Below are 42,506 nucleotides of genomic sequence, written 5' to 3'. Positions count from 1 at the left end.
ACCGTATTGACCCCAGCATGACTCGAAATCCATAATCAGAGGTGGCTCACTTCTCGATGGAAAACCCGGCTCACTTCTGAGTGGAAATCAACAGCGTGGGGAAAGGATTCCTGGTGGGATATTTTTTCAGGCACAATTTGGCTCCGGCCCTGACTGGCTGAATTTGTTTCGCAACTGGTGCGCAGTTTCATCTTCTGAACTGGGTGGGCTACATGTCATAACTGGAGACGCTGCGCGCATATCGCGGGCGGAGCTGGGAGACGAAATTCAAATTCAAGCGTGGTCGAGATTTTTGAACGGGTCTTTCAAGTGTGCGTTTAGGATTGGCGATACCAATCGTTTGATATCTGGTTTGACAAACATCGGATGGGCGATGTGGTTCGGAGACTTATATGCTCACGAAGTTGATGAGCGAAGAATATCCCGTGAAGGGTTCCCAATTGAAAAGATTGGCAACTCGTATTTGGTAAGAGTTACTGACCGCATTGAAGACGTGGTTAGTGATTTCAATCACTTTTCCAATCGCCGGGCGAAACTAAAGAGCCTCTTTCGAGAAGGTCTTTTCATGATCAATGAGGAGCCGTTGGCTTAGCCGACAGGAACCACCCCAGATTTGCCGGCGGTGAAGAACTGCGGGGTTCTCCATGTTGAGGGGCGGTCGGGAATTATCGTGGATAGGATTCCCAACAGCGTTAGCTTCGGTGGTGAATACAACTCTGTGGAAAATGAGAGTGCTTTCGACGCGGAACTGTCGTGTTTTATGTAATGGGAGTGGGGAGTGATCCTTTAAATAAGGAAATTGTCATATCTGACGCGTCCGAGCTTACAATGAAGCAACGAGAGAATTTGAAGATAGACCTTTAAATGTTGATACTTGGCCTCTGCGTCCGAGGCCGGTTTGATAAATGTTATGTGCCCTAACTCTGGTTTGGACCGGGAAAGGTCGAAAGACGTTTGATGCATGCAGGGTCTTCGATAATGGCGCACAAACCCCGCTTGCGTTTGATTTCTGAAGCTGGAGTGCGATTGTGGCAGATCCTTTATATGCAACACTATATATTGATACTAGTGATAATATTGTCGAAATACAAGATGAGGTAGATTTTATATTAAATAACATAAATGCCTAAAATTTAGAGGCGACCGTTTATAGAAATGATCAATTCAAACATGCGCTTTGGAGGTGCGCCTTGGAGGATCGAGATAGCGTGCGGCCCGGCTAAAGCTGGCGTTGGCGTCCGCATCGTCGGCCTGAATATTGAGGCGACGGGCATTTCGATTTCAAGGACGAAATTTATTGTGGCGGAAAAGCTCAAGAGCCGTTTTTGAACATTTGGTCCATAGAGTTTGCAACACGAATCGCTAGACTGAGCAAACAAAAGGAAATAGCGCCAAGTGCCAGAACCAGACCGAAATCATACCGGAAAACCAGAGGTTAAGGGTTTTTTTGACCCGCGCACTTTCAGCATCCAATATGTCGTCAGCGACCCGACGACCCGTCGTTGTGCAATCATTGATCCCGTTCTCGATTATGACGAGAAGTCTGGCTCCACGCGGACCAATAGTGCGCAGCAGATTCTGGACTATGTTCTTGATAGGAATCTGACCGTTGAGTGGATTCTGGATACACATCCGCATGCGGATCATTTTTCCGCAGCGCAATTTCTGAAGGAGAAGACTGGTGCTCCCACCGCCATTGGCGCGCGGGTTGTCGAGGTTCAGGCGCTTTGGAAAGAAATTTACAACTGGCCTGACCTTGCAACCGATGGTTCGCAATGGGACCACCTGTTTGCCGATGGAGACACATTCAAAATTGGTTCGATCGACGCAAAGGTGATGCATTCGCCGGGGCATACGCTTGCATCGGTGACCTATGTGATCGGCGATGCCGCGTTTATCCACGATACGATCTTCATGCCGGATTCCGGAACCGCTCGAGCTGACTTTCCGGGTGGCGATGCGCAACGACTGTGGCAGTCGATACAGGCCATTCTTCAGCTGCCAGAAAACACCAGATTGTTTACGGGACATGATTATCAGCCCGGCGGGCGCAAGCCACTATGGGAAAGTTCGATCGCCGAGCAAAAGAGCGCCAATCAACATATTCGCGGACAAGATGAAGAGAGCTTCGTGGCGATGCGACGGAGCAGGGATGCGACCTTACCCATGCCGAAGCTGATCTTGCACGCGCTGCAAGTGAACATATCGGGCGGCAGACTGCCGCCTGCTGAAGCCAATGGAAAGCAGTATCTGAAGATACCCGTCAACGCCTTTGGCGACATTGTCTGGTGACGCAACAATAGCGACCATGGTGCATGGCCTTTGCCTCTGTCGCGAAGGTTCAGCTACCTGGCAGAAACGCGTGTGGCTCGGGCCGCTACAAAAAATCCTCCGACGATAATCACTAGAAATCCCGCAAAGGCGGCGAAGCTCGGCGGATGGAGCGCAACGCGGCGAAAATCCGGCTTGATGACATCAGCGGTGTTGAAGCTCTCATCGCTATATTGGCAGAGCACGAGCGAAGTATTGTTTCGAACCATGTCCATATCGATTTGCGTCATAAGCTCGACGACCTGCTCGTTGGCAGGGTTTTCCTGACTCATTTTGATCAGAAGTTCTTTTGTGGCGGCGAGATATGCGTGGCTACATTCGTTGAAGGGGCTGGCTTCGTCCTTGACGCTATATGGGACCAGACCCCACATGCAGTATGCAAACTGGATCCGCGCGAAGTTCAACACTCGACTAAACGGAGCATCCTGAGAGGTGCTTTGTGTTGCTGCGAGGTTGAGGATCTTTTTGCGATAATCAGAGATTACAGCCATCTGACCATGCGTGAGACTGGGGATTGCGATCCCGGTCACTGTAGCATTGCTCTCACGGCGGCTGTGCGCCCAAGTGGGCTGCGCCGCGAGTACCAGCAATATTGCTGCAACGATAGCCGTCAAAAAATCGAGTGCGCACTTGTGAGCGCGCACTCTGTTCGGGGAACGATCGATAAGCTTAGCGATAAGAGCCAGCAAGGCGGGCACTGCCACGAAACTCGCCAAGCACTCTTTCGGCAAGTACGCCGAACCCTAATCCAATCACAGCCCAGATAATGATTTGAATTCCCACCGAACTAATCCTGAAATTCCAAAGAACATCAGGAGAAAATCCGGCTGGCATCTCATTGATCGTAGGCATTGCGATCAAGACGACCGTGATAAACGCCACGTAGGCGGCGGACGCTATCAGTGTTGCATTCCAAGTGCCGTGTTGCGCCAACAAGCGGCGCGCCAAGGCGAATGCGAGTGCCATACCACCAACAGAAAGCACGAGAAGAACGAAATAGAGGGTTGTGCGTGCCCCTATCGTTTCATCCAGGCTCACAGCAGGCGGATTGGCAGGATATTTGAGAAGCGGAACGAGCACGACGGATGCAAACGCTGCGAGTGCAAGCACTGCAGAGAGGCCGCGAGCGCCAATTGCGCCGAGGCGCCCATAAGCGAAAGCAAACACGAGTGCAAAAATGCCGCCCACCGCAGCACCATAGACGACCAGACCGGTGATCAAGCCCAATCCGGCCTGAGTTCCCCGGCCCGGCAAGCCTTCGTCTGTCTCTTCCATTGCAGGCTGATCGCCCGCCGGAGCCTGTGCGGCTTCTGTCGCTGCCATCTGTTCTTCGAAGGCGATTGCGAGATCAACCTGTGGCTCGCCAAAAATCCGCGCAAAACCGAACGCGACCAGACCCGCGAGGACGCCGATCAGCATCCCGCGCATAAGCAATGATCCAACCATGACTATTCCCCTTAGTGGCAGGGGAAACCGAGCAGATGGCGACCGTCATGCACGAATTCGTGAATATACATTCCCGATATGAGCGAGGTCGCACCTTCTTCAGCGCCGACGAAGTAAATCGCGATCATTAGAAGAAGGCCACCGAAAATTGCCCAAGGAAGCACCTCGGCTATCGGAATGGCTACCGGTTGATGAGCCGGTGCAAAAGTGATGTCAGACATAATAGTTCTCCTGGGATAACGCGTCCCGTTGCGGCGTTTCAGCGGCGATAGAAGGTCTGACTTCCGGACAATTCCGGTTACAGTGGCGCGACCGTGCCGGAATTGCACCGGCTTCCCCTATCGTGGACTGAAATTCAACGGTATTGACGCGCAGGCTGGCTGTCAATCAGACTGATCAGTATTGCAGCAGGCTTGCCCGGCATAACGGAGTGAAGACCAATCCCCTTTCGCCTCAAATTGATCTGCCAGGCGGCCACCGCTGCGAACCGAAATGCGTCGTTTCCCGCCAACGAACCGCTGGAAACTAAAGCAAAAGCTGCCATGCAAGGGTTGAAGCTGTCGTATCACACCAAGGGACTGCAGCTCATGAGCCCTTGCATCGCTGCAGGACAAACTGCGGAAGCGCTTTCGCTTGATTGCAACGAAGATGCGGACCTTCGGGACATTGATTACGGCGATTGGGCAGGGCGGTCGATTTCCGCAATAGCCAGCGAGGCGCCTGATTCGCTCGCGCAATGGATTGCTGATCCAGGTTTTGCCGGTCACGGCGGCGAGAGTATCGAAATGCTCTTTGATCGCACCAGAAGCTGGATCGACAAATGCGCGAACGAGGGCAGCAACGTCATAGCGGTGACACATGCGGCGGTGATCCGCGCAATAGTGGCGAACATTCTGGGGGCTCCGCTGAGCACATTTTGGAGCATCGACATTGCGCCAGCCACGGTTACGGATATTCGCAACGACGGTCGGCGCTGGGCGCTCAGGTCGAGTGGGTTGCCTCTCGTTTCGGGCAGATTGCAACAGCAGGCAGAGGATTGAAAAGCGGCGTTTTCGCACGTGCGCGAGTTGCCGGGCTACACAAGCCTCATCGTTTGTGCCTGTATTGGCATAACTGAGCCAGCACAGAATTTGCGAGGGGCAAGCAAATGAAGAAATTCGAGCTTAATCCAGACCTCACCGTCGCAGATGAGCAATCGCTTCGCGGCCTGTTTGGCGCGACCCACACACTGGCCATACAGAAATGCCAGACTTCGCTGAGCAAGCATGCGCAGGACTTTATAAGCCGTTCGCCGTTTCTCTGCATCGGCACGCAGAGCCTTGACGGCAAGGCCGATGTGAGCCCACGCGGTGACCCTGTCGGCTTTGTCAAAATACTCGATGATAAAACGCTGGCGATACCTGACCGGCCGGGCAACAACCGTCTTGATACGTTTGTCAACATTCTCGCAAATCCGAATGTGGGAATATTGTTCATGGTTCCCGGGTTTGACGACACGCTGCGGGTGAATGGCCGCGCGACGCTCGTAACCGATCCGGAGCTGTTGGAGACGATGAGCGTCAACGAACGCGCTCCGAAACTCGCAATCGTGGTGCAGGTGAGCGAAGTTTTCATGCACTGCGCCAAGGCATTCCGGCGCTCGCATTTGTGGAGTCCCGACCACCTGCAAGATCGCAGCGAGATGCCGTCTCTCGTGAAGATAATTCTGGACGACTCCACCGGCGCGCCAAACGACAAGGACGAGATGCGCAAAATGGATGAAGATCTGGAAGAGGACTACAAGCGGACGCTCTATTGACAGCTTCGCGCGATCTGCCGCGCCGTCCAGCTCTTCGAACGACACTGATCTTTATGTTTTCCTTATGTGCGGGATACAAATTCCCAATCGAGATTTGATGGCCGATTGAACTATCTCCTTGGCACGGAAGCTTTGGAGATTTCGATGGCCGACATTTTCTATCTTGCGCTTGGTCTGGGTGCGCTCGGCGCGCTGGCGATCTATGCGCGTGCGCTGGGCCGCATCTGAGGTGCGATGATGATCGAACCACTTATCGGTCTGGCCGTCGCGCTGGCGCTCGGCATTTACCTCGTTGTCACGCTGATCCGTCCGGAGCGCTTTTGAGCGAGGTTCGGTAAGGCAGGAGCATTTTCATGACAATTACCGGCTGGCTGCAAATTGGCCTTCTCTTTCTTATCGTTGCTGCTTTGGTCAAACCGCTTGGTCTTTATATGGCGAGCGTGTTTTCGGGCGAGCGCTCCCTGCTTGCGCCTGTCTTCGGACCTGTCGAGCGCGGATTCTATGCCGCCGCCGGCATCAGGCCGGATGAGGAACAGGGCTGGCTTGCCTACACGCTGTCGATGCTTGCCTTCTCGATGGCGGGCTTTGCTGCGCTCTATACGATCCTGCGGCTGCAGTTCTATCTGCCGCTGAATGCGCAGGGTTTTGCAGGCATGTCTCCCGACCTTGCCTTCAACACCGCTGCGAGCTTCGTCACGAATACCAATTGGCAATCCTACGGCGGCGAAACCACGCTCAGTAATTTCAGCCAAATGGCCGGGCTGACGGTCCAGAACTTGGTATCGGCTGCAACCGGCATCGCTATAGCGATGGCGTTGACGCGTGCTTTCGCCCGCTCCAGCGCTCGAACTGTTGGCAATTTCTGGGTCGATCTGACCCGCTCGACACTTTACGTGCTTCTGCCGCTGTCCATTCTCGTTGCGCTTGCCTTCGCGGCGATGGGTCTGCCTCAGACGCTCGATGCATCGGTGAGCGCGACTACTCTGGATGGCGCACAACAGACCATCGCTATTGGGCCGATCGCCAGTCAGGAAGCTATCAAGCAGCTTGGGACCAATGGCGGCGGGTTCCTCAACGCCAATGCCGCGCATCCATTCGAAAACCCAACGGCTCTGTCGAATTACCTCAACATTGTCTCGATGCTCGCCATCTCTGCTGCGCTTGTCTACGCCTTCGGTCAGATGGTGGGCGACCGGCGTCAGGGCTGGACGTTTCTCGCCGTCACGGCGCTGTTTCTCCTTGTTGGAACGGGCGTGATCTATTGGGCCGAAAGCGCCGGCAATCCGATATTGAGCGCGCTCGGAGTTGATCCTGCGCTGGGCAATATGGAAGGCAAGGAGGTGCGGTTTGGACAAGCCATGAGCGCTGCCTATGCCGCCGTGACCACCGGGCTTTCGGATGGTGGTGTCAACGGTATGCATGGCTCGTTTACCGGGCTGGGCGGGCTGGTTCCCATGTTTCTTATCCAGCTTGGCGAGGTTCTGCCCGGCGGTGTCGGCTCGGGCCTCTATGGCATGATCGTTTTTGCCATTCTTGCTGTGTTTGTCGCTGGGCTGATGGTTGGGCGCACGCCCGAACTGCTTGGCAAGAAAATCGAGGGCAGGGAGATGAAGTATGCGATGCTGGCGGTGCTGATATTGCCGCTGGCCATACTAGGATTTGCGGCCATCTCCTCGATGCTTCCGATTGCGGTTGCCAGCGTCGGCACGAGCGGGCCGCATGGCCTGTCTGAGATCCTCTACGCATTTACCTCGGCGGCGGGCAATAATGGCTCGGCCTTTGGCGGGCTTTCTGCGAATACGCCCTGGTACAACACCACACTCGGTATCGCGATGCTGTTAGGCCGCTTCGCCTATGCTGTACCGGTGTTGGCTATGGCAGGTTCAATCGCCGCCAAGCCGCGGGCTGCCGCGACGGCTGGCACATTTCCAACGACAACGCCGCTCTTCGCTGGCCTGCTCAGCGGCATCATTCTCATCATGGGCGGCCTGCAGTTTTTCCCGGCGTTGTCACTTGGCCCTATCGTCGAGCACTTCGCCATGCTTGCCGGCCAAACATTCTAGAGGACGCGAACCATGTCCAGCACCCCTGCATTGGCGCACAGCCTGTTCGATCCAGCGATACTGGTTCCCGCGCTGCGCGATGCCTTCGTAAAGCTCGACCCGCGCAAGCTGATGCGCAATCCGGTTATTTTCGTAACGGAAGTCGTAGCCGCATTGGTAACGCTATTCTTCGTTCGCGACCTCGTGACGGCGGACGGGCAGGCCGGTTTCTCGGGACAGATAGCGGTTTGGCTGTGGTTTACGGTGCTGTTCGCCACTTTCGCGGAGGCGGTAGCGGAAGGGCGCGGCAAAGCGCAGGCGGAAACATTGCGGCGCACGCGTTCGCAACTGACTGCGCGCAAGCTGGTGAGCGCTGACGACATCGAAGTCACCGAAGTGCCCGCGAGCGATCTGAAGATAGGCGATCTGATCATTGTCGAGGCTGGCGAGTTGATCCCCGGCGATGGTGAGGTGACCGAAGGCGTTGCATCGGTGAATGAAAGCGCCATTACGGGCGAATCCGCTCCCGTGATCCGTGAGGCCGGCGGCGATCGATCTGCCGTAACAGGCGGCACCGAAGTTTTGTCCGACTGGTTGAAGATACGCATAACCGTTGCTCCCGGCTCGAGCTTCGTGGACCGAATGATTGCCCTCATCGAAGGAGCGGAACGCCAGAAAACGCCGAACGAGATAGCTCTGTCCATTTTGTTGTCCGGCCTGACGCTGATCTTCCTGATCGCGGTGGTAACGCTGTGGGGATTGGCCGGATATTCCGGCACCGTTCTGACAGTAACCGTGTTGGCGGCATTGCTGGTGACGCTCATTCCGACGACCATCGGCGGGCTGTTGTCGGCAATCGGCATTGCAGGCATGGATCGCCTGGTGCGCTTCAATGTTATCGCCACATCAGGGCGGGCGGTTGAGGCCGCGGGCGACGTCGACACGCTCCTGCTGGATAAGACCGGCACCATTACTTTCGGCAATCGCATGGCAACCGACTTTCTGCCTGTGGCCGGCGTGTCGGAAGAGATGCTTGCAGAGGCGGCATTGCTCGCAAGTCTCGCTGATGAAACGCCGGAGGGTCGCTCTATCGTGGCGCTGGCGACGGGGGACTATGGACTTGCGCCCACCACCAAGAAGCCCGATGCAGTCATACCCTTCGCCGCAGAAACGAGGCTTTCCGGGGTTGATATGGATGGCCGCGCGCTGCGCAAGGGTGCGGTAGATTCAGCACTCAAGCTGGCGGGCATAGAGCCGAAGGACGCGCCAATCGAATTTCGACAAGCGGTTGACTCGGTTGCACGCACGGGCGGTACGCCGCTTGCCGTGGTGGACGGCAGCCGACTGCTGGGCGTGATCCATCTCAAGGATGTCGTGAAGCCAGGGATCAAGGAACGTTTTGCCGCGCTGCGGGCCATGGGCATCCGCACCGTGATGGTGACTGGCGACAATCCGGTGACCGCAGCGGCCATCGCTTCTGAAGCGGGCGTCGATGATTTTCTTGCCGAAGCAACACCGGAGCAGAAGCTCGCTTTCATTCGCAAGGAACAGGAAGGCGGGAGGCTGATTGCAATGTGCGGCGACGGCACCAATGACGCACCCGCGCTTGCGCAGGCAGATGTGGGTGTTGCGATGCAGACCGGCACTCAGGCCGCGCGCGAGGCCGCGAATATGGTGGATCTGGATTCCAGTCCGACCAAGCTCATCGAGATCGTCGAAATTGGCAAGCAACTGCTGATGACGCGCGGCTCGTTGACGACATTTTCCATCGCGAATGATGTTGCAAAGTACTTCGCGATCATTCCCGCGCTGTTCGTGACCACCTATCCGGCGCTGTCAGCGCTGAACATTATGGGGCTGAAGTCGCCGCAGTCCGCCATTCTCTCGGCGGTAATCTTCAACGCTCTGATCATCGTCGTGCTTATACCGCTGGCGCTGAAAGGCGTGACCTACCGGCCTGTCGGGGCAGCGGCGCTGCTGCGGCGCAATCTTCTGGTCTATGGGCTCGGCGGATTGGTTCTTCCATTCATCGGTATCAAACTGGTCGATATTGCTGTATCGGCCCTTCATCTGGTGTAACCATGCAAACCTATCTTCGCCCCGCGATCGTTCTCACGCTCGCATTCATACTTCTCACCGGCATTGCTTATCCGCTTGCTGTCACCGGAGTTGCACAGTTGGCATTTCCGGCACAGGCGAATGGCTCGCTAATCCGTAACGGTGACGTGGTGATCGGCTCGGCGCTTATCGGCCAGCAATTTACGGCGGACAAATATTTCTGGCCGCGCCCCTCGGTGGCGGGTACGGGCTATGATGCGGCAGCATCGAGCGGATCTAACCTTGGCCCAACCTCGGCAAAACTCGCAGCACGTGTGAAATCGGATCTGGAGCGGATTCAATCGGCAGGCGCGGTGCCGGGCGACGGTGCGACAGCCTCCGGCTCGGGCCTTGACCCTCACATTTCGCCGCAATTCGCTGCCTTGCAAATCACGCGCGTCGCAAAGGCGCGGGGCATATCCGAAAGCGATGTCGATGCAATTGTTGATCGCTTCACTGAAGGCCGCCTGTTCGGTATTGTCGGCGAGCCTCGCGTCAATGTCCTGCTGCTCAACATGGCGTTAGACGCGCATAAAACCGGCTGAACCGATGGCTGACCAACGCCCAGATCCAGATTCGCTGCTCGCCCTTGCTGACAACGGCAAGGGCCGTTTCACGCTTTTTCTCGGCGCGGCGCCCGGCGTCGGCAAGACCTACGCCATGCTTTCACGCGCCCGCAAGCTGAAAGCCGAAGACGTCGATATTGTTGTCGGTCTGGTTGAAACGCATGGGCGAAGCGATACCGCAAACTTGCTCGGCGGGCTGGAAGTGCTGCCCCGCCGCAAGCTTAGTCTCCAGGGGCGCGAGATCGAAGAGTTCGATCTGGATGCGGCGCTCGCACGCAAGCCGCGCATCATCATCGTGGATGAACTGGCTCATACCAACGCGCCGGACAGCCGCCACCCGAAACGCTGGCAGGACGTGGAGGAATTGCTCGCGGCAGGTATCGATGTCTGGTCTGCCGTGAATGTGCAACACCTCGAAAGCCTGTCTGATGTCGTTCAGCAGATCACTTCGATACAAGTGCGGGAGCGCGTGCCCGATACGTTGCTGCAACGCGCCGATGATGTGCTGCTCGTCGATCTGGAGCCATCCGCGCTTATCGAGCGTTTGAAGGAGGGCAAGGTCTATCTGCCCGACAATGCCGCTCGGGCAGCGGACAGTTTTTTCCGGCTTGGAAATCTGACCGCGCTGCGGGAGATGGCATTGCGCCGTACCGCCGACCGGGTGGACGATCAGGTCGTGGATTATCTCAAACAGAATGCCATCGATGATAGTTGGCAGACATCGGAGCGCTTGCTTGTTTGCATCGGCCCTGATGGCCTTTCTGAAAAAGTGGTGCGGGCTGCTGCGAGGTTAGCCACGGGACTGAATGCGCCTTGGCTTGTGATTACAGTCGAGCGGCCGGACCAGCCTGCGCAAACACTGGAAGCACGCGGAATTATCGACGCTAATTTCAAGCTGGCTACGAGCCTGGGTGCTGAGACGCGCCGGATGACGGGCAATGATTTTGTCGAAGAAATATTGAAGGCCGCAAGGCGGGAGCGCGCGACGCAGATCGTCGTGGGCGCGCGGCGTCCGTCGCGGGTTATGCGCCTGTTCAGGCAATCACTGCCGGATGCATTGATCGCACGTGTGTCGGGTGTCGGCATTCATGTCGTCACGGCGGAGGGCGTTACTGCGCCTTCGCCGGGCAAACGTGCTACAGTACGGCGTTGGTTTCGCGACCCGGCGAAAGAACTTGGCATTCCGGCTGCGGCTGTCGCGTTTGCCACAATCGCTGGCGCGATCATCGAACAATTCATCGATCTGCCGAATGTCTCGCTGGTCTACTTGCTTGCCGTTGTGATTTCCGCGGTGAATGGCGGCTCGCTCGCGGCGCTGGTGGCGGCTCTTCTTTCCGCTGTCGCCTATAATTTCTTCTTCATACAGCCGACCGGCGATTTTACTATCGCCTCGCCGCACGAGGTGTTCGGCCTCATTGTTTTCATCGTAACGGCTTTGATTGCGGGTGGGCTCGCCTCGCGCGTTTCGGCGCAGGCGATGACAGCCAGCAGCAGAGCAGTGGCCACGCAATCGCTCTATGATTTCTCGCGCAAGCTTTCGGGCACGGTAAACGCGGATGACGTTGTTTGGGCGGCGATCAGCCAATTGCAAACCACGTTGCGCCGCGAGATCGTCGTGTTGACTGCCGCCGATGGCACGCTTGACCTCGCAGCCGCTTGGCCACCTGACACCGAACTCGACGTGACAGACATGACTGCGGCGCGCTGGGCCGCGGAAAAGAATGAGACTGCAGGCAATGCGACGGGAACGCTGCCGAACTCGCCTTTTCAGTTTCGGGCGCTCGGAACATCGAGCGGAATCGGTGCCGTTGTGGGCTTGAAGCTGGCAGAGCAACCGCTCGACCCCGAAGAGGAGCAGGCGCTCGGCGCCATTCTGGATCAGACGGCGATTGCGATAGATCGCGCGCGGCTGTCTAAGGAAAGTCTCGACCAGGCAGCACGAGCGGCTGGCGAGCGCTTCCGCTCGGCGCTGCTATCTTCAATCTCGCACGACCTGAAAACGCCGCTGGCCACAATTTCGGGCGCGGTTTCCTCACTTCGCCAGCTCGGTTCAAAGATGAACCCGGCGAGCCGCGCTGACCTGCTTGCTTCCATCGAGGAGGAAAGTGACAGGCTCAATCGCTTCGTTTCCAACCTGCTGGACATGACAAAAATTGAAGCCGGCACGGTCGATGCGAGGCGCGATTGGGTGGATGTCGCCGATGTGGTTCGAAGCACGCTTGAACGCGCAGCAAAATATTTCCCTGGCCGACAGATCGAGACCAGCATTGCGAAGGAACTGCCGCTTATTCGCGGCGACAGCGTTCTGCTGGGACAGGTCATGTTCAACCTGATCGACAATGCGGTAAAATATGGAGGCAGCGAGCCAATCGCTATTTATGCGCGCAGCGAGGGCGACGAGGTGGTGCTGTCCGTAACTGATATGGGCAAAGGTATTCCGCCAAAGGAACTGGACAAGGTGTTCGAGAAGTTTTTCCGGCGCGGAAAGCCGGATGGGCGCACACCGGGGACAGGACTTGGTCTTGCCATCGCCAAAGGATTCGTTGAAGCGATGGGCGGAACGATCCGGGCGCAGAGCCCCGCAATTCGCAAGCGTGGCACGCGCGTTTCGCTGCGCTTTCCCATACCGGGCCATGAACCGAACGAGATACCGCAATGAGCGCGGACAAGATTCTCGTTGTCGATGACGAGCCACAAATCCAGCGCTTCCTCAAGCCTGCGCTGGAAGCGGCGGGTTATAGCGTTGTTATGGCCGATGATGGCACATCAGCGCTCAAACTTGCCGCTACAAGTGCTCCGGCATTGATAATTCTGGATCTGGGGCTGCCAGATATGGATGGCAAGGAGGTCGTGCAGCGCCTGCGCGCATGGTCGCAGCTGCCTATCATCATTTTGTCTGCACGCGACCAGGAGGCTGAAAAGATCGCCGCGCTTGATATCGGTGCGGACGATTATATCGAGAAGCCATTCGGAATCGGAGAGCTGACCGCGCGTATCCGCACAGCGCTTCGCCACCGCGTCACGCAGGATGGCGGGGCAACGGGCTTGGTGATTGACGGATTGGAGATCGATACGCTGCGCAGAAGCGTGCGCCGTGACGGCAGTGATCTGAAACTGACGCCGAAAGAATATGATCTGCTTGCGCTTCTGGTGCATCATGCGGGACGCGTGGTGACGCATCGCACTCTGCTCACCTCTGTCTGGGGGCCGGCGCATGCTGATGACATGCAATATCTTCGCGTTTTCATCGGGCAGCTGCGCGCCAAAATAGAACGCGACGCAGCCGATCCAAAGATAATCCGCACAGAACCCGGTGTCGGATACCGGCTCGTGATCGCGTAGTTCACAAGCGTCCTCGCTGCAGCTTTAACCAAAAGATTGTGCGCGCATCGCCAAGCCGGGGTCGCCGGCATGACGTTAGTCTCTCCGGGCTTTTCTGTGAGACCGTAACGCATGAAATGTCGAGTTTCAGTCGATACCGGCGGTAGTTTTACCGATGTGATCGTCAGAGACGAGATCAGCACCAGCCGAGGCTGCGACTTGACAAGCCGACCCGCTGACCACGTTCATCCCATATCGGGGGCAGGCCCCGAAGCAGGGAGATTCGAACTTGGATATCCGGTTTGCAGATTGCGGCGTGCGCTTCGGGGAGCGTGTCGCGCTTCAACCGCTGAATCTGAGACTGGAAGGGCGGCGCGTTGGAATTATCGGGCTGAACGGATCGGGCAAAACCACTTTCGCGCGCCTGATGATCGGTCTGACGTCGCCAAGCACGGGCAGCGTGTCCGTCAATGGAGTCGAGATAAAGTCACCCTCGGACGGTCGCGCCGCCGGGACCGGTTTCGTTTTTCAAACGCCGCAGAGCCAGCTGATCATGCCTGTCGTTCGTGAGGACATATTATTCGGCCTGAAGGCGCGGGGCATTGTTTCCCGCGAGGCCGATGCTTGTTGTGCCGCAACGCTTGCTCGCCTGGGTGCTGAAAATCTCGCTGGGCGCAGAGTGCACGAACTTTCCGGCGGTGAAGTTCAGCTTGCTGCGATGGCCAGCGTGCTGGCGCTTGAGCCGCGCCTTGTCGTTTTTGACGAACCGACCAGCCAGCTAGACCTGAAAAACCGGCGCATCGTAGTGAGCGCGATTGAGGCCTTGGACGAAGACGCGATCATCGTCACGCATGATCTTGAACTTGCGGAAAGCTTGCCGCGCGTGCTGCTGTTTCACGAAGGTAGGTTGGAGGCCGATGGTTCGGCACGGGATGCAATAGACCGTTACAGGAGGTTGGCAGCATGATGTCGACTCCGATCACGACGGGACAGGGCTGGCTTCACCGACAAAGAGCCGGAACAAAACTGGCAGCGCTCGCCATTCTCGGCGTGATACTGTTTTTGGTTCATTCACTTGACGTATTGGTTGCCGCGCTGGTGATTGCGGCTGCGATCCTTGCGCATGTGAGCGGCGGATTAACTCCTGCGTTGCGGCTCGCAAGACCCGCTCTGATTTCTGTTTTGCTGTTCTTCGCAATCAACCTGTTGGTGCTTCCCGTACCTGAAGCGGTGGCGGTGTTTTTGCGCGTGACTGTGCTTGTCCTTGCGGCTGCGATTGTCACGGCGACGACGCAGCTTGCGGAGATCGTCGCTGTCATCGACCGACTGGCGCGGCCGTTCGAGCGAATGGGGCTGATGCAGCGCGGAGATGCCGGGCTTGCCGTCGGGCTTTGCCTGCGGCTGATACCCGACATTCGCGCGCAATATAGCGAGTTGGTAGATGCACATCGGGCGCGCGGCCTGAAGGTGCGCCCGTGGACGATCATGGCGCCGCTCGCAATTCGCGTACTGATGCGTGCCGACGCTATCGCTGATGCCATCGATGCGCGAGGATTGCGGCCATGAAAACACGTGACCTCGTTCTGATCGCTCTTTTTGCTGCTCTTGTCGCTGTGCTGGGATTGGCGCCGCCAATCATGCTGGGCTTCATCCCCGTGCCGATCACGCTGCAATCCATGGGCGCGATGCTCGCGGGCAGTATTCTGGGCGCAAAACGCGGAGCGCTGGCGCTGCTGTTGTTCGTGTTGCTCGTGGCTGCGGGCCTGCCTGTGCTTTCCGGCGGACGCGGTGGGCTGGCAATCCTCGCAGGTCCAACAGGTGGCTTCATTCTCGGCTGGATATTGGCTGCATGGGTGACGGGCTATCTCGCTGAACGCGCTATACGAGAGGGGCAGGGGGATTTTGCGCGGATCGCGGCGCTCTTCGGAGCCTGCGCTGCAGGCGGTATCATAACGCTTTACGCGGTTGGCATGCCCTGGGTAGCTGCGGTTGCAGGGACACCGCTCTCGGCCGTAGCGTATGGCTCACTTGCCTTTATTCCCGGTGATTTGCTGAAAGCCTTGGCAGCAGCACTTGCAGCGCGCGCCGTGTTGGCCGGCTATCCGCTACTCACTCCGCGTGCCCCATAAGGCGGATCGAGATGCAATCAGCCACCACCCCCCATCATCACGGACATGAAGGCGCGGAAGGTGGCTGCGGCAGGGCCGATAGCACGTTCGCGCGACCAGGCAAGGCCAACGTCCATGCTGGGGATCGGATCGACGAGACGCCGGACTTCGATGCGTTGACCTTCAAGCGACCAAGGCCGGTAAACCATATCGGACAGGATCGTAACGCCCATGCCCGCCGCAACGAGCGAGCGGACCGCCTCTACCGAACTCGTGGTCAAAACGCTTTTCGGACTAAAGCCTGCCGCGTCCCAGTAGCGCACAGCAGTCTTGCGCGCCTCATCGACGGTCAACATGACGTAATCCTCCTCTGCGACATCGGCGAGGGTGATTTCTTCCTTCAAATGAAGCGGATGATCGCTGGCCAGCCACAGCCGCCGCGTAGAACGCATAAGCACTTCCTGATCCAGTTCGTCCGTGGCGGCGAGGTTAGAGACAAGCATGACCGCCATGTCCAACTCGCCGCGGATCAGGGCGCGTTCGAGAGCAGTACGTGGCAGCTCGCTAACGTCAATTGCGATGTCGGGATAGGTCTTTCGAAACCGCGTGTAATAGCGCGACATGAAGTAGCCCATGACAGTGTAGGTCATGCCGAGCTTCAGTTTGCCCGAATGATCCTTCGGATCGCGCAACGGGCTGCTGACGGCAGCAGCAACCGCACCGGTAATGTTGCGTGCATGGCCGAGGAAGCGCGTACCTTCTATCGTCAGCTTTACGCCGGAGTGCGTACGCTCAAGCAGACGCACGCCAAGCTCGTCCTCCAAGGCTTTTATCGCCGCCGTAACGGCAGACTGGGAGATATTAAGCTCCATTGCGGCGTGGCTCACCTGGCCCGTTTCAGCCGTCGCGATGAAGTAGTTGAGTTGCTTCAGAGTGATCGGCATGGCGGTTCCGCAAGGCTATCTGTTTTTTTAATATCACTTTCCGAAAATTACTATTTCACAAATTGGTTAAGATGCGCACAGAATTATTGCAGCGCAAAAAAATTAGGCATCCAATGGAGTTCTGACAAATGGGTGTAACTTTGAATTGCGATATGGGCGAGAGCTTCGGACTTTATCGCATAGGCGATGATGAGGGCCTGATGCCCATCATTGACGTTGCCAACGTGGCGTGCGGTTTCCACGCTTCCGATCCCGATCACATGCAGATTGCAGTTAAGAGCGCCAAGGCGAATGGCGTGAAAGTCGGCTCGCACCCTGGCCTGCCTGACCTGCAAGGATTTGGACGGCGCGCGATGCGCATGAGCCGCGAAGAGGTGCGCAATTCGATTGTGTACCAGACCGGCGCGCTGCTTGGTTTCTTGCGCGCGGAGGGCATGGAACTTCACCACATCAAGCCGCATGGCAGCCTCTATTTCATGGCGATGGAGCAGGAGGCTGTGGCGCACGGCGTTTGCGATGCGGCTGAAATCTTTGGCGTGCCGCTGTTCGGCATGACCGGTACGCTTCACGAGAAGATCTATCAGGAGCGTGGCGTTCCGTTCAAAGCCGAGTTCTACGCCGATCTCGACTATGACGCGACGGGTAAGCTGATACTTACGCGTGTGCACGACGCCAAAGACCCGGTGGAGATGGCCGAGCGCTGCGTGCGCGCCATCCGCGATGGCAAGGGCACCGCAGAAGATGGCAGCTTTTTCCCGGTGCGCTGCGAAACCATCTGCGTGCATTCCGACACGCCAAACGCAATCGAGATCGCGAGCGCGGTGCGCGACGCGATCGCCCAATGGCATTGAGCAAGGAGCCCGGCATGGCGCAAATATTGTCTCCTCTACCCGGAACGTTTTACCGCAGCTCGGCCCCCGACCAGCCACCCTTCAAGGCTGATGGCGATGCAGTCGCGGTTGGCGATGTGATCGGGCTGATCGAGGTCATGAAGTCGTTTCATGAAGTAAAGTCCGAGGTCGCTGGTTCGAATGTTCGGTTCGTTGCGGACAATGAAGAGCCTGTGATGGCGGGCGCTCCGCTGGCGGAAGTCGACTGATGCTGAAGAAGCTTCTGATAGCCAATCGTGGAGAAATCGCCGTTCGGATCATCCGGGCTGCGAAGGATCTGGGGATTGCGACGGTAGCGGTTCACTCCGTTGCCGATGCAGAAGCGCTGCATGTTCAGCTCGCCGACGAGGCGGTGGATATCGGGCCGCCCGCACCAAAGAAATCATATTTGAATGCTGAGGCGCTGCTAAAGGCCGCAAAAGACACGGGGTGTGACAGTGTGCATCCCGGCTATGGGTTCTTAGCCGAGAATGCCAGTTTCTCAGACGCCGTGGCGGCGGCTGGGCTGGTTTTTGTCGGTCCATCGGGAGATGCGATCCGCCTTATGGGCGACAAGGTCGCGGCCCGATCCGCCGCCGCCGCTGCCGGTGTCCCCGTTGTTCCCGGTTCCGCCGGGCGCGTGGACAGCATCGAGGAAGCTCGTGAAATCCTTTTGGAAACGGGCTTTCCTGTGATGATCAAGGCGGCGGCCGGTGGTGGCGGACGCGGTATCCGCATTGCCAATACGCTGGCAGAGTTCGAGCAAGCCTTTCCGCAAGCGCGCGCCGAAGCACTGGCCGCATTTGGCGATGGCGGGCTCTACATGGAAAAGGTGATTGGCAAGGCCCGTCACATCGAAGTGCAGGTGCTGGGCGATGGCAATGACGCCATCCATTGCTATGAGCGTGAATGCTCTTTGCAGCGCCGCAGGCAGAAGGTTTGGGAAGAAGCACCCTCCAAAGCGCTCTCCGAAAGACAGCGCGAAGATCTTTGCGCATCGGCAGTCTCGCTGGCCCGCGCGGTTGGTTATTCCGGTGCAGGCACCGTGGAGTATCTCTACGACGATGCTGCCGAGCGCTTCTACTTCATCGAGATGAACACGCGAATTCAGGTGGAGCATCCGGTGACGGAAGCGATTACGGGCATCGATCTCGTTGCCGAGATGTTGCGCATTGCGGGTGGCGAACCGCTTCGCATCAAGCAACGCGATGTCGCGATCAAAGGTCACGCTATCGAGGTTAGACTGAACGCAGAAGACCCGGCGCGCGACTTCGCGCCGTTTCCGGGACAGATCAGCGATCTTCGCATTCCGGGCGGACCGGGCGTGCGCTTCGATTCAATGCTCTATCCCGGCTATCAGGTGCCGCCCTTCTACGACTCCCTGCTCGCCAAACTGATAGTGCACGGTGAGACGCGCGAGGCCGCAATCGCACGCCTTGTTCGCGCACTTACCGAGCTTCAGGTCGGTGGATTGAAGACAACCAAACCGCTTTTCCTTGCCCTCGCAGCCGATCCGACTGTGCAGGAAGGGGATGTGCACACCCGCTGGCTGGAAGGCTGGCTCAGTGAGAACGCCGCGAAACTCGCGGGATGACAGGAGCTGCAATGTCGATCCGTTATAACTTCGGCGGCGACGAACACATCTTCGGGGAAGTGTCCGAAGAGATGTCGCTGACTTCCTTTTTCACCGGCTTGTCCATGACAAATGCCGTGCAGGCAGCCAATATCAAGGGTGTGACGGAAATCTGTCCCGCCAATGCCAGTTTCCAGATTCGTTTCAACCCCGACATCGTCGACCCGCATGACCTCTTGAAGGAGTTGCAGTCGTTCGAGGATGCGGCGGCGAAGTCCGATCCGGTTTTGAAAACGAGGATCATCGAACTGCCGGTCTATTTTCAAGACCCCTGGACGCATGAGACATGCCTGCGCTTCCGCGAGCGCCACCAGGACCCGAACTCGACCGATCTCGAATATTCGGCCCGCATCAACGGTTATGCGACGGTGGATGAATTTATCGCGGCCTATTCTGGCCAGCCTTGGTTCGTGTCGATGGTCGGCTTCGTGGCGGGCTTGCCGTTCCTGTACCAGATGGTCGAACGGAAGCAGCAGATTCAGGCTCCGAAATATCTGCGTCCGCGCACCGATACGCCCAAGCTGACCATCGGTCACGGCGGCTGCTTTGCGGCGATTTATTCCGTCCGCGGCGCGGGTGGCTATCAAATGTATGGCGTTACGCCTGCGCCGATCTATGATCCGACCCGTAAGGTGCGTTACCTCACGGATGAGATGTGCCTGTTCAAGCCCGGCGACATCGTGAAGTTCAAGGCCATTGGCCGCGATGAATATGACGCGACGCTTGAATCCATCGAAGCAAACCGCTGGGAGCCGACGGTGCGCAACTGCACGTTCAGCCTCAAGGATTTCAACGCGGACATCTACGGCACCAATGCCAAGCTGACGGAGCTGCTCAATGGCCGTTAAGGTTATTTCCCCCGGTCTTTCGACCTCCGTTCAAGACCTAGGCAGACCCGGCTATTATCATCTGGGCATTCCGGAAGGAGGCGGCATGGACCGCTTCGCAACGACCATTGCAAATCTGCTAGTGGGCAATGAACCCGGCGCGGCCTTGCTGGAAGCAACCTTCATGGGTCCGGAGCTTGAGTTTGAGCAGCCGGCAGTGGTCGCTGTTACCGGCGGTGATTTGCCGCCCAAGGTCAATGGCGTGGAACAGCCCGGCTGGGAAAGCTTTGCGGTCAAAGCCGGCGACAAGCTTTCTTTCGGTTACCTCAAGAGCGGCGCACGTGCATACATCGCGATTTCTGGCGGTATCGACGTCCCGCTCGTGCTTGGCTCGCGCACGACCTATGTGCTGGGCGCACTGGGCGGCTTTGAAGGCCGCGTGCTGAAGGCCGGCGATGTGCTGCCGCTTGGCAAGGGTTCTGGCAAAGCAGGGCGTTCTCTGCCCGCATCCTATCATCGACAGGTTACGGCTCCGGTGGAATTGCGCATGGTGCCGGGGCTTTACTGGCATCGCATTACCGAGGCGGCAGGCAAGCGCTTCTTTGAAGATACGTGGAAAGTCGCGCCGGAAGCCGACCGCATCGGCTATCGCTTCCGTGGCGGCACACCGCTTGAATTCGTGCCGCGCGAGCCACCTTTCGGCGCGGGCTCCGATCCGTCGAACATCGTCGATGCCTGCTATCCGTATGGTTCCGTTCAGGTGCCGAGTGGCACGGAGCCAATCGTGCTGCACCGCGACGCGGTGTCGGGCGGCGGCTACATGATGTTGGGCGTGGTGATTTCCGCAGACATGGATCTTATCGCGCAATTGCAGCCGCACACGCCAGCGCGCTTCGCGCCGGTCACGCTTGAACAAGCGCTTGCCGCGCGCGCCGAGCGTCGTGTTCATCAGCAGAAGGCGGAGGATTATCTGGCCACCTAACGAGGGCCAAAGCGGCTGGAGGACGAGCCGCAGAGAACGCGTCGGCGACGGCGCAATTAATGATCCAAGCCGCGCGTTAGATGTGGCCAGTGATCGAAGGGGAAGACAATCGTGACCATGACGTCGTGTTGGCGGCATCGAGGTCGCGTGCCTTCTCCAAAGCGGGTGAGAAGGAATGGATGATGGTAGGTCATCTGCGCGCTGAGAATATCTCTGTCGCCTTTGCAGGGTTAAAGGCGCTGTCTTCTGTCAATTTGACGGTAGACAAGGGAAAGATTGCCGGTTTGATCGGGCCTAACGGCGCGGGCAAAACAACGTTGGTCAATGTGCTGACGGGCTTTCAGGCTCCGACCGAAGGCAAGGTGAGCCTGGGCGAAATATCGCTGATGGGTTTCAAGCCACATGAAGTGCGCCGCCGCGGCGTCGCGCGGACATTCCAGAGCGGCAGGCTCTTTCGCGATCTGGCGGTGCTCGACAATCTCGAAGTGACGGGCGTGGGTCTCGGACAGACCCGTCGGCATGCTATCGCAGAAGCGGAAGCCATGCTCGACTGGATGGGCATAGGTGATCTTGCAGGACGCATCGCGGGCACGCTGCCATATATCGATGAACGGCGCGTGGCGATTGGCCGAGCGCTCATGGGGCGGCCCAATCATGTGCTTCTGGACGAACCCGCTGCGGGCATGAGTGCGCAGGAAGCAAGCGATCTCGCTGCCTTGATCCGCCGCATCGCGAACGAGCTTGGATGTGGCGTTCTGCTGATCGAGCATAATGTCGGGCTGGTGCTGGGCCTCAGCGACCACATTGTGGTGCTGGATTCCGGCGCGGTTATAGAGGAGGGACCACCGGCTGCGATCCGTGCCAGCGAAAAGGTGCGACATGCCTATATGGGCACCGCCGCCGACGCGCCCGTGCCCATGGAGGCGCTCGTATGAGCCTGCTCGACGTTTCCGATATTGTCATCCGCTATGGCCGCCTGACGGCTGTACGCGGTGTCTCTTTCTCGCTGAATGAGGGCGATATTCTTTTCATCACGGGTCCGAATGGAGCGGGTAAATCCTCGCTTCTGCGGGCGATCGCAGGCGTCACGCCCATCGTCGGGGGAAGCATCAGCCTCGACGGCAAGTCGCTTGCTGGCTTGGCGCCAGAAGATATCGCGCGGCTCGGCCTCTCAATGGTGCCGGAAGGGCGTCACGTATTCGGTTCGCTAAGCGTGGAGGAAAATCTCCTCGTCGGCACCGGTATGCATGTCGGCAAGAATGGCTGGCGTGCTCGCGTCGCGTCCGATCTGGAGGCGGTCTATGATACGTTCCCGATCCTGCGTGAGCGGCGAAATGGGCAGGCCGGTCTGCTCTCCGGCGGTCAGCAACAGATGCTGGTGATTGGCCGCGCGCTGATGACCAATCCGCGTTTGATCGCCATCGATGAACCATCGCTTGGCCTCGCGCCGAACATTACCGATCAGGTCTATGAGCGCCTGATGGCGTTGCGCGCCCAACGTGGCCTGACGCTGCTGATCGTCGAGCAAAGTTCGACGCGCGCGGTGATGACAGGCGGACGCATGGTGCTGATGCGTGGCGGGCAGATCGTGCTGGAGGGCGATGCGCGCGAGGTTGGCACCGGCGACCAGATCCAGGCGGCCTATTTCGGATATGAGGATCACTGAGATGCTTCAGATTGTTTTCGATGCTCTCACGCTTGGTTCGCTCTATGCACTCGGGGCGCTTGGCATCGCGCTCATCTTCGGTGTCATGCGGCTGGTCAACTTCGCGCATGGTGACGTCATAGCCTTCTGCGTCTTTGCGCTTTTGTGGCCATCGGTCGATGCGGTGGCAATTGTCTTCGCGGGTAATTTGCCGTGGTATCTTCTCATTCCCTTTGTGGTGCTGGTGGGGGCGGGCCTGTCGGTGCTGTGCGAGATCGTCGTCTTCCGACGCTTCCGCGATGCCAGCCCCGCAACGATGATGATCGCGTCCTTCGCGCTCGGCTTCGTCATCCGCTACTTCCTGCTGATGCTCTTCACGAGCAGACCAAAATCCATCTCGCTGCTGCCTGCACTTTCGCAGCCCGTGGAGATTTTCGGTGCGCGGCTACCGCTGCTGCAGCTCATCACCATCGTTACGACATTGCTGGTTCTGGCCGGCCTGACGATCTTTCTGCGCCGCACGCGGTTCGGCCTCGAAATGCGAGCAGCGGCTGAAAACTTTGCCATGGCGCGCATGTTGGGCGTGCGCGCAAATCGCGTGATTATGCTGGCCTTTGCGCTGTCTGGGGCTCTGGCCGGAGCGATTGCGCTGATCTTCGGCAGCCAGACCGGTACCGCAGACATTCAGATGGGCGCGGCGATCATGCTGATGGCCTTTATTGCGACTGTTATCGGCGGGCTAGGCAGTCTCGGCGGCGCAGTGCTTGCTGGCTTCCTGCTCGGCGCTGCGTCTGTCGTCATGCAAGTGGTGCTGCCCGTCGATGCCCGTCCATTCCGAGACGCGTTCGTCTACGGCGCTGTCATTCTCGTGCTTCTCTTTCGACCGCAGGGGCTCCTTGTCGCCCGCGGCACCAAGGAAAGGGTCTGAACCATGTCCAACGCGACCACAGTCGACACCCACGCGCTGGACAGCGACAAGATCGCCGTTCGCCAGCCTTCCCGCTTTTCGCTTGCCGGCCGCACGATATGGACGCCATTGCTGCTTTCGCTGCTGCTGGTCGCCATCGCGGTGATTACATTCATGATCGGGTCACGCCCGTTCAACCAGACTGTGATCGACGTATTCGTGCGGGTTATACTAGTCGTCGGGCTGTATGTATTCATCGGCAATTCGGGCGTGATGAGCTTCGGCCACATCGCCTTCACATGCCTTGGGGCGTATGCGGCGGCGTGGCTCACGATCAATCCGGCGATGAAGAAAATATCATTGCCCGGCCTTCCCGAATGGCTGCTTGCAACGAAGCTGCCATATTGGCAAGCGGCGGTTCTAGCCTCCCTTTTCGCGGGCGTTATGGCGCTGATATTCGGACGCGTGCTGATGCGATTATCGGGCATCGCGGCCTCGATTGCGACCTTCGCCGTGCTGGCTATGATCAATGCGATCTATTCGAATTGGGAAAGTGTAACGGGCGCAACCTCTTCGGTCGTGGGCATTCCGATCGTTCGCACGATCTGGCCTTACATGATTGCTGCGGTCGTCGCGGTTTTCATTGCCTGGGCGCATGCTATCTCCCGTTCAGGGTTGGCTCTGCGTGCTGCGCGTGACGAACCAACAGCGGCTGCAGCTTCCGGCGTCGATATTCCCCGCGAGCGCCTTGTAGCGTTTGCGGTATCGGGTGCAATCATGGGGCTGGGCGGTGCGCTCATGGCCCACTCGGTCGGCGTAGTCACGCCCGACACCTTCTATCTCGGCCTCACCTTCACCACTCTGTCGATGCTCGTTGTCGGTGGGATGGGCAGCCTTTCCGGCGGTGTCATCGGGGTCGTGCTTCTATCCGCTCTCATTCAAGCTCTCCGCTGGCTTGAGGCGGGCGTGCCGATCGGCGACTCGACCTTTGCGATTCCGAAGGGGCTTCAGGAGATCGCGCTCGGCATCATCATGATCGTGATCCTCGCATTGCGCCCGACTGGCCTTATGGGCAATCGCGAAGTCACGCTCTTTCGCAAGAAAACGAAGTGAACGGCCGCGGACTCATGGCCAAACCATAGGAGACGTCAATGGCATACAAGACAAGACTATTAGCGACGGCGCTGATCGCCGTCTCCAGCGCCTTCCCGGCGTTGGCCGATGACGACAAGATCATTGTCGGCTTCGCTACGGCGGAATCCGGCTTTATGGAAGCCTATGACAAGCCTGCGCAGGATGCGGCCATGATCCGCATCGACGAGATCAATGCCGCCGGTGGTTTGCTTGGCAAGCAGATCGAAGTCATCAAGGCGGACACCAAGACCGACCGCGCTGAAGGCGCCAAAGCCGGTCTGACTGTCATCGACGGCGGCGCCGACCTTGTAGTCGTTTCGTGCGATTACGACTTCGGTTCACCGGCTGCACTTGCGGCGGAAGATGCCGGCAAGATTTCGTTCTTCCTTTGCGCTGAATCGGTGAAGGCCGGTATTCAGGGCGTCGGCCCGCATTCCTTCTCGGCTTCAGTACTTGCTGCCGTGCAGGGTGCTACCATGGCGGAATGGGCCTACAACAAGAAGGGCGCTCGCAACTTCTACCGTCTGCTCGATACCTGGACTGAATACAACAAGGGTATCTGCGACGGTTTCGACTGGATGCTGCCAAAGCTAAAAGACGCCAAGCTGGTCGGCCAAGATACGTTCAAGAATGAGGACGCTTCGATTGCCGCCCAGATCTCGCGCATCAAGGCTCTGCCGCAGGAGCCGGACGCGATCATGCTCTGCACCATGATGCCGGGCGCTGTTTCTGCCGTCAAGCAGATCAGGGCCGCCGGTATCAATGCGCCGATCCTCAATGGGTCGAGCATGGACGGCAGCTACTGGCTCTCGGCCGTTCCAGACCTGACCAATTTTTACGTGCCTGTGCAGGGCTCGATCTATGGCGACGATCCTAATCCCGACGTCAGCAAGTTCAACGCTGCTTACAAAGCAAAGACGGGTTCTGATCCTTCCAGCCAGTATGCCTATCCGGGCTACGTGATGATCGACGTTTGGGCAAAGGCTGTTGAACGCGCAGGTACGACCGACGCAGACGCCGTGGTTGCCGAGCTTGAAAAGATGAAGAACGAGCCAACGATTTTTGGTCCTCGCACTTTCTCCGCGGAACTGCATCACCAGAACACGACCAAGTATGAAATCATCGAGGTCAAGGATGGCAAGCCTGGCGTGGTCGATAGCTGGACCATTTCCGAGCCGGTGCCGCTTGAAGCGCTATTGAAATAAAGCGGCTTTGCAACCGGATCGGCGCCGGTTGCAATACCCCGCGCCCGGCCAAGTCAAAGCTTGGCCGGGCGTTTTTTTTTGTTCGGGGTTTGAAAATGGGATGCGGTTACGTTCGCGCTTTGCGATACGAATCCTTCAATGCGATCAGGTCGCCCGCGAAGGTGAAAATATCGCAGCCATCGACGTCCACCTGCTGGCCCGAAGCATTCGTGCCGACAAAGCGCCAGGAAGACAGGCCGATATCACCAGTTACAACATGGCTGCCACGCGTCCACGCTGCTTTCGGAAACGTGTCGAAAAGCGCGGCGTAAGAGGCGCGAACTACATCGCGCCCAACGAATTTACGGCCTTCGGCGTCTGGTCCGGCGGAGGCGTGAAACGCGCAGTCCTGCGCCATGCAGGCCATCAACCCATCCACATCCCGCGCGTTCCAGGCCGCAAGGAATCTATCCAGCAAGGCAAGACGCCTTGCTGTGATTCCGTTGTCGCTCACGCGATGCCCTCAGCCGCAAGCGCTGCAGGCAGACGGTCCATCGTGCGACCCAAACGGGCCATAATTTCAGCGACGTCGTCCTCGGTGACGATCATCGGCGGGCAAAGCGCGAGCTGGTCGCCGATAGAGCGGAAAATCAGGCCTTCTTCGTGGCCGATGCGGTTTGCCACGGCACCGGCGCGCCCGACCGGGTCGAATGGCCGCTTGGTGGCCTTGTCGGCAACCAGTTCCAGCGCACCGATGAGGCCCGCGCCGCGCGCTTCGCCCACGAGTGGGTGGTCAGCAAAGCTGCGAATGCCGGCCTGGAATTTCTCTTCCAGACGCGCTGCGTTGCCCATCAGGTCTTTCTCTTCGATGATGGCGAGATTTTCTAGTGCGACCGCTGTTGCAACGGGGTGCCCGGATGCAGTGAATCCGTGGCCGAAATTGTTGAGCTTGGCGGAATTGTCGGCGATTGCCTGATAAATCGGCTCTGAGAACATGACCGCAGCGAGCGGCATGTAGGATGACGTAATCTGCTTGGAAAGCGTGATAATGTCAGGCGTGAAATTGTATTTCTGACAGCCGAATGGAGTGCCGAGCCGTCCAAAGCCGCAAATCACTTCGTCGGAAATGATCAGTATGTCATTGGCGCGGCAAATGCGCTCCACGCCTTCCCAATAACCGGCGGGCGGGGGAAGCACGCCGCCTGCGGCCATCAGAGGCTCACCGATGAAGGCAGCGATCGTGTCGGCACCTTCGGCTTCGATGACGGCTTCGAGTTCAGCCAGCAGGCGCGCAGTGAACGCGGCTTCGTCCTCGCCCTCCTGCCCAAAGCGATAAAAGTGTGGGCAGGTGAGGTGATGGACCGGAATTGCGGGAAGATCGAAATCACGATGATTTCCCGGCAAGCCCGTCAGGCTGCCCGACGCGACCGTGATGCCGTGATAGCCCTTGACGCGGGAGATGAATTTTTTCTTCTGCGGGCGCCCAAGTCCATTGTTCATGAACCATATCATCTTGACGATTGTGTCGTTCGCTTCCGAGCCTGAGGAGGTGAAAAACGCGCGGGTGAGCGGCTCGGGCGTCATCTCCACCAGCTTTTCCGCCAGCCGGATCGAGGGTTCGTGCGATTTGGAGGAGAAGGTGTGATAGTAGGGGAGCTGGAGCATTTGTTTGTAGGCAGCATCCGCCAGGCGCTTTTCCGAAAAGCCAACCGCAACTGACCAGAGGCCAGCCAGGCCCTCGATATATTCCTTGCCACGGTCGTCATAGACCCGAACTCCGTCGCCACGGGCGATGATGAGCGGCCCTGTCGCCTCGTGCTGGCGAAGGTTTGTGTATGGGTGCATCGTCGATGCGATGTCGGTTGCGGCAAGCGAATTTGACAGGGCGCTCATGGCTACTCCGAGTGTTCAAAAAGATGTTGTATCTTAACCTGCTCGGACCGATTGCGGCAAAGCAATTACGTTGCTGGACCAGTCTTTCCCGATGTGAGGATGATCGAGAGGCGGCTCGTCTGAAACGAGTAAGCCAAGCACACGCGGCGGTGTTAGGGGCAAGCGGCTAACCGGCTTGCCGGTGGCGTTGGCAACTGCACAGGCAACCGCCGCACCGACGTTGAGGATTGGCACCTCGCCCGCGCCCTTGACGCCCAGCGGGCCAATCGAAGGCGCACCTTCAAAAAGCTCAAACTCGACAGGCACGACGTCCTGCGCGAGCGGTATCCGGTATGTTTCGAAGCTATCTTGAGCGATGCGTCCCTTGGCGTCGATGGTCACATCTTCATGCAGGGCATAGCCCAAGCCCTGAACGACGCCACCTTGAATCTGGCCGTGGATCGCGCGCGGGTTCAGCGCTCGGCCGACATCCTGCACCACCTTGTAGGAGAGAATTTCCACGTGGCCGGTGTCAGGATCGACGGCCACTTCGCAATCGTGCACAGCGAAAATCGGAATGTCGATTGCATTGATGAAATGGCCCATCGCGCAGCCGGCCATGGATGGCACACCTTGCCCGGTGAATGAGCCGGAACCAGTGACCGGTCCATGAAGAGCCTGAGCGCGCTGCGCGACTGAAGCGATGGTCGCACCTGATCCCTTACGCCCCGCAATTTCGATGCGGCCTTTGCCCAGCACAAGATTGTCCTGCGAGGTCTGGAGCATTTCAGCCGCGACCGGCAGCAGCTTGGAGAGAACATCTTCGCAAGCCTTCACGCTTGCTGCACCGAGCGATACGGTTGTGCGACCGCCGCCTACGCCGACGTCATAACCAGCAGCGTCTGTGTCTGCGGCTTTCACCACAACATCTTGCGGACGAATGCCGAGCTGCCCCGCAACGATCTGCGGCAGGGCCTGCACCATCGTGCCGGAGCCGATCTCGACGCCCGACGTGACGAGCGTTGCGCTGCCATCGGCGTTCAGGTTTACCGTTGCGGCGGAGGGGCCGACGAAAACGAACCAGCTTCCAACCGTGGTCGCTCGACCATATAGACGCCCTCCAGCTTCTGCTTCTCTGGATCCGGACTTCTGTTTGAGCGCTTCCATTCGCTCGATCATGGGAACCAGCACTTCGCCTTCAAACACCTGACCCGTCGAGCCAATTGAGCCGTCCCGGAACACCGCGCGGCGGCGGAACTCGACAGGGTCCATACCAATCGCGGCGCAGATTTCGTCTGTATGCCGCTCAAGCGCGAATGTGTTGTAGACACCGTTGCAGGCGCGAAACGCACCGTTGGGCGGCGTATTCGTATAGATGGCGCGTGTGGATAGCCGCACCGAACCGAGACGATAATTGCTGCCAAGCGTATGCGCGGTCATGGTGGTGAGGAATATCTGCTCGCCGCCATAGGCGCCGCAATCCATCAAAACCGTTGCTTCTCGCCCGACAATCTCGCCTTCGGTGGTGACGGCGGAGCGAATGCGAATTTGCGCGTTCTCGCGGCACAGGCAGGTAGCCATTTCCTCCTGCCGCGAATTGGCAAGGGAGACACGTCGCCCGGTTTTCCATGCAAGCAGCGCGGCGACTGGTTCAATAGTGCAATCGAATTTCAGGCCGAAGCCGGCGCCCACGGGTGGCACCGTAATACGCACTTGCGAGGAGGGGATGCCGAGCAGGCTCGATGTTACCGCGCGCACGGTCCATGGCACCTGCGTAGACGTGACGAGGTGCAGGCGGCCATCCTCAAAGGTGGCGATTGCCGCGCGTGGCTCAAACGGCATGTGGCTCTGCCGCCCGACTTCATAGCAACCTTCAACAATGGTCACGTCCGGTCGCGCGAAAGCGGCGTCGGTATCGCCGCGAACGACCTTGGCTTCCCACGCAATATTGCCTTTGCGTGCGCCACCTTCGAACAGCACGCCGTAGTCTTTCCAGCCTTCGTGAACGAGCGGCGCAGATGGCGACAGCGCTTCGGCCATGGTTAGCACTGGAGGGAGCGCTTCGACCTCTACGATGATTGCGGCAGCGGCGGCTCGCGCCTGCTCCAGCGTGTCGGCCGCTACGGCCGCGATCGGTTCGCCATTGTAGCGAATTTCCTTTCCGGCAAAGAGCGGATGGTCGGAAATGCCAATGCCATGCGTACCAGGTGCATCTTGCGCGGTCACGATAGCGCGCACGCCCGGCATCTGCCGCGCAACACCGCTCTCAACGCGAATAATGCGACCGCGCGGAATATCAGCGCGCCGGATGGCTGCGTGGAGCGTTCCAGGGCCCGCCATATCCACAGTGTAGCGCGTACGCCCCGCAAGCTTGTCCGGGGCGTCCCGGCGCGGAAGGTCCATCACCGCCGCGGCTGGATCTGCGGTCCTGCTCATGCGGTTGTGTCCTCTTTTGCGGCGATCGAAAGGAGAGCGTCAATGATGCGCTCATAGCCTGTGCAGCGGCAGATATTGCCAGACATAGCAGCCTTTATGTCGGCGCGCGGCGCAGCGGGACGCCTTTCCATATAGGCCGTCATCGACATGACCATGCCGGGAAAGCACATGCCGCACTGCACGACATCATGCTCTTCAAGCGCGTGCTGCACGGCATTCATATTGCCGGGGCCGCCGACGCCCTCGATGGTTGTGACCGCTTTGCCTTCCGCAGCTATCACTGGCAGCAGGCAAGACATGGTCGGCACGCCATCGATGTGGACTGTGCACGCACCACAGAAGCCTTCACGGCAGACCGATTTTGTGCCGGTGAGCAAGAGTTCGTCGCGTATGACATCGACCAACGGGGTGAGAGGATGGACCGCTGCCGAGCGCTCTTCGCCGTTGATGAACAGGCGCATAGTCATGGGCGCTCCGCGAACTGCATACTCAAATCCTCGAACACCTGCCGCACCAGTGCTGGGAGCACTTTTGTTCGATACCAGCCGTCCGCTTCAACACCATCGCGTCCTGTAAATTCGTTCGTCAAACTGCCAGCGCTGTCTGCAATCGCTTTGAGATCATATGGCTGACCTTCGAGGGCTGCCTCGAGTCCGCTCCAGCGACGCGGCGTGGCTTCTACCGAGCCGACGGCAATGCGAACGCGCCTCATGAGGCTTTCGTTTTGATCCATTCGCGCGCTGACAATGGCAACGGGATAGTCGCCCGCCTTGCGCAATGGCAGACGAGCATGGGCGGAGCGGAAATTTCCAAGCGGTATGCGCACGCGGGTGAGCAGACCGCCGCTGAGATTGCCGCGCGCGGCGAGAAACTGCGACATGTCCATATCCTGCGTGCCATCCTTCGTCGCATAAGTGACGCGGGCATCTAACGCCAAAAGTTGCGGGGAGAGATCGCCCGCTGCAAAAGCAGCCGTGCAGAGGTTCCCGCCAAGCGTGGCAACTGCACGGATAGGCGGATTGGCGGCGCGCGAAGCCGCAGTCACCAGCCCTTTCAAGGCAGGCACACCTGCAAGGGCCTCCGCCAGCTTGGTGTGCGTCACGCCCGCGCCTAATGTTACTTGATCTTGGCCGATGGAAATTTGCTGAAGCTCCGGAATGGAGCCAATCAGTACCGCCGCTTTGGGCGGCGCTTCACCGCGAACGGGGGCGCGCATCAGCCACGTCGCGCCCGCCATGATCTGCCGTCCGCCGCCGAGCGCATCAAGCGCGCCGGCGATGGTGATGGGACGCAGAACATCCGAGCCGCTATTTGCTTCCGTCATAAACTGCGCCTGCCTTTTGCTCGGGTGGGCCAGGTTTCGGCGTACTCCCACCCCTTACCCATCAACGGGGAAGGGGTGGATGTCTCCGTTCGGAATCTCCAACTCTAATCGCGCCAGTGGGCGGCTGTTCGTTTCTGGAACATTTCGCGGAACTGAGCCGTCGTCTCGGGCAACACCTCGCCGCTGTCCCAATCCAGAATGACAGCGTAACGGCGAACCGCGTCCATGGCGTCCAACTCGCCCGCCTTGTACTTGTCGGAAATCGCTTGTGGGTCCGAGGTTGCCCAGGCTTGCCGCTTAGCGCGAATGTCGGCGCGCTCGGCCTTGGTGGCTGCGGCGTCGATTTCATACTCACCAAGTTCAACGTCTATGGGCTTGAGCACCACGCCATAGTCCTTGCGGGCGCGCTCGATGGACACATAGTCATCGATCACATCCTCGCGCACGCGTTCGGGGTCGCGTTCGAGCGGATCGCCGAAGCCGCCGCCGCCCGCTGTAGGTCGCGAGAATATGTCGCCGGTTTCGATTGATACGTCCGAGAATACCGAACCGAGCCATTCTTCCTTGCCCGTCGCGGCGCGATAGATGGACAGGCCGTGCGGCATGGAAGGCAGACCGCCATTCGTTCCAAACACCACCGCGCGCTCGCGGTCGCAAATATAGGAGATGACGGTTTTCTCGGCTTCCAGCAGGATCGAGGCTTTTTCCACGCCCGCACCGCCACGGAATTTGCCGGGGCCGGAGGAGTCACGCTTGATCTCGAATTTCGTGGTGAGCACCGGATTGACGCGTTCCTGTCCTTCGACCGGTTGCGCCATCAAACCCGTGCCGAAGCAAGCGGTGGTGACGTTGCAACCGTCCTTGCCATTGCGCCCACCCCAGCCGCCGGGCAACCAGTCATAGAACATGAAGATCGGCTTCTCAGGAGTTCTGGCGTCAAGACCGCCAGTCAGCAGATATTCCAGATTGAAGGAGCAGGAGATGGCGCGTTCCGGCAGGATTTTCGACCACATTTCGTAAATCGAATTCATGATCTTTTCGAAGGGCATCAGGAAGCCTGTAACGGCGACCGGCCATTGCGCGCTGACGACACTGTTCTCCGGCGCGGTGATATCAAAGATGCGATAAAATCCGCTGTTGAGAGGCAGGTCCGGGAAGAAGGTTTTCATGCCAGCGGCGACGGCCGAGAAGGTGGCGCCCGGCGCGGAGTTGTAAATCGATCCGATCGTCGGATGACTGCCGGTGAAGTCGTAATGAACCTTGTCGCCCTTGATGGTCATCTTGACCCGAATGGGGATCATGCCTTCGCCAGCGGCAGGGTCGCGGTCGATGTAGTCCACCGTTTCCCAAACACCGTCCGGCAATGCCGCGATGCGATGGCGCATCGCGCGCTCGACGTAATCCTGAACTGCGGCCATGCCGTCCACGACAGTCTTGCGACCATATTTTTTGACGAGGCGTAGAATGTCGCGCTCCGCAACGTTGGTTGCCTGCGCCTGCGCATGAATGTCGCCAATGATGGAACGAGGATCACGCGTATTCGCCGCGATCATATTTGCGACGTCCTTGCAGAACCGTCCGCCGTGGAAAAGGCGGATGGGCGTAATGCGCACCGCCTCGCGGAACATGTCTTTTGCTGCGACGTCGAACGAGCCGGGAACGCTGCCGCCAAGATCGGACCAGTGGCCGTTTGACTGCGCGAAACCGATAATGTCGTCCTCATCGAAAATCGGACGGATCAGGCGCACGTCGCTGAAATGCGTTCCGCCCGCGTAAGGGTCGTTGATTGCGTAGACATCGCCCGGCAGCATTTCATCGCGAAACGCTTCGATGACAGCCTTACAGGTGAAGTGAAGCGTGCCTACATGCACGGCGATATCCTGCGTGCCCTGCGCAACCGAATTGCCCTCCGCATCATGCAGCGCGCTTGAGAAGTCGCGGTTGTAGATGACGAATGAATAGCAGGTGCGCAGGATTTGCTCGGCCATCTGGTCCACGGAGGTGATGAACGAGTTTTTCAGGACCTCGAAAGTAACCGGATCGAGCCCGTTGAAGTTGGTTTCGGCGCTCATTCAAGCCCCCTTGATGTGGATGAGAATGTTGAGAAGCTTGTCGACGGTTGCACTCGTACCCGGCGGTACGACCGTGGTGGAGTCGAACTGCTCGACGATGGCTGGTCCCTTGAAAGTGAAGCCGGAGGGAAGATCGTCCCGCTCATAAACTGGTGTTTCGTGGGGCTTTTCGTCGAACCACACCGTACGAAACAGCTTGGGTTCGGGCTTGCGGCTTTCCGGCTTATGCTCCTTCAGCTTAGCCTTGGGCACGAGGCCGGTGGCTTTCAGGCCAAGCCGGAAGAAGCTGATCGGCGCGTCGTCGCGACGGAAGCTGTATTCGCGCTCGTGTTCGACATGGAAGCGTGCAGTAAGCGCGGCCACATCCGTTACAGGGGAGGGGGCGGAAACGGCGAGCGACCTCCATTGGCCCTGATACATCATCTCCGCTGAGCGCCCGATGGTGATATCCTCTGGCGCTACGCCCTCATGCACCAGACGTGCGACCGCTTCTTTTTCCAAGCGCTGGAATCCTGCCTCGATTGCCTCCGGCGTCGTGGAAGCGGAATCCACCATGAAGCTATCGGAAAAATCGTGCTGGATATCGACTAGCAGACAGCCGAGTGCGGACGTCACACCCGGATTGGGCGGCACGATCACGACCGGGATCGACAATTCCTGCGCCACCGCGGCTCCGTGCAGCGCGCCTGCACCGCCGAAAGCGACAAGGGCGAAGTCGCGCGGATCGTAGCCGCGACTGATCGAGATAAGACGAACAGCGTCGGCCATGTTGGCGTTTGCTACCTTGACGATTGCCTCTGCAGCTTCGTGCAGCGAAACGCCGAGCCGGTCGGCTGCGCCTGTCTGGACGGCTTCGGTTGAAAGGTCGGCCTTCAGAATCAACTCACCGCCAGCAAGGCTGGTGCCGAGACGGCCAAGCACGACATTGGCGTCCGTGTTGGTTGGGGTCTTATTGCCGTTGCCATAGCACGCAGGACCGGGATTTGATCCTGCCGATTGTGGGCCGTTGCGCAGCGAACCTGCTTCATCGAACCATGCCAGCGAGCCACCGCCAGCACCGATGGTCAGCACTTCAATGCTGGGGAAGCGGATTGGATAGCCGAACTCGATATACCAATCCTTGGTAACGCGCGACACACCTTCATAGGCCAGCGAAACGTCCGTGCTAGTGCCGCCCATGTCGAGGCCGATGGAGTTAGGATAGCCGCAAAGTGTAGCGATGTGACGGCTGGCGATTGCGCCTGCCGCAATGCCCGAACCCGCGAGGCGCGCGGCGAAATCCTTCACGCTCTTCGGCGTCATCACGCCGCCGCCTGTATGCAGCAGCAGAAGGTCGCGGCTGTAGCCCTTCTTCGCAAGGCTGTCGCCCAAACGGGTGGTGTAATCGACGACCACAGGGCTCAAAACCGCATTCGCAACGGTGGTGGAAAAGCGCTCATGCTCGAAGATTTCCGGCATGACTTCCGACGAGATGGAAACAGCGATACCAGGAATTTCTTCAAGCAGAATATCGCGCATCTGCTTTTCGTTCTCGCCATTCACAAAGGCATTCATGAAGCAGACGGACACAGCTTTCACGCCGCGCCGCTTGAAAATGCGCGCAGCATCACGCGCCGCGTCTTTATCAAGCGGCGTAATGACTTTGCCGGATGCGTCGATACGTTCGGGTACGGTCAGACGGTCACGGCGCGGCACGTAAGGAGGAGCGACGTCCTTGTAGGTGTCCCATAAGTCCTGCTTGTTGGCGCGCCGGATTTCGATCACATCGCGAAAACCTTCCGTGCAAACCATGCCGGTGCGCGGCAGCCGTCTTGTGATCAGCGCGTTGGTTGCTACCGTTGTGCCGTGTGAGAACATCGACACTTGCGACAGGTCAACCCCGGCGCGCTCCACGCCGGAGATGACGCCGACGATTGGGTCCGCTGTGGATGAGGTTTTCTCGATGCGAAGCTCGCCCGTTTCCTCGTCCATGATACAGATGTCTGTGAAGGTTCCGCCGACATCGACTGCTACTCTGGTGCTGGCCATATAGGGGTCTCTCGTAAGGACAAAGGGAAGCCGTTTGCCTGCCGCGAGGCAGACATTCGCAAAGAACTAATGGTGGAAGGACGCTTTGGGCGTCGTGTTAACTGCGTAATCTTTCACGGTAATCGGAGCGCGCCTGAGTGGGCGAACGTCCGAAGTAGTGCCTGTAGTTTTTGGAGAACTGGGAATGGTCGCTGAAACCCCAGCGATACGCGATTTCCGCAATCGATTGGGGCGAACGGTTCCGGCGAAGCTCTTCGTCACACATCAACAGGCGCTGCTCGCGAATCCATTCATAGATCGAGCGTCCGCTGTCGGTGAACAGCCGCTGGAGATAGCGCAGTGAGATGCCGCAAGCATCCGCGACTTCCTGTGGCTGCATGCTGCCTTTGGCAAGATTTTGCCGGATGAATTGCTCTGCGCGGAAAAGATGAGCCGCGCGCACCGATGTCATGCCGCTAGCCATGATCCTCGGATCATCCTGTATTGTAAGGCACAGAAGATCGATCAATTGTTGGCCGACGACCTCGCGCACGGGTGGGGTCATCTCATCAAGCCTGCGACCGGTTGCGCGGATTTTATCCGCAAAATAGGCACCCACTCCCTGTTGTGCATTGAAACACAGCGCGGCGAAACGGTCCGGCGAGCCGACGCGTGCGCGTAGCGCAGAGTTCGGAACCTTGAGCACCCAGAGCGAATTGGCGCTTCCATACGAGAATTCGTAAGGCGCGTCACCGCGCTCAATCAGGAAATGGCCGGGCACACAGCGGGCGTCACGGTTCGATTGGAGAAAGCTGACCTCGTTCCACTCCGGAATCGTGATCAACAGGGAGTTCTCCATCTCTTCGACGAGATGGTTCTGCCTCCGGCTATAATGCACGGCGTCGCTCTCCAGGTGCGAGAGCGAAGTTATGCCCAACTCCCAATTCTTAAGCCGACCGTTGAATGTATCTTCGGCCTTGAATTGCATGGTTAGCGGAAAGTATGCGCTGCAAACTGCTTCCGTCCAATATGCACCGCGCTTGCCAGCTTCTGCTGCGAGTGTCGAGTACTCCATCCATGACCTCCTTGCCGAGGGCCTGTCGGGGCGGCTCTTGCGAAGCTCACCAGTTCCCGTGTTTATTTTGTTTCTTGTTCCTCAGTATAGCGTCTCGATCAGCAGCGTCTTGTCGCATAGCGGCTAAAAGATGGTGAAAATTAACACCTGTCCAAAACGCGGTCATCTCAAAAATGCCAATGATCGAAAAAGCGAAATGGCGCGTCGATCAATTGATTGTGTAAGCCAGAGCCTTTTGTCTGGCTGCGGGCCAAGAGCCTAGCTTTGCTCGACCGGCTTGCTTCGGAAACGAGCCGCAGTTTCAGGTTGCGCCTGTTTGCACACCATCGGTGGCAGGCCGCGCGCGACCAACTCCACGTCCGATGCAACGCCTCGACCAATATGCTTGAGCACACTGGTCAATGCGCCTGCCTGATGCGGCGAATGGAGCAAGTTTTCGACGTCTCGGGTCGGATCGTCCTTGGGCAATGGCTCATCCGGGTAGACATCGGTGGCGATTTTTATGCGGCCGCTGCGCGCAACTTCGAGCATCTCGGGAAAATTGACGACTGAAGCGCGGCTGAGCAGCAAAATGGCCGCGCCATCCCGCATCAGACCGAATTCGCGCGCGCCCAGAAAACCCTGATTGTCCTGTGTGGCGCCTGCGAGCACAAATACAAAGTCGCTCGTGGCCAGCACCTCGTCCATGCCGGCAGCTGCACCGCCAGCCTGCTCTATAACCATTTCCGGTATCCAGGGGTCGTAAATCTTGAAACTCGTCCTGAATGGCTTCAGTAGCGGAAGCAGCGCGCGACCGAGATCGCCGAAGCCGAGGAAACCGACTTTGGCATCGTAGAGCGAAAGCGCGTTTTGGTTCGCCTCAAGCCCCCAGCGCTCTTCTCTGCGCCGCATCAGCCGGTCCGACCGGCTTATGCCGCGGCCAAGATCTATCGCGATGCCGACGGCAATTTCCGCAACCGGCTCGGCAAATACATGGCTAACCGAAAGTACGCGAACGCCTTTTCGAAAGCAGTGCTTGTAATCGATGTTCGGTAGAAAATTGCCTTCGAGATTGATGATGGTGCGAAGGTTCGGACATTGGTCGAGACGCTCGGCTGGCATATCGAACTGCCCCATGATGACATGGCAGTCGCGCGCCTGAGCGTTGAATTCCTCATCGCTTATCGATGATCCGCGATTGATAGTGACTTCGCCAAGCGCATGTAGTCTCGCGAGGTCCGCGTCCTCGAAGATGTCTTCGATCTTGCGCGGGTGGGCCATCATGAAAATGCGAAAATCTTTTCTGGTCATTCCTCGCCACCGGAAAGCCTGACAAATTGACGCCCCCGGCGCGAAGGCCGGGAGCGGGGAGGAGCGGTAAGTTAGTTAGCAACCTTACCGCAGGTTGTGAGTGCATCTGCGGGCGTGCAGACTTCCGTGCCCGTCTTGATGAAGGGTTCGACTTTTTCGCCCTTGGTCAGTTTGTCGAGCGCCATGATCGTTTCATAACCCATGTCGTAAGGGCGCTGGCCGATGTTGAATTGGCTCAGGCCTTCAGCCAGCAACGGAAGCTGCGGACCAAAATTGTCGCCGAACACAACGACCAGATCCTTGCTGTCGAGACGCGCCTTAAGCGGCTCCATCGCCTGCTTGTAAGCCTGCGGTGCATATTGCGCCCAGCCGCCAACAGCCACGAAGGCATCCAGCTTCGGATTTTTGGTCATGACGTCGCGCACCTGCTGTGCAGCAAGCGTGATGTCGTCATTGTTGTAGACGGGGCAACCCGCCGGCTCGGTCCAGCCGTTCTGGCCGGTCAGACTCTCGACACCCTTGTCCTTCGTCACGCCAGCAAGCGTGTCGCGGATGCCCTGAACGCGCGCCTTGAGGTTTTCAGAAGCGGGCGCGCCGGACTGGATGCAGACCGTTCCGCCTTTCTTGCCGCTTTCGAGAACCTTCTGGGCAAGCGCCTGACCGAACTCGTAATTGTCGGTGCCGATATAGGTCGAGCGAAGTCCTGCGTCCTCTGGCAGAACATCCGTGTCAAAGGTGACAACCGGAATGCCCTTTTCCTGCGCCATCTTCATGATGCGCGCCATAGCCTTCGGATTGCCTGCCGAAACACCAAGACCGGCAACGCCGCGCGTTACCATGTCCTGCGCAAGTTGCACCTGCTTGGCTTCGTCATATTCGGTCGGGCCGACATACGTGCATTTAACGTCGCCGAGCTTGGCAGCAGCTGCCTCGCAGCCTGCTTTAATGGGCGGGCTGAACGCGTTGTTCAAAACCTTGAACACCAGAGCGAACTCTTTTTCCTGCGCCATGCCGGGACCGGACATGACCAAAGCCAACGCAGCCGCGCCAACCGTGACCTTCAATACATTTTTCAGTGACATGCCACTCCTCCGTTAAACGTGTTGCAATTGCCGGCCTAGCGACGCAGAGACCGGATTCTTTCCAGAAGGACCGCCGCGAGGATGAAACAGCCCACGAAGGTTCCTTGCCAAAACGGATTCACTCCCGCGATCAGAAGTGCGTTGCGGATGACTTCGACAAGAATTGCGCCGATGGCAGCGCCCAATGCCGAGCCGAAGCCGCCATTGAGCGATGCGCCGCCGATCACGGTCGACGCGATGACCTGCAATTCGTAGCCGGTGCCGATGGAGTTGGTGACTGCGCCAAGCCAGCCGACCAGAAATATAGCGGTTATCGCAACCATCAGGCCACTGAACGCGTAAGCCGAAATCTTGATGAAATCGACAGGAATACCCGCGAGGCGCGCCGCCGATTCATTGCCGCCGATAGCGTAAAGATAGCGGCCCCAGCGGGTCATCGTCAGCAAAATGTGCAGGATGATGACGCCGATGATCAGTGCATAGACGACATTCGGAAAGCCGAAAGTGTAACCGCCGCCCAGCGCGATAATTGACGCAGTGGCCTGCCCGAATTCGTAGAAAACCTCGTTGTTTGTCAGCACGAGAGCGAGGCTGCGGCCAATCGAGAGCGTGGCTAGCGTGACGATAAACGGCGGCAATTGCAGGTAGGAGATGATCGCGCCGTTGAACACGCCGCACGCAATGCCCATCGCCAGCGTTGCGATAATGCCAACCGCGAGCGGCATGTCGGCATTGAGCACGATGCCCAACGTTACCGCGCACATGCCCAGGATCGAACCGACGGAAATATCGATGCCGCCGCTAATGATAACGGGCGTCATGCCCAACGCCATGATGCCGATGAAGCACGCGTTCTGAAACACGTTGAGCAGATTGCCGGCGCTGGCAAAGGTGGGCGCGATGAAGCTCACGATCAGACCAAGCACGAGAATGGAAAGGGCAACCCAGCTTTCTTGCGCCAGCAACAATCCACGCCACGGCGAAGTCGAGCCTTGCAGCAGGTCCACATCCATTCCGGGAGCGCGATCTTGATGATTTGTCATAGTCGTCCTCCCTCAAGCTGACTGGATTGCGCCGGTGATGAGGCCAGTGACCTCTTCGGGGCTTGATTGAGCGATTGGCTTGTCGGCCACTTTGCGGCCTCGCCGCATGACGACGACGCGATCACAAACTTCAAAAACGTCCGGCATACGATGGCTGATAAGGATGACAGACAGGCCCTGATCCTTCATGCGCCGAATAAGAGCGAGAACTTCCGCCACCTGACGAACACTGATGGCTGCTGTCGGCTCATCCATCAGTACGATCTTCGATTCGGAAAGACGGGTGCGCGCAATCGCAACTGCTTGTCGCTGCCCGCCCGACATGCGGTTGACCAGCGCAGCAGGGCGCGTTTCCGATTTGAGTTCTTTGAATATTTCGTTTGCGCGCCTGTTCATGCCCTTGTGGTCGAGCACCTTGAACGGGCCAACGCGCTTCATCATTTCCCGGCCTAGAAACACATTGGCTGCCGCAGTCAGATTGTCGCAAATGGCGAGGTCTTGATAGACCACCTCGATGCCGTGGCGGCGTGCCTCCGCCGGCCCCGAAAAATGCACCGGCTGGCCGTCCAGAGAATAGCTGCCGGATGTGGGTTGGAAGTTCCCCGCGATTGTTTTGACAAGCGTGGATTTCCCGGCGCCATTGTCGCCCATAAGGCCGAGAACCTCGCCGTGATTGATGTCGAGTGTAACATCGTCCAAAGCTCGGACAGCGCCGAAATCCTTTACGATGTGCTCCAGCCGAGCAAGAACGGTCACCGCTTCCTCCCACGGCAATTTGTATTTGTATCGCACAAAATCACCTACAGATCGCTTGGTCAATAGGCGAATGGATTAAAATATATGCTGCAATGCAGCATGTTTTTGCCTTTGACATCGAATTGAAAGGGATAATAGTACGGATAAGATACAAATTATGAGGGTGCGTTCAAATGGCTGCGCTGAGCGCCAACGAACTCAAGGCGCTTTCCGAGATATTTCTTGCCGGAGCTATCAGCCGGGCGGAGCTGGCTCGCAGGCTTGATATTACGCGCTCGACTACGGGTCTTATTGTGCAGTCGCTGGTGCAGACAGGCCTCGTGCGCGAGCGCGACGCTTCGGATGGAGAAGGCGACGACACCGAAGCCCGCGTCGGGCGTCCCGGTATCCTGATCGAGACGGCGGGAACCGATATATTTTTTCTTGGCTCCTATATCGCCGTCAACTCCATCATGGTGGTCGGTGTTGATCTGTCCGGCACGATCCGCACGCAATCCGTGCGCCCCTTCCGAGGTGCAGGCAGCGACCCGGTTGCGGCGATTTCGGTGCTTGCAGAGCTTGTTCATGAGACGCGAGCGGGTCTGGGTTCGAACGCGCGCGTGCTCGGCCTGAATGTCGCGGTGCCAGGCTTCGTGTCATCCAAAGATTTTGTTTATCACGCTGCGATTCTCGGCTGGCACGATGTTGACGTCGTGAAAATGGTCGAGCGTGAGCTAGGCAATGATCGATTGCCTGTTTTCGTTGAGAACGATGCGAACGCAGTTGCCTTGGCTGAAGCCTATCACGGAGAAACGGCAGCGGGCGTTGGCGACACGCTGGTCGTGCTGATTGAGAACGGCGTGGGCGGCGGCATCGTGAGCGATGGACGGCTCTATCGCGGCCAATTCAGCGGCGCGGGAGAGATCGGGCACATGCCGGTCGGCCCCGAAGGTTTTGTCTATGATGCCAAACGCCCCGGCCGGTTCGAGACCTATATCGGCAAGGACGCTTTGCTATCGCGCTATGCTCACATTGGCGGGCAGGGTGCTACGCTGGATGGCTATTTGCGTGCTTTGGGCGAGCGCGAGCCTGCGGCGATGAGCGCGGCGCGCGATTGGGCGCATTGGCTTGCGCGCGGGCTGGCTATTCTTTCCAGCGTGCTGCAGCCTGGTCGCATCGTTTTAGCAGGCTCGGTCAGCGCCGTTTTTCCCTTCGTGCAGGAACAGGTAGGAACGCAATTGGCGTCAGCGCTGGTCGAGGGTTACCCGGCGCCAACCATCGGGCTTTCCGGCATTGGCGCGAACGGTGCAGCTGTGGGTGCTGCGCTTGTGCTTCATCAAATGGCGTTGGGTGGCGATCCTCGCTTTGAACTTCGGCCACAAGCAGATGATTTAGAAGGAACTTTCTATGCCAGGCAAGGATGATCGGCTGCTGCGCGTGGGCGTGCTCGGATGTGGGCCGATCGCGCAGGCCGCACATTTCGAATCGTGCACCAAAGCGCGCAACGCGGAGCTTTTCGCGATATGCGATGTGGCCGACGATCTGCGCGAGCGCATGGCGGCGATGTTCCAGCCGCGCAAATCCTACGCCGATTATGGCGACATGCTCGCCGATCCTGACGTGGACGCGATTGTGGTCGCAACGTCGGACGCGTTCCATGTGCGCGCCTGCGAAATGGCGCTGGAGGCAGGCAAGCATGTTCTTTGCGAAAAGCCTCTCGGCGTCGCAGTAGAAGA

40 protein-coding genes, 1 pseudogene and 1 riboswitch (1 of these 42 only partly in view) are annotated in these 42,506 nt (G+C 58.4%); of the genes and pseudogenes, 25 read left to right on the top strand and 16 right to left on the bottom strand.

What is annotated here, in order from left to right; all coding sequences use genetic code 11:
- Positions 1-1,425: 1,425 nt before the first annotated feature.
- A pseudogene (locus DY251_RS04970) lies at positions 1,426-2,292 on the top strand (MBL fold metallo-hydrolase); the annotation flags it as partial.
- Between the two features lie 53 nt (positions 2,293-2,345).
- On the opposite strand, the gene DY251_RS04965 reads toward DY251_RS04970, so the two are convergent.
- Genes DY251_RS04965 through DY251_RS04955 form a run of 3 tightly spaced genes read right to left on the bottom strand, consistent with a single transcriptional unit; the run spans position 2,346 to position 3,998 of the window.
- Positions 2,346-3,035, bottom strand: a complete 690-nt coding sequence (locus DY251_RS04965) for a hypothetical protein (RefSeq protein WP_137113439.1) — start codon at positions 3,033-3,035, stop codon at positions 2,346-2,348.
- Positions 3,001-3,777 (bottom strand): CbtA family protein, encoded by a 777-nt coding sequence (locus DY251_RS04960; RefSeq protein ID WP_116622737.1) that lies wholly within the window; start codon positions 3,775-3,777, stop codon positions 3,001-3,003. Before DY251_RS04960 ends, DY251_RS04965 begins: the two co-directional genes overlap by 35 nt.
- An 11-nt stretch (positions 3,778-3,788) precedes the next feature.
- Positions 3,789-3,998, bottom strand: a complete 210-nt coding sequence (locus tag DY251_RS04955; RefSeq protein ID WP_116622736.1) for a CbtB domain-containing protein — start codon at positions 3,996-3,998, stop codon at positions 3,789-3,791.
- A gap of 45 nt (positions 3,999-4,043) precedes the next feature.
- Positions 4,044-4,121: riboswitch (adenosylcobalamin (AdoCbl) riboswitch) on the bottom strand.
- A 198-nt stretch (positions 4,122-4,319) separates the two neighbouring features.
- Between DY251_RS04955 and DY251_RS04950 the strand changes: the two genes are divergently transcribed.
- The 12 genes from DY251_RS04950 (at position 4,320) to DY251_RS04900 (ending at position 15,730) form a co-directional block, all read left to right on the top strand.
- Positions 4,320-4,817 carry a histidine phosphatase family protein gene (locus DY251_RS04950; RefSeq protein ID WP_137113440.1) on the top strand — a complete coding sequence of 166 codons (498 nt, stop codon included), beginning with the start codon at positions 4,320-4,322 and terminating at the stop codon, positions 4,815-4,817.
- 107 nt (positions 4,818-4,924) lie between these two features.
- Positions 4,925-5,575, top strand: a complete 651-nt coding sequence (locus DY251_RS04945; RefSeq protein WP_116622734.1) for a pyridoxamine 5'-phosphate oxidase family protein — start codon at positions 4,925-4,927, stop codon at positions 5,573-5,575.
- Between the two features lie 105 nt (positions 5,576-5,680).
- Entirely contained in the window at positions 5,681-5,803 is a 123-nt protein-coding gene (locus DY251_RS21865; RefSeq protein ID WP_281004436.1) for a hypothetical protein, read from the top strand.
- A 6-nt stretch (positions 5,804-5,809) separates the two neighbouring features.
- Positions 5,810-5,899: a K(+)-transporting ATPase subunit F gene (gene kdpF, locus DY251_RS04940; RefSeq protein WP_199498787.1), complete on the top strand. Its 90-nt coding sequence runs from the start codon at positions 5,810-5,812 to the stop codon at positions 5,897-5,899.
- A 29-nt stretch (positions 5,900-5,928) separates the two neighbouring features.
- Positions 5,929-7,638: a potassium-transporting ATPase subunit KdpA gene (gene kdpA / locus DY251_RS04935; protein WP_116622733.1), complete on the top strand. Its 1,710-nt coding sequence runs from the start codon at positions 5,929-5,931 to the stop codon at positions 7,636-7,638.
- Positions 7,639-7,650: 12 nt separating this feature from the next.
- Positions 7,651-9,696: a potassium-transporting ATPase subunit KdpB gene (gene kdpB / locus DY251_RS04930; protein WP_116622732.1), complete on the top strand. Its 2,046-nt coding sequence runs from the start codon at positions 7,651-7,653 to the stop codon at positions 9,694-9,696.
- Positions 9,697-9,698: 2 nt separating this feature from the next.
- A complete protein-coding gene (kdpC, locus tag DY251_RS04925) occupies positions 9,699-10,259 on the top strand; it encodes a potassium-transporting ATPase subunit KdpC (protein ID WP_116622731.1) in 561 nt (186 codons plus the stop codon).
- A 4-nt stretch (positions 10,260-10,263) separates the two neighbouring features.
- Entirely contained in the window at positions 10,264-12,939 is a 2,676-nt protein-coding gene (locus tag DY251_RS04920) for a sensor histidine kinase (protein WP_116622730.1), read from the top strand.
- Complete coding sequence (locus DY251_RS04915) at positions 12,936-13,622, top strand: response regulator (RefSeq protein WP_116622729.1); 687 nt, start codon at positions 12,936-12,938, stop codon at positions 13,620-13,622. Before DY251_RS04920 ends, DY251_RS04915 begins: the two co-directional genes overlap by 4 nt.
- A gap of 268 nt (positions 13,623-13,890) precedes the next feature.
- A complete protein-coding gene (locus tag DY251_RS04910) occupies positions 13,891-14,568 on the top strand; it encodes an energy-coupling factor ABC transporter ATP-binding protein (RefSeq protein WP_116622728.1) in 678 nt (225 codons plus the stop codon).
- Positions 14,565-15,167, top strand: a complete 603-nt coding sequence (locus DY251_RS04905) for a CbiQ family ECF transporter T component (RefSeq protein WP_116622727.1) — start codon at positions 14,565-14,567, stop codon at positions 15,165-15,167. The genes DY251_RS04910 and DY251_RS04905 overlap by 4 nt, the downstream gene beginning before the upstream one ends.
- Positions 15,164-15,730, top strand: a complete 567-nt coding sequence (locus DY251_RS04900) for a biotin transporter BioY (protein ID WP_116622726.1) — start codon at positions 15,164-15,166, stop codon at positions 15,728-15,730. The genes DY251_RS04905 and DY251_RS04900 overlap by 4 nt, the downstream gene beginning before the upstream one ends.
- A 17-nt stretch (positions 15,731-15,747) precedes the next feature.
- Here the strand turns inward: DY251_RS04900 and DY251_RS04895 are convergent, their stop codons facing one another.
- Complete coding sequence (locus tag DY251_RS04895; RefSeq protein WP_116622725.1) at positions 15,748-16,653, bottom strand: LysR family transcriptional regulator; 906 nt, start codon at positions 16,651-16,653, stop codon at positions 15,748-15,750.
- 128 nt (positions 16,654-16,781) lie between these two features.
- Between DY251_RS04895 and pxpA the strand changes: the two genes are divergently transcribed.
- The 10 genes from pxpA to DY251_RS04845 all read left to right on the top strand — a co-directional run bounded on the left by pxpA (position 16,782) and on the right by DY251_RS04845 (position 25,855).
- On the top strand, positions 16,782-17,504 hold the full coding sequence (pxpA, locus tag DY251_RS04890) for a 5-oxoprolinase subunit PxpA (RefSeq protein WP_116622724.1): 723 nt from the start codon (positions 16,782-16,784) through the stop codon (positions 17,502-17,504).
- A gap of 14 nt (positions 17,505-17,518) precedes the next feature.
- The gene (locus DY251_RS04885) at positions 17,519-17,752 is read left to right on the top strand and encodes an acetyl-CoA carboxylase (protein WP_116622775.1); all 234 of its coding nucleotides are present in this window, start codon (positions 17,519-17,521) and stop codon (positions 17,750-17,752) included.
- Positions 17,752-19,116, top strand: coding sequence for an acetyl-CoA carboxylase biotin carboxylase subunit (locus tag DY251_RS04880; RefSeq protein WP_116622723.1), 1,365 nt, complete (start codon positions 17,752-17,754; stop codon positions 19,114-19,116). Before DY251_RS04885 ends, DY251_RS04880 begins: the two co-directional genes overlap by 1 nt.
- An 11-nt stretch (positions 19,117-19,127) precedes the next feature.
- Positions 19,128-20,003, top strand: coding sequence for a 5-oxoprolinase subunit B family protein (locus DY251_RS04875; RefSeq protein ID WP_116622722.1), 876 nt, complete (start codon positions 19,128-19,130; stop codon positions 20,001-20,003).
- Positions 19,993-20,964 (top strand): 5-oxoprolinase subunit C family protein, encoded by a 972-nt coding sequence (locus DY251_RS04870; RefSeq protein WP_116622721.1) that lies wholly within the window; start codon positions 19,993-19,995, stop codon positions 20,962-20,964. Before DY251_RS04875 ends, DY251_RS04870 begins: the two co-directional genes overlap by 11 nt.
- Before the next feature lie 89 nt (positions 20,965-21,053).
- Positions 21,054-21,899, top strand: coding sequence for an ABC transporter ATP-binding protein (locus DY251_RS04865; RefSeq protein WP_245415859.1), 846 nt, complete (start codon positions 21,054-21,056; stop codon positions 21,897-21,899).
- Positions 21,896-22,630: an ABC transporter ATP-binding protein gene (locus tag DY251_RS04860; protein ID WP_116622720.1), complete on the top strand. Its 735-nt coding sequence runs from the start codon at positions 21,896-21,898 to the stop codon at positions 22,628-22,630. Before DY251_RS04865 ends, DY251_RS04860 begins: the two co-directional genes overlap by 4 nt.
- 1 nt (position 22,631) lies before the next feature.
- Positions 22,632-23,537: a branched-chain amino acid ABC transporter permease gene (locus DY251_RS04855; RefSeq protein ID WP_116622719.1), complete on the top strand. Its 906-nt coding sequence runs from the start codon at positions 22,632-22,634 to the stop codon at positions 23,535-23,537.
- Between the two features lie 3 nt (positions 23,538-23,540).
- Positions 23,541-24,629: a branched-chain amino acid ABC transporter permease gene (locus DY251_RS04850; RefSeq protein WP_116622718.1), complete on the top strand. Its 1,089-nt coding sequence runs from the start codon at positions 23,541-23,543 to the stop codon at positions 24,627-24,629.
- Positions 24,630-24,667: 38 nt separating this feature from the next.
- Entirely contained in the window at positions 24,668-25,855 is a 1,188-nt protein-coding gene (locus DY251_RS04845) for an ABC transporter substrate-binding protein (RefSeq protein ID WP_116622717.1), read from the top strand.
- A gap of 106 nt (positions 25,856-25,961) precedes the next feature.
- Here the strand turns inward: DY251_RS04845 and DY251_RS04840 are convergent, their stop codons facing one another.
- From DY251_RS04840 to DY251_RS04785, 12 genes are all read right to left on the bottom strand, one after another.
- A complete protein-coding gene (locus tag DY251_RS04840) occupies positions 25,962-26,348 on the bottom strand; it encodes a nuclear transport factor 2 family protein (RefSeq protein WP_116622716.1) in 387 nt (128 codons plus the stop codon).
- Positions 26,345-27,727: an aspartate aminotransferase family protein gene (locus DY251_RS04835; RefSeq protein ID WP_116622715.1), complete on the bottom strand. Its 1,383-nt coding sequence runs from the start codon at positions 27,725-27,727 to the stop codon at positions 26,345-26,347. Before DY251_RS04835 ends, DY251_RS04840 begins: the two co-directional genes overlap by 4 nt.
- Before the next feature lie 33 nt (positions 27,728-27,760).
- Positions 27,761-30,142: a xanthine dehydrogenase family protein molybdopterin-binding subunit gene (locus tag DY251_RS04830; RefSeq protein ID WP_116622714.1), complete on the bottom strand. Its 2,382-nt coding sequence runs from the start codon at positions 30,140-30,142 to the stop codon at positions 27,761-27,763.
- Entirely contained in the window at positions 30,139-30,609 is a 471-nt protein-coding gene (locus DY251_RS04825; RefSeq protein WP_116622713.1) for a (2Fe-2S)-binding protein, read from the bottom strand. The genes DY251_RS04830 and DY251_RS04825 overlap by 4 nt, the downstream gene beginning before the upstream one ends.
- Complete coding sequence (locus tag DY251_RS04820) at positions 30,606-31,466, bottom strand: FAD binding domain-containing protein (protein WP_116622712.1); 861 nt, start codon at positions 31,464-31,466, stop codon at positions 30,606-30,608. The genes DY251_RS04825 and DY251_RS04820 overlap by 4 nt, the downstream gene beginning before the upstream one ends.
- Before the next feature lie 104 nt (positions 31,467-31,570).
- The gene (locus tag DY251_RS04815; RefSeq protein ID WP_116622711.1) at positions 31,571-33,538 is read right to left on the bottom strand and encodes a hydantoinase B/oxoprolinase family protein; all 1,968 of its coding nucleotides are present in this window, start codon (positions 33,536-33,538) and stop codon (positions 31,571-31,573) included.
- Complete coding sequence (locus tag DY251_RS04810) at positions 33,539-35,566, bottom strand: hydantoinase/oxoprolinase family protein (RefSeq protein WP_116622710.1); 2,028 nt, start codon at positions 35,564-35,566, stop codon at positions 33,539-33,541.
- A 97-nt stretch (positions 35,567-35,663) separates the two neighbouring features.
- On the bottom strand, positions 35,664-36,620 hold the full coding sequence (locus DY251_RS04805) for a helix-turn-helix domain-containing protein (protein ID WP_116622709.1): 957 nt from the start codon (positions 36,618-36,620) through the stop codon (positions 35,664-35,666).
- A gap of 258 nt (positions 36,621-36,878) precedes the next feature.
- Positions 36,879-37,910 carry a hydroxyacid dehydrogenase gene (locus tag DY251_RS04800; RefSeq protein ID WP_116622708.1) on the bottom strand — a complete coding sequence of 344 codons (1,032 nt, stop codon included), beginning with the start codon at positions 37,908-37,910 and terminating at the stop codon, positions 36,879-36,881.
- A gap of 71 nt (positions 37,911-37,981) precedes the next feature.
- Positions 37,982-38,935, bottom strand: coding sequence for a sugar-binding protein (locus DY251_RS04795; protein WP_342633552.1), 954 nt, complete (start codon positions 38,933-38,935; stop codon positions 37,982-37,984).
- 92 nt (positions 38,936-39,027) lie between these two features.
- A complete protein-coding gene (locus DY251_RS04790) occupies positions 39,028-40,005 on the bottom strand; it encodes an ABC transporter permease (RefSeq protein WP_116622773.1) in 978 nt (325 codons plus the stop codon).
- 42 nt (positions 40,006-40,047) lie between these two features.
- Positions 40,048-40,791: an ATP-binding cassette domain-containing protein gene (locus DY251_RS04785; RefSeq protein WP_116622772.1), complete on the bottom strand. Its 744-nt coding sequence runs from the start codon at positions 40,789-40,791 to the stop codon at positions 40,048-40,050.
- A 173-nt stretch (positions 40,792-40,964) separates the two neighbouring features.
- Between DY251_RS04785 and DY251_RS04780 the strand changes: the two genes are divergently transcribed.
- Both DY251_RS04780 and DY251_RS04775 read left to right on the top strand, forming a co-directional pair.
- A complete protein-coding gene (locus DY251_RS04780) occupies positions 40,965-42,194 on the top strand; it encodes an ROK family transcriptional regulator (protein ID WP_116622707.1) in 1,230 nt (409 codons plus the stop codon).
- Positions 42,178-42,506 carry the 5' portion of a Gfo/Idh/MocA family protein gene (locus tag DY251_RS04775; RefSeq protein WP_116622706.1) on the top strand. It continues 748 nt past the right edge of the window, so the window shows 329 of its 1,077 coding nt (coding positions 1-329); it begins with the start codon at positions 42,178-42,180; its stop codon lies beyond the right edge, outside the window. Before DY251_RS04780 ends, DY251_RS04775 begins: the two co-directional genes overlap by 17 nt.

The organism is Mesorhizobium denitrificans (assembly GCF_003403035.1).
GTDB lineage: Bacteria > Pseudomonadota > Alphaproteobacteria > Rhizobiales > Rhizobiaceae > Mesorhizobium_G > Mesorhizobium_G denitrificans.
Note: the sequence above shows the minus strand (reverse complement) of the source record. Positions and strands in the feature narration are given on the sequence as shown.

What these genes read in the sequence shown, in the direction of transcription:
- DY251_RS04960 (WP_116622737.1), bottom strand. Translation starts at nt 3,777, where the DNA reads ATGGTTGGATCATTGCTTATGCGCGGGATGCTGATCGGCGTCCTCGCG.
- DY251_RS04955 (WP_116622736.1), bottom strand. Translation starts at nt 3,998, where the DNA reads ATGTCTGACATCACTTTTGCACCGGCTCATCAACCGGTAGCCATTCCG.
- DY251_RS04950 (WP_137113440.1), top strand. Translation starts at nt 4,320, where the DNA reads ATGCAAGGGTTGAAGCTGTCGTATCACACCAAGGGACTGCAGCTCATG.
- DY251_RS04945 (WP_116622734.1), top strand. Translation starts at nt 4,925, where the DNA reads ATGAAGAAATTCGAGCTTAATCCAGACCTCACCGTCGCAGATGAGCAA.
- kdpF (WP_199498787.1), top strand. Translation starts at nt 5,810, where the DNA reads ATGATGATCGAACCACTTATCGGTCTGGCCGTCGCGCTGGCGCTCGGC.
- kdpA (WP_116622733.1), top strand. Translation starts at nt 5,929, where the DNA reads ATGACAATTACCGGCTGGCTGCAAATTGGCCTTCTCTTTCTTATCGTT.
- kdpB (WP_116622732.1), top strand. Translation starts at nt 7,651, where the DNA reads ATGTCCAGCACCCCTGCATTGGCGCACAGCCTGTTCGATCCAGCGATA.
- kdpC (WP_116622731.1), top strand. Translation starts at nt 9,699, where the DNA reads ATGCAAACCTATCTTCGCCCCGCGATCGTTCTCACGCTCGCATTCATA.
- DY251_RS04920 (WP_116622730.1), top strand. Translation starts at nt 10,264, where the DNA reads ATGGCTGACCAACGCCCAGATCCAGATTCGCTGCTCGCCCTTGCTGAC.
- DY251_RS04915 (WP_116622729.1), top strand. Translation starts at nt 12,936, where the DNA reads ATGAGCGCGGACAAGATTCTCGTTGTCGATGACGAGCCACAAATCCAG.
- DY251_RS04905 (WP_116622727.1), top strand. Translation starts at nt 14,565, where the DNA reads ATGATGTCGACTCCGATCACGACGGGACAGGGCTGGCTTCACCGACAA.
- DY251_RS04900 (WP_116622726.1), top strand. Translation starts at nt 15,164, where the DNA reads ATGAAAACACGTGACCTCGTTCTGATCGCTCTTTTTGCTGCTCTTGTC.
- DY251_RS04895 (WP_116622725.1), bottom strand. Translation starts at nt 16,653, where the DNA reads ATGCCGATCACTCTGAAGCAACTCAACTACTTCATCGCGACGGCTGAA.
- pxpA (WP_116622724.1), top strand. Translation starts at nt 16,782, where the DNA reads ATGGGTGTAACTTTGAATTGCGATATGGGCGAGAGCTTCGGACTTTAT.
- DY251_RS04885 (WP_116622775.1), top strand. Translation starts at nt 17,519, where the DNA reads ATGGCGCAAATATTGTCTCCTCTACCCGGAACGTTTTACCGCAGCTCG.
- DY251_RS04880 (WP_116622723.1), top strand. Translation starts at nt 17,752, where the DNA reads ATGCTGAAGAAGCTTCTGATAGCCAATCGTGGAGAAATCGCCGTTCGG.
- DY251_RS04875 (WP_116622722.1), top strand. Translation starts at nt 19,128, where the DNA reads ATGTCGATCCGTTATAACTTCGGCGGCGACGAACACATCTTCGGGGAA.
- DY251_RS04870 (WP_116622721.1), top strand. Translation starts at nt 19,993, where the DNA reads ATGGCCGTTAAGGTTATTTCCCCCGGTCTTTCGACCTCCGTTCAAGAC.
- DY251_RS04860 (WP_116622720.1), top strand. Translation starts at nt 21,896, where the DNA reads ATGAGCCTGCTCGACGTTTCCGATATTGTCATCCGCTATGGCCGCCTG.
- DY251_RS04855 (WP_116622719.1), top strand. Translation starts at nt 22,632, where the DNA reads ATGCTTCAGATTGTTTTCGATGCTCTCACGCTTGGTTCGCTCTATGCA.
- DY251_RS04850 (WP_116622718.1), top strand. Translation starts at nt 23,541, where the DNA reads ATGTCCAACGCGACCACAGTCGACACCCACGCGCTGGACAGCGACAAG.
- DY251_RS04845 (WP_116622717.1), top strand. Translation starts at nt 24,668, where the DNA reads ATGGCATACAAGACAAGACTATTAGCGACGGCGCTGATCGCCGTCTCC.
- DY251_RS04835 (WP_116622715.1), bottom strand. Translation starts at nt 27,727, where the DNA reads ATGAGCGCCCTGTCAAATTCGCTTGCCGCAACCGACATCGCATCGACG.
- DY251_RS04830 (WP_116622714.1), bottom strand. Translation starts at nt 30,142, where the DNA reads ATGAGCAGGACCGCAGATCCAGCCGCGGCGGTGATGGACCTTCCGCGC.
- DY251_RS04825 (WP_116622713.1), bottom strand. Translation starts at nt 30,609, where the DNA reads ATGACTATGCGCCTGTTCATCAACGGCGAAGAGCGCTCGGCAGCGGTC.
- DY251_RS04820 (WP_116622712.1), bottom strand. Translation starts at nt 31,466, where the DNA reads ATGACGGAAGCAAATAGCGGCTCGGATGTTCTGCGTCCCATCACCATC.
- DY251_RS04815 (WP_116622711.1), bottom strand. Translation starts at nt 33,538, where the DNA reads ATGAGCGCCGAAACCAACTTCAACGGGCTCGATCCGGTTACTTTCGAG.
- DY251_RS04810 (WP_116622710.1), bottom strand. Translation starts at nt 35,566, where the DNA reads ATGGCCAGCACCAGAGTAGCAGTCGATGTCGGCGGAACCTTCACAGAC.
- DY251_RS04805 (WP_116622709.1), bottom strand. Translation starts at nt 36,620, where the DNA reads ATGGAGTACTCGACACTCGCAGCAGAAGCTGGCAAGCGCGGTGCATAT.
- DY251_RS04800 (WP_116622708.1), bottom strand. Translation starts at nt 37,910, where the DNA reads ATGACCAGAAAAGATTTTCGCATTTTCATGATGGCCCACCCGCGCAAG.
- DY251_RS04795 (WP_342633552.1), bottom strand. Translation starts at nt 38,935, where the DNA reads ATGTCCGGTCCCGGCATGGCGCAGGAAAAAGAGTTCGCTCTGGTGTTC.
- DY251_RS04790 (WP_116622773.1), bottom strand. Translation starts at nt 40,005, where the DNA reads ATGGATGTGGACCTGCTGCAAGGCTCGACTTCGCCGTGGCGTGGATTG.
- DY251_RS04780 (WP_116622707.1), top strand. Translation starts at nt 40,965, where the DNA reads ATGGCTGCGCTGAGCGCCAACGAACTCAAGGCGCTTTCCGAGATATTT.